This is a genomic window from Verrucomicrobium sp. BvORR106, from assembly GCF_000739655.1.
Taxonomy (GTDB): domain Bacteria; phylum Verrucomicrobiota; class Verrucomicrobiia; order Verrucomicrobiales; family Verrucomicrobiaceae; genus Verrucomicrobium.
On record NZ_BATR01000069.1, the window covers coordinates 1 to 57,671 of the forward strand.

At 61.6% G+C, this 57,671-nt stretch carries 41 protein-coding genes; 29 read left to right on the top strand and 12 right to left on the bottom strand.

Going from position 1 to position 57,671, the window contains the following annotated elements; translation table 11 throughout:
* Window positions 1-437 precede the first annotated feature (437 nt).
* The 10 genes from BV106_RS10430 (at window position 438) to BV106_RS10470 (ending at window position 13,400) form a co-directional block, all read left to right on the top strand.
* Entirely contained in the window at window positions 438-1,280 is an 843-nt protein-coding gene (locus BV106_RS10430; RefSeq protein WP_038164228.1) for a glycoside hydrolase family 16 protein, read from the top strand.
* A gap of 120 nt (window positions 1,281-1,400) precedes the next feature.
* On the top strand, window positions 1,401-3,446 hold the full coding sequence (locus tag BV106_RS10435; protein WP_038164230.1) for a histidine kinase: 2,046 nt from the start codon (window positions 1,401-1,403) through the stop codon (window positions 3,444-3,446).
* A 12-nt stretch (window positions 3,447-3,458) separates the two neighbouring features.
* Window positions 3,459-4,109 (top strand): response regulator transcription factor, encoded by a 651-nt coding sequence (locus BV106_RS10440; protein WP_038164232.1) that lies wholly within the window; start codon window positions 3,459-3,461, stop codon window positions 4,107-4,109.
* Between the two features lie 115 nt (window positions 4,110-4,224).
* Complete coding sequence (locus BV106_RS35400; protein WP_265595526.1) at window positions 4,225-6,255, top strand: DUF1549 domain-containing protein; 2,031 nt, start codon at window positions 4,225-4,227, stop codon at window positions 6,253-6,255.
* 54 nt (window positions 6,256-6,309) lie between these two features.
* Complete coding sequence (locus BV106_RS10450) at window positions 6,310-8,145, top strand: DUF1553 domain-containing protein (RefSeq protein ID WP_051945613.1); 1,836 nt, start codon at window positions 6,310-6,312, stop codon at window positions 8,143-8,145.
* Window positions 8,146-8,155: 10 nt separating this feature from the next.
* The gene (locus BV106_RS10455; RefSeq protein ID WP_038164234.1) at window positions 8,156-9,631 is read left to right on the top strand and encodes a DUF1501 domain-containing protein; all 1,476 of its coding nucleotides are present in this window, start codon (window positions 8,156-8,158) and stop codon (window positions 9,629-9,631) included.
* 296 nt (window positions 9,632-9,927) lie between these two features.
* Window positions 9,928-10,497, top strand: coding sequence for a DUF1080 domain-containing protein (locus BV106_RS39260; protein WP_343123374.1), 570 nt, complete (start codon window positions 9,928-9,930; stop codon window positions 10,495-10,497).
* Window positions 10,392-10,682 carry a DUF1080 domain-containing protein gene (locus tag BV106_RS39265; protein ID WP_343123375.1) on the top strand — a complete coding sequence of 97 codons (291 nt, stop codon included), beginning with the start codon at window positions 10,392-10,394 and terminating at the stop codon, window positions 10,680-10,682. The genes BV106_RS39260 and BV106_RS39265 overlap by 106 nt, the downstream gene beginning before the upstream one ends.
* A gap of 37 nt (window positions 10,683-10,719) precedes the next feature.
* Window positions 10,720-12,888, top strand: a complete 2,169-nt coding sequence (locus BV106_RS10465) for a PVC-type heme-binding CxxCH protein (RefSeq protein ID WP_051945615.1) — start codon at window positions 10,720-10,722, stop codon at window positions 12,886-12,888.
* 29 nt (window positions 12,889-12,917) lie between these two features.
* Window positions 12,918-13,400 (top strand): c-type cytochrome, encoded by a 483-nt coding sequence (locus BV106_RS10470; RefSeq protein ID WP_265595527.1) that lies wholly within the window; start codon window positions 12,918-12,920, stop codon window positions 13,398-13,400.
* Between the two features lie 125 nt (window positions 13,401-13,525).
* Here BV106_RS10470 and BV106_RS10475 read toward each other — a convergent pair whose 3' ends face one another.
* Window positions 13,526-14,344 carry an AraC family transcriptional regulator gene (locus BV106_RS10475; RefSeq protein WP_038164238.1) on the bottom strand — a complete coding sequence of 273 codons (819 nt, stop codon included), beginning with the start codon at window positions 14,342-14,344 and terminating at the stop codon, window positions 13,526-13,528.
* A 101-nt stretch (window positions 14,345-14,445) separates the two neighbouring features.
* Here BV106_RS10475 and xylA point away from each other — a divergent pair, with 101 nt between their 5' ends.
* Window positions 14,446-15,759, top strand: a complete 1,314-nt coding sequence (xylA, locus tag BV106_RS10480; RefSeq protein ID WP_038164239.1) for a xylose isomerase — start codon at window positions 14,446-14,448, stop codon at window positions 15,757-15,759.
* A gap of 194 nt (window positions 15,760-15,953) precedes the next feature.
* The gene (locus BV106_RS10485; RefSeq protein WP_038164241.1) at window positions 15,954-17,795 is read left to right on the top strand and encodes an endo-1,4-beta-xylanase; all 1,842 of its coding nucleotides are present in this window, start codon (window positions 15,954-15,956) and stop codon (window positions 17,793-17,795) included.
* Window positions 17,796-17,868: 73 nt separating this feature from the next.
* On the opposite strand, the gene BV106_RS37225 is transcribed toward BV106_RS10485, so the two are convergent.
* Together BV106_RS37225 and BV106_RS10500 are read right to left on the bottom strand one after the other, a co-directional pair.
* On the bottom strand, window positions 17,869-19,839 hold the full coding sequence (locus BV106_RS37225) for an endo-1,4-beta-xylanase (RefSeq protein ID WP_265595528.1): 1,971 nt from the start codon (window positions 19,837-19,839) through the stop codon (window positions 17,869-17,871).
* A 58-nt stretch (window positions 19,840-19,897) separates the two neighbouring features.
* Window positions 19,898-20,803 (bottom strand): hypothetical protein, encoded by a 906-nt coding sequence (locus tag BV106_RS10500; protein WP_265595529.1) that lies wholly within the window; start codon window positions 20,801-20,803, stop codon window positions 19,898-19,900.
* Window positions 20,804-20,961: 158 nt separating this feature from the next.
* Here BV106_RS10500 and BV106_RS10505 point away from each other — a divergent pair, with 158 nt between their 5' ends.
* The 5 genes from BV106_RS10505 (at window position 20,962) to BV106_RS10525 (ending at window position 35,855) form a co-directional block, all read left to right on the top strand.
* A complete protein-coding gene (locus tag BV106_RS10505) occupies window positions 20,962-21,423 on the top strand; it encodes a MarR family winged helix-turn-helix transcriptional regulator (RefSeq protein ID WP_038164243.1) in 462 nt (153 codons plus the stop codon).
* A gap of 555 nt (window positions 21,424-21,978) precedes the next feature.
* Window positions 21,979-26,232: a putative Ig domain-containing protein gene (locus BV106_RS10510; RefSeq protein ID WP_081891649.1), complete on the top strand. Its 4,254-nt coding sequence runs from the start codon at window positions 21,979-21,981 to the stop codon at window positions 26,230-26,232.
* A 120-nt stretch (window positions 26,233-26,352) separates the two neighbouring features.
* Window positions 26,353-31,446, top strand: a complete 5,094-nt coding sequence (locus BV106_RS10515) for a LamG-like jellyroll fold domain-containing protein (protein WP_081891650.1) — start codon at window positions 26,353-26,355, stop codon at window positions 31,444-31,446.
* Window positions 31,443-32,567, top strand: a complete 1,125-nt coding sequence (locus tag BV106_RS10520) for a hypothetical protein (protein ID WP_038164248.1) — start codon at window positions 31,443-31,445, stop codon at window positions 32,565-32,567. Before BV106_RS10515 ends, BV106_RS10520 begins: the two co-directional genes overlap by 4 nt.
* A gap of 744 nt (window positions 32,568-33,311) precedes the next feature.
* Complete coding sequence (locus BV106_RS10525) at window positions 33,312-35,855, top strand: patatin-like phospholipase family protein (RefSeq protein ID WP_038164250.1); 2,544 nt, start codon at window positions 33,312-33,314, stop codon at window positions 35,853-35,855.
* Between the two features lie 868 nt (window positions 35,856-36,723).
* Here the strand turns inward: BV106_RS10525 and BV106_RS10535 are convergent.
* The 4 genes from BV106_RS10535 to BV106_RS10550 all read right to left on the bottom strand — a co-directional run bounded on the left by BV106_RS10535 (window position 36,724) and on the right by BV106_RS10550 (window position 42,611).
* Window positions 36,724-37,302, bottom strand: coding sequence for a hypothetical protein (locus tag BV106_RS10535; protein ID WP_038164254.1), 579 nt, complete (start codon window positions 37,300-37,302; stop codon window positions 36,724-36,726).
* A gap of 183 nt (window positions 37,303-37,485) precedes the next feature.
* Window positions 37,486-38,727 carry a polysaccharide pyruvyl transferase family protein gene (locus BV106_RS10540; RefSeq protein ID WP_265595530.1) on the bottom strand — a complete coding sequence of 414 codons (1,242 nt, stop codon included), beginning with the start codon at window positions 38,725-38,727 and terminating at the stop codon, window positions 37,486-37,488.
* 36 nt (window positions 38,728-38,763) lie between these two features.
* Window positions 38,764-40,017, bottom strand: a complete 1,254-nt coding sequence (locus tag BV106_RS10545) for a DUF1552 domain-containing protein (protein WP_038164257.1) — start codon at window positions 40,015-40,017, stop codon at window positions 38,764-38,766.
* 68 nt (window positions 40,018-40,085) lie between these two features.
* Entirely contained in the window at window positions 40,086-42,611 is a 2,526-nt protein-coding gene (locus BV106_RS10550; RefSeq protein WP_038164259.1) for a DUF1592 domain-containing protein, read from the bottom strand.
* Between the two features lie 206 nt (window positions 42,612-42,817).
* Between BV106_RS10550 and BV106_RS10555 the strand changes: the two genes are divergently transcribed.
* Window positions 42,818-43,828 (top strand): glycosyl hydrolase family 18 protein, encoded by a 1,011-nt coding sequence (locus BV106_RS10555; protein WP_081891651.1) that lies wholly within the window; start codon window positions 42,818-42,820, stop codon window positions 43,826-43,828.
* A gap of 697 nt (window positions 43,829-44,525) precedes the next feature.
* On the opposite strand, the gene BV106_RS38290 is transcribed toward BV106_RS10555, so the two are convergent.
* From BV106_RS38290 to BV106_RS10580, 4 genes are all read right to left on the bottom strand, one after another.
* Window positions 44,526-45,572: a hypothetical protein gene (locus BV106_RS38290; RefSeq protein ID WP_265595531.1), complete on the bottom strand. Its 1,047-nt coding sequence runs from the start codon at window positions 45,570-45,572 to the stop codon at window positions 44,526-44,528.
* 143 nt (window positions 45,573-45,715) lie between these two features.
* On the bottom strand, window positions 45,716-46,093 hold the full coding sequence (locus tag BV106_RS10570; RefSeq protein ID WP_038164264.1) for a hypothetical protein: 378 nt from the start codon (window positions 46,091-46,093) through the stop codon (window positions 45,716-45,718).
* 61 nt (window positions 46,094-46,154) lie between these two features.
* A complete protein-coding gene (locus tag BV106_RS10575; RefSeq protein ID WP_038164266.1) occupies window positions 46,155-47,414 on the bottom strand; it encodes a hypothetical protein in 1,260 nt (419 codons plus the stop codon).
* A gap of 61 nt (window positions 47,415-47,475) precedes the next feature.
* On the bottom strand, window positions 47,476-48,327 hold the full coding sequence (locus BV106_RS10580; RefSeq protein WP_038164268.1) for a hypothetical protein: 852 nt from the start codon (window positions 48,325-48,327) through the stop codon (window positions 47,476-47,478).
* Window positions 48,328-48,808: 481 nt separating this feature from the next.
* Between BV106_RS10580 and BV106_RS10585 the strand changes: the two genes are divergently transcribed.
* From BV106_RS10585 to BV106_RS10605, 4 genes are all read left to right on the top strand, one after another.
* Window positions 48,809-49,234 carry a hypothetical protein gene (locus BV106_RS10585; RefSeq protein ID WP_038164270.1) on the top strand — a complete coding sequence of 142 codons (426 nt, stop codon included), beginning with the start codon at window positions 48,809-48,811 and terminating at the stop codon, window positions 49,232-49,234.
* 1,605 nt (window positions 49,235-50,839) lie between these two features.
* Window positions 50,840-51,379: a GNAT family N-acetyltransferase gene (locus BV106_RS10595; RefSeq protein ID WP_038164275.1), complete on the top strand. Its 540-nt coding sequence runs from the start codon at window positions 50,840-50,842 to the stop codon at window positions 51,377-51,379.
* A 16-nt stretch (window positions 51,380-51,395) separates the two neighbouring features.
* Window positions 51,396-51,839, top strand: coding sequence for a hypothetical protein (locus BV106_RS10600; RefSeq protein WP_265595532.1), 444 nt, complete (start codon window positions 51,396-51,398; stop codon window positions 51,837-51,839).
* A 59-nt stretch (window positions 51,840-51,898) separates the two neighbouring features.
* The gene (locus BV106_RS10605) at window positions 51,899-52,453 is read left to right on the top strand and encodes a dihydrofolate reductase family protein (RefSeq protein WP_038164377.1); all 555 of its coding nucleotides are present in this window, start codon (window positions 51,899-51,901) and stop codon (window positions 52,451-52,453) included.
* Window positions 52,454-52,472: 19 nt separating this feature from the next.
* On the opposite strand, the gene BV106_RS38295 is transcribed toward BV106_RS10605, so the two are convergent.
* Window positions 52,473-52,874: a hypothetical protein gene (locus tag BV106_RS38295; protein WP_265595533.1), complete on the bottom strand. Its 402-nt coding sequence runs from the start codon at window positions 52,872-52,874 to the stop codon at window positions 52,473-52,475.
* Between the two features lie 540 nt (window positions 52,875-53,414).
* Here BV106_RS38295 and BV106_RS10615 point away from each other — a divergent pair.
* The 7 genes from BV106_RS10615 to BV106_RS10650 all read left to right on the top strand — a co-directional run bounded on the left by BV106_RS10615 (window position 53,415) and on the right by BV106_RS10650 (window position 57,387).
* Complete coding sequence (locus BV106_RS10615) at window positions 53,415-53,882, top strand: HIT family protein (RefSeq protein WP_051945620.1); 468 nt, start codon at window positions 53,415-53,417, stop codon at window positions 53,880-53,882.
* 26 nt (window positions 53,883-53,908) lie between these two features.
* Entirely contained in the window at window positions 53,909-54,154 is a 246-nt protein-coding gene (locus BV106_RS10620) for a hypothetical protein (protein ID WP_038164278.1), read from the top strand.
* A gap of 109 nt (window positions 54,155-54,263) precedes the next feature.
* Complete coding sequence (locus BV106_RS10625) at window positions 54,264-54,869, top strand: hypothetical protein (protein ID WP_265595534.1); 606 nt, start codon at window positions 54,264-54,266, stop codon at window positions 54,867-54,869.
* A gap of 32 nt (window positions 54,870-54,901) precedes the next feature.
* Window positions 54,902-55,393, top strand: coding sequence for a hypothetical protein (locus BV106_RS10630; protein WP_038164281.1), 492 nt, complete (start codon window positions 54,902-54,904; stop codon window positions 55,391-55,393).
* 172 nt (window positions 55,394-55,565) lie between these two features.
* Window positions 55,566-55,946, top strand: coding sequence for a hypothetical protein (locus BV106_RS10635; RefSeq protein WP_038164283.1), 381 nt, complete (start codon window positions 55,566-55,568; stop codon window positions 55,944-55,946).
* 7 nt (window positions 55,947-55,953) lie between these two features.
* Window positions 55,954-56,361: a hypothetical protein gene (locus tag BV106_RS38300; RefSeq protein ID WP_265595535.1), complete on the top strand. Its 408-nt coding sequence runs from the start codon at window positions 55,954-55,956 to the stop codon at window positions 56,359-56,361.
* Window positions 56,362-56,742: 381 nt separating this feature from the next.
* Window positions 56,743-57,387, top strand: coding sequence for an HAD hydrolase-like protein (locus BV106_RS10650; RefSeq protein ID WP_038164289.1), 645 nt, complete (start codon window positions 56,743-56,745; stop codon window positions 57,385-57,387).
* The last annotated feature ends 284 nt before the right edge of the window (window positions 57,388-57,671 follow it).

Here is a 57,671-nt window from a genome sequence, read left to right on the forward strand (position 1 = left end):
CGTTGGCGAGCTTCCGGCGAGTCTACGTTGGGTGCCGTCCAACGATGATAATCAGGTGGCAAGACCGACAGCATCCGCTTATACTCCCATCGACTTCAACGCCTCCACGTTGATTGAATGCGATGTCCTGTGCTGACTGACGTTCCCGGCAAGATGCCGCGAACAGCACGCAAGATGCGTGTGCTCCCCAGCTTCTCCGGCACGGGCCATTTAGGGCGTCAGTCGGGTGGTCGCGTGCGAACGAATTACGCGAGCTAAGCTTTGCACTGCTTTCAGCGAGATTTCCAAGGATCCCGGCTTGTCGCTAATTTTCGCTTCATGACCGGAGGCAGCGATGAGCGTTATTCTCTCTGTACACTTGGGCCTTCCATGTGTGCGTGACCTGCCCGAGCGCCCCCACTCTGTTTCCCAGGTTCATCCGCAATTCATTTGTGATCATGATCCGACGTCCCTCTTCCCTATTCAGCCTGTTCTTGTTGCCATTCTTGCTCAGTGCAACGGCAGTCATTGCGGACGAAGTCGAAGTTCCGCCAGCGATCCGCGATCAGGGATACAAGCTGGTGTTTCGTGACGAATTCAGCGGTGAAAAAGGTGCTCCCCCTGATCCCACGAAATGGTCGCAAATGATCCCCGGCAAATGGCGGGATCTCTGGAACGTTGCGGATGCCTGCCAGCAGGATGGTGAGGGTAATCTGCGTATTGCCGTCCGCAAAAATGGCGACCGCTTTGAGACGGGTTATATCGGTACTCCGGGAAAGTTTGAAGCGACGCACGGATATTTTGAAGCCCGCATCCGCTTGCAAACCCAGATTGGATTTTGGAGTGCGTTCTGGCTGAATTCGCCCACCTTTGGGAAACCGGTCGATGATCCGGTTCGTGCCGGAGTTGAGATCGATGTGATTGAACACGTCGCCTACAATGGAGACACCGTCCATCACACCGCGCACTGGAATGGATACAAGGAGCATCATCAGGCCTACTCGACTCCCGTGGTGAAAGTGCCGGGGCTTACCAAGGGGTTTCACACATTTGCCGTGAAGTGGGACGAGAAGGGCTATGTGTTCTATGTGGATGGCATGGAGACGGGGCGCTGGCCTCAGAGTGTCCCCATCTCCAACTGTCCTGAATACCTGCTCCTTTCTTGCGAGAGTGAGAAGTGGGCAGGAGACCTTACCAAGGCGGTTCTGCCGGATGATTTTGCGGTGGACTTCGTGCGCGTGTGGCAAACACCCGCCCAGATTGAGGCGGATCAGCAACGCAAGGCCACGAAGGGGAAGTAGCCGGCTTTTCCCACGGCCCAGTTTGGCCATCAAGCTCAACGAGGCATCGGATTGAGTTGAATCAGATGCAGTGATCCACTTCCCAAGCGGTGGCTGCTTGTGATAGTGTTCAGAAAAATAATGCTGTTTCTCCGCCAGTTGCTGGCTGCCGTGTGCGGTCTGGGTTGCAGCGCATTCGCTGCGACCCCGGTGAAGCTGGAAGCGGTGGCGGCGACGACGTCGGAGCAGTCGCATTTTGCGGAGGCGGTGGATGGGATCCTGTCGCCGGCGAATGGCTGGCAGGTGCCGCGTTCGACGGAGCACGCGGGCGTCTTTCGCTGTGTGCCAGCGATGGCTGCGGGGCGTGTGCGGTTCATTTTTTCATTCCATGGTGCGGGGAAGAATAGCTATTTTTCCGAGTTCTCGATCTCAACGACGAGTGATCCCAATCCCTCATTGGAGAGCCGCTGGGTGCCCCTTTTCCTGACGGGTTGGGATGCCAATCAAGGCTGGGTGGGCGAGGCTCGACCCAATGTGCGCATGCTGGGCGACACCAGCAAATCAGACCTCCAGCTCGATGGGCTGATCTCACAGGAGCATATCACCGGAGTTCGGATCCAGTCCTGGGTGTTGCCCTCTGCCCGACCGGGGGCGGCCGTGCTGACCGAACTGAAGATGGAGCGGATGCCCATGGGGACCACGAACGTTGCACTGGGGTGCCCAGTCACAGCCAGCCATGCCCTCGCGCCGAATCAGCAGCCTGAATTCCTCACTGACGGGTTGGTAGGCAGCTTCGCGTATCCAGACGGGGTTCGAGGACCGGAGTTCTACTTCGAGGTGGATCTGCGACATGTCCGCGAGTTCGATCACATCACCTTGAGGGGGCGCTCGGAGGCCTCCGCGATGAACCGTTTTACAAACTTGCGCCTGGACCTCTACGATGAAATGCCGGGGGAAAATGTGCCCGCGCTCTGGACCTGGGTGGAGGAGAGGGCTGGTGAAGTGCAGGAACCGGGCGAGGTGAAGGTGGTACGCGGAGCGGATGGTGAGGGCACGTTCCGCGGACGCTGGCTGCGCATCTCCAAGACGGTCACGATCAGCCATACGCCGCAGATTGCGGAGGTGGAAGTGTATGAATCTGTGGTGCCTCAAGACCTGAAGGTGCTGGCGGACGATCTTGTCCTGCCGCAGGGGGACCCGGTTCGAGTTCCGCCGGAGGTACGGCGGCTTGGGTTCTCGACAGTGCAGCCCGAACTGCCAGACGGGCTGGTGCTGGAGCGGCGCTGGCGGCTGGCCGGGATGGGTGATAAATGGCTGCCGGCTCCCAACACCGGCCTCATTGAGAGTTTCGGGCTGCCTGCGGGCGAATATCTTTTTGAGGCGCAGGTCCGGCACAGTGACCGGGAGTGGAACAGCGCTTCGTTGCGCGTCCCACTGACCGTGCTGGCGCCCTGGTGGGAGAATCCTTGGGCAAGGCTGGCCGTCGCGCTGGCCGCCGTGGGGATCGTCGCCCTGCTGGCCTGGAATTTTTCCCGCCGTCGACTTGCCCGGCAGCTCGCCGAGATGGAGCGCAGTCAGGAACTCTCCCGGGAGCGGGCGCGAATCGCCCGGGATATGCATGATGTGGTGGGCGCACGGCTCACGCAGCTTACCGTGATGCATGAGCTCTTTGCCAGGCAGGAGTCGCTGACTCAGACAACCCGCGCGCGCCTTCAGGAATTGGGGGCGACCGCGCGGGATGCGGTCGGGGCGCTCGACGAGGCGGTGTGGGCGGTGAACCCGCGCAATGACACCCTGCAGAATCTTGCCGACTACCTCTGTCATGCCGCCAGCAGCTACCTGCGCCCGCTCGACATCCGGCTGCGGCAGCAAGTGCCGGTGACGTGGCCCGAGCGCGAGGTCGGCGCGCAAAAGCGCCACCAGTTCCTCCTCGCATTCAAGGAAGGGCTGCAGAATGTCGTCAAACATGCTGGCGCCACCACCGTCACGCTCATCCTCCGTTTTGAAGATCCGGTGCTGGTGGTTTGCCTTGATGACAACGGTTGCGGCCTGCCGAAAGACACCGATGGTATGGAGAAAGACGGGCTCGACAACATGGGTGCCCGACTCGCTGCGGTCGGCGGTGTTTGCATTGCAAAAACCCTCGCCGAAGGGGGCACCCGAGTAGAGTTCCGTCTGCCCATCTAACCTGCCGCGACCATGCCCATCCGCATTGCCATGATCGAAGACGATCAACCGTTCGCCCGGACGTTGCAGCAGTACTTTGAGCTCATGCCCGCCGTGACGTGCGAGGCTGTTTTTCCCAGTGCGGAAGAGGCCCTGCTCGGAGTCCCCTCGCTCGCGCCTGAGGTGCTGCTGGTGGACATCAATCTGCCCCAAAAGAGCGGCATCGAGTTCGTCGATGAGATTGTGCAACAATGTCCCGGCATCCTCTGCCTGATGCTGACGATGTATGAGGAGAGTCCGCTCATCTTTGATGCGCTCAAGGCCGGTGCGTGTGGCTATCTGCTCAAGCGCACCCCGCCGCAGGAGATCGTCACCGCCATCGAAGAAGCGAAGGCGGGCGGTTCGCCCATGACGCCCCAGATCGCGCGCCGGGTGGTTGGTTTCTTTCAGGGTGAGCAACCCCGCCCCGTGGCGGCCTCACCGCCAGATGACACCCTCGCACTCGCCGAGCGGGAGCGCGAGGTGCTGGACCTCCTCACGCAAGGCTATCTCTACAAGGAGATCGCTGACAGCTTGCAGCTCTCCGTGCACACTGTGAACACCTACGTCCGCCGCATTTACGAAAAGCTGCAGGTGCGCTCACGCAGCCAGGCGGTGGCCAAGTATCGCGGGTTCGCGGAGTAAGGGCCAAAAAGTTGGCCCCCGCCGTGGAGAGGCGGGTACGTTGTAGCGAGTTCTAGCTACATGCAAGAGGGGCGAGGGTGGCTGATGTTGGTCGATGGACTGGATCTTCCCTTTCGTGTCTCTGTCTGCACGACAAACCCTTGCATCGCGCGGGGCCGGCCTGATGTTTCTTGGTTTGATGGCGGGCGGGCTGGCGCTTTCTGCAGCAGGTGCCAAAGGGGAGGTTGAGCCAGTCAACGCCAGGCTGGTGCCGACACCGTCGGCCACAAGCGCCACAAATTCCGGGGAGTGGAAGCTCGTCTGGCAGGATGAGTTCGAGGGCTCGGCGCTCGACGAAACGAAATGGAGCCATCGGCAGGTGGGCCCGCGCGAGGGGGCGATGATCGCAAAGGAGTGTGTGTCACTGGATGGCCGGGGGCATCTGGTGATGACGGTGTTTGAAAAAGACGGCGTGCTGCAGAACCCGATGATCGGTACGCAGAAAAAGTTAGAGCCCACTTACGGGAAGTTCGCCGCGCGGATCAAATTCCCGGAGCAGCAGGGCCAGCACGGGAGCTTCTGGATGCAGCCGGCGGTGAAGAGCACCGCGGTGAACAATCCGGCGCTCACGGGCGCGGAGATCGACATCATTGAGTGGTTTGGCGCGGGGCGGCCGGATGGTGGTACGGCCTCGAACCTCTACTGGCACGGTCCCTCCGGGCCGAAGGAGCACCACGCGGGCGGAACCAAACCCTTTGGCCTGCTGCGCGAAGGCGAGAAACTGTCCGATGATTTCCATGTCTTCGCCGTGGAGTGGAGCCCGGAAGGGTACGTGTTCAGCATGGACGATCAGGTGACCTACCGCATCCGCGAGGGGGTGTCCCGCGTGCCGCAATACATGATCCTGAGTCTGCTCACCGCAGACTGGGAAAAGGACCGGCTTGATCGCACGAAGCTGCCCGACTCGATGCTGGTGGACTGGGTGCGCGTGTGGCAGAAGGACGCCGCCCCGGTTGTGGCTGAAAAGATTTCCTTTAACCACGATGTGCGTCCGATCTTTTCGGACAAGTGTTTCGCCTGCCACGGCACGGATGCGAAGCACCGCGAGGCCGGGCTGCGGCTCGATACGCCGGAGGGCGCGTATCAAAACAACGACGGCGTGATCGCGATCACGCCGGGCGACCTCAAAAAGAGCGAGGCTTGGCTGCGCATCATCACCGACGACGAGGACGATGTGATGCCGCCGCCGAAGTCGCACAAGACGCTGTCGAAGGCGGAGAAGGATCTGATCCGCCGGTGGATCGAGCAGGGGGCAGGCTATGAAAAGCACTGGTCGTTTGAGCCGCCCGTGAAGGTGTCGCCACCGCCGGTGAAGGCCAAGGAGCGCGTGCGCAATCCGATTGATGCCTTCCTTTTTTCAAAGCTGGACCAGCTCGGGCTCGCGCCGTCTCCAGAGGCGGACAAGGCGACGCTGATCCGCCGCGCGACGCTGGCCATCACGGGGCTGCCGCCCACGCCGGAGGAAGTGGACGCCTTCCTCGCGGACGCTTCACCCGATGCCTACAAGGTCCTGGTGGACCGGTTGCTCGACTCGCGTCGCTTTGGCGAGCACATGGCGCACTGGTGGCTGGACCTTGCGCGTTACGGAGACACCCACGGGCTGCACCTGGATAACGAGCGCTCCATCTGGTTGTATCGCGATTGGGTCATTGGCGCATTCAATCGGAATCTGCCGTTCGACCGCTTCACCATCGAGCAGCTCGCCGGTGATCAACTCCCCGACGCCACCAACGAGCAGAAGATCGCCAGCGGCTTCAACCGCTGCAATGTCACGACCAGCGAAGGCGGCGCCATCGGGGCAGAGTTCCTTTTCCGCTATGCCCTGGATCGCACGGCGACGACCGCGCAGACATGGCTGGGGCTCACCGTGCAGTGCGCGGCCTGCCATGATCACAAGTTCGATCCCATCTCGCAGAAGGAAGTTTATCAGCTCTACGCCTTCTTCAACTCCACGGCCGATCCCGCGATGGATGGCAACAAGATGCTGACCGAGCCCGTGTTGAAGAACGGCAGTCCGGAGCAGATGCGGCAACTCACCGAGCTTGGCACCCAGATTGCCGCGGCGCAAAAGAAGCTCACGGAGGCCGTGGCCAGCGTGGATTACTAGGACCCTGCGGAGGGGAGCGAAACCGCCACGCCACGACAGATCGAGCAAGTGTGGATGGAAGACTCCTTCCCCGCAGGGGCGAAGCCGCTGGTCAATCCCGGCACGCCCGCGCTGATGTTTGTGGGCAATGAAGACATGCCGCCAGCGAGCGGCGAGCGCTGTCTGAAGCGCACGGCCAAGGGCATCGGCCAGGATCACTTTGCAGGTGGAGGGGCGTCGTTCGGCGTCCCGGCGGGCGGCATCATCTCGGTAATGGCGCGCACTGATGGCGCCGACCAGCCGCGTGCAATCATGATCCAGTTTCACACCGCTGCGGGCTGGAAGAGCCGCGCGGTGTGGGGCGAGGAGGGCATCATCAACTATGGCAAACTAGGTACCCCGGAACACTACCTTGCCGGGCCGCTGCCTGCCGCGGGCAGTTGGACGCAGCTCGATGTGCCGGTGGAAGCGATCGGTCTCAAGCCCGGCGACAAGGTGGATGGCTACGCCTTCACCCAGTTCGACGGCACGGTGTATTGGGATCGGCTGGCCGTGCGCAGCATGGATGATCCGGCGCATGATCCGGCACGGTCGTTCGCGGCGTGGTTGAAGGCAGGCGAAGGCAAGGACACGCCGAATGTTCCTCCGGACCTCAACAAGCTGCTCAAGCAGAAGGGTGATCAGCGCAAGATCGAGGAAACACACAGGCTGCGCGCCTACTTCGTGCAGAACGTGTGCGTCACCACACGTGATGGGTTTGATTCCGTGGAGAAGGAGATCGCCGCGCTGGAGAAGGAGCGGGACGCTCTCGACAAGTCGATCCCGGCGACGTTCGTCATGAAGGATCTGGACAAGCCGCGCGACTCGTTCGTCATGGAGCGTGGCCAGTACGACAAGCCGGGAGAGAAGGTTCAACCCGCAACACCCGCCGTTCTGCCACCGCTCGTCGCGGAGAATCCCAAGCGGCTCGATCTGGCGAGGTGGCTCGTGGACGAGCGGAACCCGCTGACGGCGCGCGTGACGGTGAATCGTTTCTGGCAGCAGTTCTTCGGTGTTGGGCTGGTCAAGACATCGGCGGATTTTGGATCGCAAGGCGAGCCTCCGAGCCATCCCGAACTGCTCGACTGGCTGGCTGTGACCTTCCGTGAAAGCGGGTGGGACATGAAGCAGCTCGTGCGGACGATTGTGCTGTCGTCCGCCTGGCAGCAATCTTCGCGCGCAACCCCGGAACTGCTCGCGCGTGATCCTGAGAACCGCCTGCTGGCCCGCGGCCCGCGCGTGCGTCTCAATGCTGAGGCGGTGCGCGACGAGGCGTTATTTGTTTCCGGCCTGCTCGTGGAAAAGCTGGGTGGCAAAGGCGTGAAGACTTACCAGCCACCCAACATCTGGGAACCGGTGGGCTACAAGGACAGCAACACGCGCAACTACAGGCAGGACACTGGTGATGGGCTCTACCGGCGCAGCATCTACACCTTCCTCAAGCGCACCGCGCCTGCGCCCTTCCTGATGAACTTCGACGCACCGGCGCGTGAGGAGTTCTGCACGAAGCGTGAGCGCAGTGACACGCCACTCCAGGCGCTCCAGCTGCTTAATGATGTGCAGTTCTTCGAGGCCGCGCGCGGCTTCGCGCAACGCATCCTGACCTATGGCGGCCAGACGCCTTCATCCCGGCTCCACTTTGCCTTCCGCACGACGCTGGCACGGCCGCCCGAGCCCCGCGAAGCCGAACGCGTCCTGGTGATGCTGGATCATTTCCTGACCAAATACCGTGCCGATGCCAATGCGGCAAAAGCCGTGCTCTCCAACGGCGAATCGAAGCCGCCCGCTCATCTCGATCCCGCGGAACTCGCCGCATGGACACAAGTGGGCAACCTCCTTCTCAACCTCGACGAAAACGTGTCCATCAACTGACTGCCCCGCCATGAACCCATTCATCGAGCACGAAATCAATCTCACACGCCGCCAGTTCTTCGGGAATGTCGGGCTGCGCTTCGGCGGGCTGGCGTTGGCACAGTTGCTGGGGCAACAGGGATCCGGCCTCGCCGCGACCCAGGCGGCGGACCAGCAGGTGCATGCCGCACTGCCTGGCTTCCCGCACTTTCCGCCGAGGGCGAAGCGGCTGATCTATCTGCACATGAACGGTGCGCCGTCGCAGCTCGACCTGCTGGACTACAAGCCGGACCTCGCGCGGTTCTTCAACAAGGATCTGCCGGAATCGGTTCGTGGAAATCAGCGGCTCACCGGGATGACCTCCGGGCAGAAGCGGTTCCCGGTCGCGCCGTCGAAGTACAAGTTCACGCAACATGGCCAATGCGGCCGCTGGGTGAGTGAGCTGCTGCCGCACACGGCGAAGGTCGTGGACGACATCGCGGTGATCAAGACCGTGCATACCAACGCGATCAACCACGACCCGGCCTGCACCTTCCTTTTCACCGGCGCGGAGATTCCCGGCAAGGCCAGCCTGGGCTCATGGCTCGCCTATGGCCTCGGCAGTGAATCGAACGACCTGCCGGCGTTCGTCGTGCTCACGCCGAAGTGGCCCGAGGGCTCCAACGGCCAGGCGCTCTTCTCGCGCATGTGGGGCTCCGGATTCCTGCCCGGACGCCACAATGGCGTCGCTTTCCGCGCCGGCGCGGATCCCGTGCTGTATCTGCCGAATCCCAATGGCGTGCAACGCGACGACCGGCGCTTGTTGCTCGACACCCTCGGCCAGCTCAACCAGCAGCAGCATGAACGCCTGGGTGATCCCGAGACGCTCACCCGCATCGCCCAATACGAGATGGCGTTCCGCATGCAGGCCAGCGTGCCCGACCTTGTTGATTTCAAAAGCGAGGACGCCGCCACGCGTGAAATGTATGGCCCCGACGTGGACAAGCCTGGCTCGTTCGCGCAGAGCTGTCTGCTCGCGCGACGTCTCGTCGAGCGCGGGGTGCGAGTCGTCCAGCTCATGCATCGCGGCTGGGATTCACACTCGAACCTGCCTCGAGAACTCGGCAACCAGTGCGCTGACACAGACCGTGGTTGCGCCGCGCTGATCCAGGATCTCAAGGCGCGAGGCCTGCTGGAGGACACGCTCGTGGTGTGGGGCGGTGAATTCGGGCGCACCGTCTATTCGCAAGGCACCCTCACGCAGGACAACTACGGCCGTGACCACCACCCGCGGAACTACTGCATGTGGATGGCCGGCGGCGGCATCAAACCCGGCATCAGCTACGGTGAGACGGACGACTTCTCCTACAACATCGTCGAGAACCCGGTGCACCTGAATGACCTCAACGCGACGATCCTGCATTGCATGGGGATCCACCATGAGAAGTTCACCTTCAAGGCCCAGGGGCTAGACCAGCGGCTCACCGGCGTGGAGCCCGCGAAGGTGGTGAAGGGGTTGCTGGCGTAGAGTAGCGGATGCCTGTTTGCTGAAAACTCCCACATTATTTCGCAACCTTTTCTCCCCTTGTGAACATACACTTCAGTTGATGTTCATCGAGTGAGTCGAATCCCATTTGCAGGAGAGACACGGGATGGACGAATCGTCGTTTGTTCCAGTCCATGAGCCCATCCAGCAAAAGAAGAGCGAGCTCCCCATCCTCAATCAAACGGACTTGTAGCGAATTTTCGCGACGGGCCGGACGCCAGATGTTCGCGGACGGATGCGTTGGTTTGGAAGGTCCACTTCGCACTCCGCTTCCTACCATGAATCTCCGCCTTTCCTCGTCTTCAATGGTGATCGTTTTGATGACGACGCTGCTCGCCTTTCTCGCTCATTGTGAAAGCGCGCCCGCGCAAGCGCCCGCCGCACAGGCCAAGGCTTCCATCGACGGCAACGGCGAGGGTTGGCGCGCCATGGTGGAGACCGATTTCACGGTGGTGAACTGCCCGCCGGAGACGTTCACGTGGAAGGATGGCCTGATCTCCTGCACCGGCAAGCCGACGGGCGTCTTGCGCACAGTGAAGCAGATCACGAATTTTGAGCTCGTCGTGGAGTGGCGGCATCTCAAGGTCGGGGGCAACTCAGGCATCTTTGTGTGGACCACGCCGGAGTCGATCCAGCGGCTCACGGATGCGGGCAAGCCGGGGCTGCCGCACGGGATCGAGGTGCAGGTGCTCGATCACGGCTACACGGAGCAATACGAGAGGACTTACAAGAAGCCGGCGGACTGGTTCACGACCAACGGGGATGTGTTCCCGGTCGGCGCGGTGAAGATGACGCCGTTTGCCCCGGTCGCACCGGATGGAAGCGCAGCTTCCCGCGCAAGAACCTGAGCAAGGGCGTGAACGAGTGGAACCACTACTACGTGCGCGCGATCAACGGGGAAGTGCGGCTGTGGGTGAATGGCGAAGAGGTCTCCGGCGGCACGAAGATCCAGCCTGCGACAGGTTATCTCTGCCTGGAAAGCGAAGGTTCGCCGGTCGAGTTCCGCAACCTGCGCATCCGCGAGTTGCCCTAGCCAGCGCGCGACTTTTCAGATTCATCAGTTAGTTTCCATGATCCCCATCCGACGTTCGCTTTCGCTCCTCAGCCTGCTGCCATTCACGCTCTGCGCGACGGCGGCGCCAATCGTTCCCAGCCCGGATCGCGAGACGTTCGCGAAGAACAATCCGACACCTGAGGGCGTGCCGGTGGAGGCGTTTCAGTTCGGCGAATCGCTCCCGAAAGACTTGCAGATTGAGGTCTGGGCCACGACGCCGCAGGTCTATTCACCGGTCGCGATGGATGTCGATGCGCAGGGACGCGTGTGGTGCACGGAAGGCATCGACTACGGTCTGAAGCCCTCCATCGAGGCCGGGCAATCGATCATGGTGCTTGTGGACAAGGATGGCGACGGAAAGGCTGACAGCTCGCACATCTTTGTGACCGAAAAAGGGATGCGGCCCGCGCCGCTCGGCATCGCGGTCTTTGACAACAAAGTCGTCCTCTCCGCGACGCCCTCGATCATCGTCTACACCGACGTGAATCGGAACGCGGTCTTCGATCCGGGCGTGGATACGCGAGAAGTCTTTCTCACCGGCTTTAACGGCGGCGCGCACGATCACACGTTGCACGCCGTGATGGGTGCGCCGAGCGGGCAGTGGTACTTCAGTCACGGGAACATGGGGCTCGATGTGAAGACGAAGGACGGGCGCGAATACATCGCAGGGTGCTACTACGGCTCATCCGACCTCATCGGGAAGAAGAGCTCGGACGGCCAGCTCTACGTGCCCGGCATGGCTTTCCGCATCAATCCGGACGGCACCGGTCTGATGCCCGTGGGAGAGAACATGCGCAATCCGATGGATCTCTTCGTCACGTCCTTTGGCGACGTGTTCCAGAGCGACAATGATGATCCTGCGAACTGCCGCGTCACGTGGCTGATGGAATATGGCAACCTTGGCTACGCCGACATCGAGAACGGCAGCAAATCGTGGGAAGAGATCTCGAAGTCGTGGGAGGAGCCGAACTTTGGCAAGAACGTTGACCGGCGCTCTACGGCTTCGCACTGGCGGGAGAACTATCCTGGCACCACGCCGCCCGGTAATGTCTATGGCATTGGTTCGCCTACCGGGAATGTGTTCATCGAGGGCACCGAACTCGGCGCCGAGTTTTCCGGCCTGTATCTCGTTGCCGACATGGTGCTGAAGCAGGTGATGGCGTGCCGCCCGCAGGCGAAAGATGCGCAGATCGAGATGGGCCCCATCACGCCGTTCCTCTCGCTGAAGAAAGGCCAGGGTGGCCAGTACTTTCTCCCGACCGACCTCGTGTTGCTGCCTGATGGCAGCCTGTTGCTGGCTGATTTTTACAACGACACGAGCCGCCGGACGAACCAGGTCGCGGGCACGATCTACCGCATCTCGCGACGTGGGGTGAAGCTGCCGGCGCCCGCGAAGATTGATTTCGAGTCACTCGACGGGCTCATCGCCGCGATGCGCAGTCCGGTGGTGAATGTGCGCTCGCATGCCGCTGCGTTGCTGCAAACACACGGCGATACCGCAGTGCTCAAGCTGATCGAGTTCTTCGAGCAAGAGAAGAATGCCTCCATCCAGGCCCGGGCGGTGTGGCCGCTCGCATTTAGCCCGAAGGGGCGCGAGTGGGTCGCGAAGCTGCTCGATTCCAAAGTCGAGGCGCAACGCATCGTCGCCTTCCGCGCCTTGCGTCTGGCCGATCCGGCGGGCTTGCTGAGGGTCGCGACGAAGATGGCGAATGATCCATCGGCAGCGGTGCGGCGCGAAGTCGCGCTCTCGCTGCGTGAGGTGCCGTTCGCACAGTGCAAGGACATCCTCGCTGCGTTGATCAAAGGCTACGACGGCAAGAACCGCTGGTATCTCGAAGCGCTTGGCACCGCGTCGATGGACAAAGAGGCGCAGGTCTATGAACAACTGGTGCGGCCCGCGATGGCGGATAAAGCGCCCGCAGCGTGGCCTGAGACCGTGCTCAACCTTGCCTGGCGGCTCAATTCTCCACAAGCTTCTTCGGACCTCCTTGCGTGGGTCAAAGCACAGAAGCCTGCGCTCGAGATCTTCCGTCATTACCTCATGGCCTTCGCGTGCTTCCGCAATGAAGACGAGCGCACGGTGCGATTCAACGCGCTCAGCGCCCTGCTGAAAGAGCCCGCCTTGCCGGGGAAGGGTACCAGATCACGCTCAATGAGATCCTCCAGCGTGACCTCACCGTGCTGAAGGAGGAGATTGTGAAAACCAGTCTGTCCGTGCCAACTACCTTCGGCGTGAAGACCACGGTGTCCGACATTCCAACGATCGCCAAGCTCAGTGGCGATGCCGCTCGCGGTCAGGCGAGGGCGGCGATCTGCATGACCTGCCACCGGCTCGGGGCGCAAGGCGTACCCTTCGGACCCAACCTTGCCGGCTGGGCGGCCGTGCGCAGTCCCGAACAGATCCTCAAGGACATCGTGAGTCCCTCGGAGCATCTCGCACATGGCTTCGACCGCCCTGTGCGTCTGACCTCCAAAGACAAAAAGGTCGTGATCGAAGGTCTGGCGTCGAACTACAGCTACCATTCCGGGTCGATCGACGTGAAGGTCTTTGGCGGACAGACCAGGAAAGTGCTCTTCCGCAAGAGCGGACTCAGCATCGAGTTCCTGAAGGACCACTCCTGGATGCCCCCCGCTTCTGAGATGGGTCTGAGCGATCAGGACCTGGCCGACCTCATCACCTATCTCAAGACGTTGTAAGCGCGCCCCGGCCTTGCTTTTTGCTGTAGCGAGTTCTCGTCACAGAAGAGGACGCTGTGACCGACCGTATGGATCAAGCAATGAGCTGGTTCCATGCCGCGGACGAGCGGGAGACGGGGGCTGAGTCAGTGCACGCTCTCCCGATAGCCTGTAGGGCTGAGGCCGACGCGCTCGCGGAACTGCTCAGCGAAGCTGCTGCCGTCCACGAAGCCGCAGCGCGTCGCGATCTCGGCGGCGGAGCGGTTGGTTTCCTCAAGCAGTTTCATGGCGGCGGCGACCCGCGTTCTCATGAGGAACTCCTGGGGGCTGAAGCCGAAGGCCTGCTGGAAGCGGCGCTGGAAGTGGCGCATGGAGAGGCCGCACTTGCGGGCGACCTCCGCGAGCACAATAGGGCCGGCGAACTCGCGCCGGATGATCTCGACCGCGCGGGCGACGCTCTGGAGCATGGGGAGCTGCATCTCATGCTCGGCGGCGGGACGGACCACCCCGGCGGTGCCGCAGATGCGGCCGGTGTGGTCCTTGAGGGGCAGCTTGCTGACGAAGACCCAGTCCGGGGTGCCCTGCTTGTCATACCATAGCTCCACACGCTCGATGCAGCGGGATTTGCCCGAAAGGAGCCGGGCGTCATCCCGCACATAGCCGGCGGCCATGGGGTGCGGCACGACGTCGAAGTCCGTCAGGCCGATCAGTTCGCTCTCGTGGCGCATTTGATGGTGCTGGAGGAAGCTGCGGCTCACGAGCATGAAGCGGCCTTGCTCGTCCTTGCAGTAGAAACAGACGCCTGGAAGATGGTCGAAGAGCGTGTGAAAGTGGGCGCTGGGGTGAACCTGGCCCAGCCAGGCGTCCCGCTCGTGCTCGATCCGCTCCAGGGGGGCGCGGGCGGGCGGGTGCTTGGTGCCCCGTGGCGCATTTGGCATAGGCTTTGTCGTCACGGTGCGCTTCATGGTGGGATATTATCACCCTGTCAACGGCTGTCTCAATGGCCAAATCCGACCGTTGGATACGCGTTCAGTGTTCATCAGAATCCAATCCACCCGTAATCCTCATGTCATCGCACTTCCCCTCCATCTCCCGGATCGCCTATGAGGGTCCGAAATCGAAGAACCCGCTGGCCTTCAAGCACTACAACCCGGATGAGGTCGTCGAAGGCAAGACGATGCGCGACCATCTGCGGTTCTCGATCGTGTACTGGCACACGATGTGTGGCCAGGGCGGCGACATGTTCGGCGCACCGACGGCGATCCGCCCGTGGGATGCGGGCAAGAGCGGCATCGAGCTGGCCAAGGCTCGCGTGCCGGTGTTCTTCGAGATCGCGGAGAAGCTGGGCATGCCCTACTACGCGTTTCATGATCGCGATGTCGCGCCTCACGGCCAGACCCTGCGCGAGAGCAATGAGTACCTCGACACGATCGTGGCCCTCCTGAAGGAGCAGCAGCAGCGCACGGGCATCAAGCTCCTGTGGGGCACCGCACAGCTCTTTGTGCATCCCCGTTTCATGCACGGCGCGGCGACTTCGCCCAGCTCTGAGGTCTTCGCATTCTCCGCCGCCCAGGTGAAGAAGGCGCTCGAAGTCACCCACGAACTGGGGGGTGAAGGCTACACCTTCTGGGGTGGACGCGAGGGGTACATGACCTTGTGGAACACGGACATGAAGCGCGAGCTGGACCACCTCGCCAAGTTCCTGCACATGGCGGTGGACTATGCCAAACAGATCGGATTCAAGGGGCAGTTCTACATCGAACCCAAGCCCAAGGAGCCGACGAAGCACCAGTACGACAGCGATGCCGCGGCGTGCCTGAACTTCTTGCGAGAGTACGACCTGCTCCCCTACTTCAAGCTCAACCTGGAGACCAACCACGCCACGCTCGCGGGTCACTCCATGCAGCATGAAATGGAAGTCGCCGGTGCGGCCGGGGCGCTCGGCTCGCTGGATGCCAACACGGGCGATCTCCTCCTCGGTTGGGACACGGACCAGTTCCTCACGGATGCCTCGACGGCCACGCAAATGATGCTCACCACGCTGAAGTACGGCGGCCTGACCACGGGCGGCGTCAACTTCGATGCCAAGGTGCGCCGCGAGAGCGTGGATCCCGAAGATCTGTTCTACTCGCACATCGGTGGCATGGACACGTTTGCCCGCGGGCTGAAGAACGCCGCCGCGATCCGGGCGGATGGTCGCCTGGGTGACTTCGTGAAGCAGCGCTACTCCACCTGGGACACGGGTCTGGGCGCCAGCATCGAAGCCGGCAAGGAATCCTTCTCCTCCCTGGAAGCCTTCGCCCTGGAGAAAGGCGAAGCCACGCAGGTCCCCAGCGGCCGCCAGGAATTCCTCGAGAACTTGGTCAACGAGTTCATCTGAGCAAGGAGAGGCTGCATCTCTCCGTGAAAGCGTGTCAGGTTTGAGCAGGCTGACTGCGTCCATTGCCCGCAAAGCAAAGGGGTCGCCTGCTCAGACCGGCCGCGCACCACTGCCCAAAGGGATCCGAAAGCAGCCTGCTTTGCCAGAGACTCCCGGGTCAGCCGCGCTGACGCCAGTGCCCAAGCCTATTGCTTATGAAATCGATCCTCGCGTTGCTTTTCGTCCTCATAGGTGCCGGCACGACAGCCGTCAAGGCCGCCGGGGTGCCTCACGCCGTACAGGTGCCTCCGGGGGGACATGACCTGCTGTTTCCCAATGAGGAGGGGGGCGTGCGGCCATCAGTGCCCAAGGAGCCAGGAATTGCCGGCGTCGAAGTGATGCGAGTGGCGGATGCGCCGTGGGAGCAGTATTGGCGGTTCGACATCAAGAAGGCGCCGGCGAACTCGTGGAGTGTGCAACTGAGTGCGAAAGTCTCGGGTGGCATTACCAGGGGCGACAAGTGTCTCCTAATGTTCTACGCCCGTGCTGTCGACGGCAAAGCCTTCGGTTCCGCGCATGTGGAGGTCCAGAATCCCCCCAGCTACTCCAAGCTGGGCGGCACTCAGTTCCGGGTGGGCACCCAATGGCATCCAGTCATCCTCCCCTTCGTTGCGGATCAAGATGGGCCGCAGGGGAAGTGCGCTGTTTCCATTCACCTCGGCAGCGAAGTGCAAAAGGTGGATGTCGGAGGGTTGCGCCTGTTGAGCTACGGGACGACTTTTCCCGAAGACAAGCTGCCGCGCCCCTACTACACCTATGAAGGTCGTGAAGCGGACGCTTCCTGGCGCAAGGATGCCAAGGAGCGCATTGAAAAGCTCCGCAAAGGGGATTTTACACTCGTCATGGTGGACGAGGATGGCAAGCCCATGGCGAACACAGAGGTGCGCGCCGAGCTCAAGCGGCATGCGTTTGGTTTCGGTTCTGCCGTCACGGCAAAGCTGCTCAATGATCCCTCAGCCGACGGGGAACGCTATCGAGCCATTGTGGATGAGTGTTTCAGCCGGGTGGTGTTTGAGAACGATTTCAAGCCCGGGCCGTGGGAGGCTGCGAAAGATCCCAATACCAAAGGGGCCTACCGCAAGGCGTGGCTGGACCAGTCCCTCGCCTGGCTTGCTGATCGTCATTTTAGCGTGCGCGGCCATTATCTGTGCTGGGGGCCGTTTGAGGACTGGTCGGAGAAGCTGAGAAACAATCCGCAGGCGATCCGGGAAAAGGTCATCAAGTGGATAGAGGAGATTACCCCTGCGATGGCGGGGCATGTGAGTGAATGGGATGCGCTCAATCATCCTGCCGGATGGGAGGCCGGCATGTGCATCGACCGGGTGCTCGGGAATGCCTTCTACAGTGAAGTCTTTCGCAAGGCACGCACCCTCACGACCCTCCCTCTGTGGATCAATGAGGATCAGGTCTTCCGCCCTGGCCGGCAGCAGGAGGAGTACTATGAAATCATCAAGCGACTCCTCGCAGAAGGCACAAGGATTGACGGGATTGGCAATCAAGCGCATCTCCATTCCAGCTTTTTGCCCTCGCCCATGGAGATGCTGGCCAACTCGGACCGGTTCGCCGAGCTGGTGCCCGCGTTGCAGATCACCGAGTTCGACGTGGGGACGGAGGGTGACGAAGAGCTGGCCGCGGACTTCACCCGGGATGCCCTTATCACCACCTTCAGCCATCCCGCCTACACCGGTTTCGTTTTGTGGGGATTCTGGGAGGGCGCGCACTGGATACCCGAGACGGCGCTGTGGCGCAAAGACTGGAGCGAAAAGCCTGCCGCCCGGGTCTGGCGCGATCTGGTGTGCAAAGAGTGGCGCACGGACGCGACCGGGAAGACGGACGTGGCAGGCCGATTTAAGCTGCGCGGCTTCTACGGTCGGTATGAGATCACAGTGAAACCGAGGGGGGCGGTGCAGACAGCAACGGTGCTGCTGGACAAAGGTCAAAGCGGCAAGGATGGGGTGACCGTGATATCATCGGCAGCGCCAGGAGGTCTGCGCTAGAGCAGACCATCAAGCAGGCAGCCTATCAAAGAGAATGCACGGCCGTGTCCTGGCGGGTGAGATCAAACCAGCGTCACCTGTTTTGCCCGTCAGCCGCAGGCACTGCATCCGGCTTGAAGGCAAGCTTCTGCACAAACCAGTAGAGTGCCTGCTTCCACTCCGCGGCATCGTGGTTGTGCCCGGTGACGTGCCACACGTGAGGCACGCCTTTGTCCGCCAGCCAGGTGTGAACGCCCTGACTGATGCCGATGAGCCCGTCTTTGTTTCCGCACGAAAGCCACAAAAGTTTTAGCTCTTTGGCCGCCTCCGGATGGGGCAGGAGCTCCTCGGGCTTCTTCGTGTTTGGCGCGGAGGAAAAGCCTCCGATCCATGCGAACCGGTCGAGATTCCTGAAACCAAAGTTCAGCGCCTGACCGCCCCCCATGGAGAGGCCGGCGATGGCACGATGGCTGTGGTCGGTGGCAACGCTGTAGCGGGATTCAATGGCCGGGATCACATCATCGAGCAGATCGCGCTCAAAGACCGCAAATGCTGGCGCATGCCGGAAGAAGTCGCCCGTTGGCCGGTCGTTCTTTTGCGCGCGACCATTCGGCATGACCACGATCATCGGCACGGCCTTGCCATCTGCGATGAGACCGTCCAGCAGCACCTCCGGCTGCGTGAAACGCTCCCACTCCGTCTCATCGCCGCCGATGCCATGCAGAAGATAGAGGACGGGGTACTTCCTGGCCGGTGAATAACCGGGCGGCGTGTACACATTCATTTTCCGCCGCGTGCCGACGGTTTTGGAGTCGTATTCGACCATCTCCAAACGCCCGTGAGGGATGTTCTCGCGTCGCGCATCCCAACCCTTTGGCGGTTCGGGGAAAGCCGGTTTGTCGTCATCCTTCAGCACGATCGGTCTTGATGCGTTGCCCCGTGGCGCGGGCAGGTTTTGCGGTGGCGGGCTGCTGGTCGCCGTTGTCAGCTCACGCATGACGGCTTCGTAGGCAGGTTTCGGCGCACCTTGGCGGTCAAACAGCAGCGGATGATTCACGCGCTTCCAGGGAAAGTCATTCAGCCAGCTCTGACCATCGTGCAAGTTCCAGAAAGAGATGCGCAAGATGGTGTCCGGGTACTTTTTGAAGAGACGGAAGAGCCTTGCATATTGTTCCGCCTGCCTCTGCAGAATTTCGGGAGGGCAGCCATCGGCATACGGGTTGTATTTGGCAAGCGTTTCGCGCCCCGCCCCGTTGTCGGCCCACCAACGTCCACGAGGGATCACGTCGATGTCGAGTTCGGAAATGACGACTTTCATCCCCATGCCGCGCATCGCCTCCAGGGTCTTTTCGAGAGCCTCAAAAGGCACCGAATCGAGTTCGTAGTGCCCCTGCAATCCGATGGCGTGCAATGGAACCTGCTGTGCACGCAGCGACTCGATGAGGCGGATCATCTTCTCACGTTTGCCATCCAGCTCGTTGTTGTAGTCGTTGTAGATGAGCAGCGCGTCTGGATCGGCGGCGTGGGCATAGACAAAGGCCTTCGCAATAAACTCCTCCCCGCAGGCGCGGCTCCAGCAAGAGTCGCGCAGGTATTTGTCCCCGTCATCCAGCGCTTCATTGACCACGTCCCACATGGCGATTTTTCCACGGTAGCGACCCGCGACCGCATCGATGTAGGTCTTCATGCGGGCCATGAGAACCTCGCGGGACGCGGGTTGCGTGCCGTCCAAGCCGAACCAGGCGGGGGTACGGTCATCTTTGGCCCACACCAGGCAATGGCCCACGACGTTGAGATTCTTTGAGCGGGCGAAGTCCACGAAGCGATCGGGCGTCTCGAATGACCATTGGCCAGGTTCCGGCTGAACTGCCGCAGGCTTCATGCAGTTCTCCGGCGTAACGTAGCCAAACTGAGATGTCAGCAGTGGCCAGTCCTGCGGGTGCTCAAACACGCGATCACGAATGCCGACGCCCATCTGAAACGGGGCGGATGTCCGCAAGGTCTCGGCACCAGTGCAAAGAAGTGCCGCCAGATGGACGATGAGAAAAATGCGAAGAAGAGTCATAGGGAGTGTCGCGAGACGTTACGAAAACCATGCAAAGGATGCGCGTCGCTTCTGCCACTTACTTCCTTCCAGTTGAGTCGACGCCGCTGGGCGGGTAGCTTGCCGCCGTCTGCCAGGCGACCTCCTGCAGCGTGCGGTTGAGCTTCTCGTTCCACGCCTCCCGGTTTGCCTTCTTCAACACACTGGGCATCGGAAGACCCACAGGGGAGCGACCGTAAAGCACTGCAAAGTGGAGGTACGCATTGAGCGCCTCCAGCGGAGGTGAAGGGTGGGCTGCATCAACAAAGAGCTCGCTCTGGAGGTTGAGGCCTGGAATCTGCTTTTGATAAATTTTGGTACGGAGCGCCACCAGTGCCTGAGCGGTGGGCACGAGCGTCATGATTCGTTTGCCGCGACCATACTTTCGGTTGATCTCGTCAGCCTGGCGCTCACCTGCGCGGATGTTGCGTTCGTAAAGCTTCTTCAACTGCGCGGGTGACTTTTCGCGATCAACGATGTCCCACGAGCCGGTGGGAAAGTCCTGGTTGTCAGTGTCGCCACCGCCCCAGGATAGCTGAATGATGAAGCGAATGTCGGGATTGTGTTTCAGCCCGAGCTTCACAAAATTCTCCACGCCCTCGTCCGGAAACTGGATGGGGGACATGACGAAGACATTCACTTTTCCCGTCCCCAGTGCTCGCTTGGCCTGGTTCTCGCCCTCGGGGAGCTCCCAGTGCTGAAAGGTTCTGGAAGCCCCGATTTTTTGCAGGCCCACCAGTTCATGGCCTTGGATTCCGGCGGCAGCCGCCAGTTCACCAAGAGGTTCTGGAACATACCACATCAGGCTGTGCGACGCGTAAAAGACGCTTTGGCCTTTGGGCGAAGCTGCCAGGGGATTCCGGCTGGAGGCACCGGGCGGCCCTTGCGCTTCCGCGAGACTGGTGGATGCAAACAGCGACAGGATCGTGAGGAGACGAGTGAGCACGTGTGTCATAAGCGGGCGGAGTGCGAGCTGCTGCCCGGCCCGGCGGGCAGGGGGGCGAGCAGAGGTTGCGGTTTTATTTGGCAGGCAAGCCTTTGCGTGGAATGCTTCAATTGAACCATTATGACATCATGATGTCAATGTGAAATCAGAAGCCCAAAATGAACCGTGCCATCAAACGAACACCTGCCGGCGAGGTGATCACCGCTCTCACGCTGGACATTTTTCGTCTCAACAATCTCCTTCTGAACGCGGGTGACCGCCTGGTGACCGGCCTCGGACTGACGAGCGCACGCTGGCAGATTCTTGGAGCGATTGCGCGTGCCGAGCATTCCCAACCTGTCGCCTGGCTCGCGCGCAACATGGGAGCCAACCGCCAGAACGTGCAACGGATCGTCAACGATCTGCATGACCAAGGTCATGTCATCTTTGAGGCCAATCCGCACCATCGCCGCGCCCAGCTCGTTGTGCTGACGGAAAAGGGCCGGATGGTTTACGAGGCCGCAATGGCCTTGCAAGCCCCCTGGGTCAACAGCGTGACGGAGGGACTTTCGCTCCGGGATCTGGCGGCTTTCGAACGCGTGCTTCTTGCTCTCCGGGCCAGGCTGGAGGCATCCGAGTAGCAAATCGGACGCCATGGTTCATCTGAACGGCTAACACGCCCGCAGCGACTGCCAAAGGGCCATACGGGGCCGGGTAGCATCATCAAGCTCGTGGCGAAACTCAGGGTTGCGCCATTCCGGGATCGAACCTCACAAGGGGCGCGAAAGCGGTGATGCTCACCGCAGTCCCAAAGCGGCTACGCCGCCAGGCATTGGGAGTGATGGGGGCGGGAGAGAGTCTGGGGGCTTGAGGGGGCGTGGGGACGTTTGACTGAAGGCTTATGCAAGATGCAGAAGCCAGCACGCTGGAAGCGTGCGGTCCCCACTGACCCAAGGGAGGGTGCCGAGGGGAGGCCTGGAGTGTTCCATGCCCTATCCCACATTGATCGCGGAATTTCGCCCCCGATTATCAGGATTCGGGACGGGCAGCAATCCCTGTTTTGTAGCGAGAGTTCGCGACGAGACAATGACTAGCAATTCCTCTTATCCTTTCGAGCAAAGGATGATTCCGGCTGCTTCATCCTCTGCAATACGACTTCTGTCTCTCGGGTCTTTCAACACTCTCTCCGCCTCGTCATGATAGTGCCCTCACTCCCGTCAACGCTGCCCAAAAGGTGGTCTGGTGTCATTCGCGCCGCGGTCGGCGTTGCCCTCTGTTTTTTGCCGATCACGGCAGCGGCCACCCCGGCCTTCAACTGGGATTTCAAAACCTACTATCCGCACGCGGAGTCGCTGCAGGCGAGTTTGACGTCGCAGCAGCAGGCTTCGATCACGCAGCTCGACGGCTACTACCCGACCAGCATGGTCAATGCGACAGGCGCGGGGCTCACCGCCGCGGAGTTGAGCGAAGTGGCGGCCATGCCCGCCTATTTCATGCTCAGCCGCGATTCGCAATCGGGCGAGTTGAGCGGTCGGGCGATCATCGTGGATGATGAAGGCTCCGCTGCGGTGCCAAACACGGCGTTGGCCGCCAGCTTCAATGGCGACTTCATCGCCAAGGTGATGCGCCTGACCGACCTCTACGCGAAGGCCACCGCCGCGCAGGCACCACAGCTCGAGCAAGTGTACTCTGACCTGATCGAGCACTTCCTGAATCAAAACTACCTGCCAGGCGGGCAGTCGGTTCCGTGGATGGGCAACGGCTATATCTGGCGGGATCGTGGTTGGAAGACGCTGCGCATGGTGCACAAGCTCTCTGCGGACAAGCGCGACCTCTACGCCTTCAACCTCGCCTACCTCTCCGGATTCTACGTGCTCATGGCGAATGACGGGAGCCCCAGTGACTTCTACTCGTCCGTCGATCACTATCACTGTTACTATGGCACTGCGCAAAAGGGGCTGGCTCTGATGTCGGACACGCCGGCGAAGTGGCAGTTGATGAAGCTGATCCGCCGTGGCTACGACATCTCCATCGTCGGACAGGAGAGCAACGTGAAGAACCGCATCGTGCCGCTTGACGGCTCGATCATCCATCACGGTGACCACCACATCAGCTACGCCAGCTACACCTATGCCGGCATACTCCAGACCCACATCAATTGGACGCTGGCTGGCATCCTCAGCCCGGACACGGAGCCCACCATCGCGCGGCTGCGGAAGGGAGCGCTGGCATGGTGCTTCGCTTCCACGGGCGGCATCATGCCGCTGCACCAAAATTTTCGGGCGGGTTTGCTGTCTGCCAATTCGCCAAGTGATGGAGGCGCAGGCAGTGGGCCGGATTTTGCGTTGCGCGCTGCGCGCTTAACGGCTGCCTTCTATGGCACGACGATCGACAATGACCTGGAAATGGCCTATGCCGCGATCACCAAAACAGGTGTGGGAAGCACCAGCCTGCCCTTGGAGTGGCGAAGCATCACGCCGCCCGCAAACATCAATCCCCACTCGCCGCTCTACACCGCCTCCCTTCAGGGGCACTACTCTCACACCACCAACGGCACCGCCATTCATCGCGGACCGGGGCAATGGTATGTGTCGCTGCGCGGTCAGCCCACTGCCTGGCCCGGGGGCGAAGCTTATGACGACATGGGGCTGCCGGATCATTTCAATCTAAAGTCCATGCACGGTGCGCTGATGCTGATCACCACGGGCAGGAACGGACGCAAACCGAACGAAGTGGATTCCGGCTATTTCTATGACGGTTGGGACTACAGCTACCACCCGAATGTCACCTGCCCTGACATTCCGCTTACCACGTTGCTCTATTGGAGAAAGCCTGCCTACTTCGGCGGGGAAAGCAGCCTCATGGGCAGTGCCAGCCTCCGTGAGAGCGGCGTGTGGATGCAGAAGATGTCCAACTCCTGCAAGAGTGCCTTCTTCCTGGGCAACCGCATCGTGCTGGTGAGCAACAACATCACCGGCAGCGGCCTGCACACCGGACTGATCCAGATGGGTCATCAGACGCCGGCCTCGGAACCGCTCGTGCTCGACGGAGCTTCCTACACAGCTGATGGCGCGTGGACTCTAGCTGCAGGGGGCAACCACAAGATCGAAGACGCGCAGGGCAACGGGTATTTCGTGCATGGAGCAGCTGGCACCCCTGCCATCAACGCGCGTCGGGGAACCCAGAGCGCAACCTACGCCCTCCCCTCGGCATACACTGGCGGAGGCACCCCGCCGCCCTACACACTCAAGACGGATTTTCTCAACAACATCGGCAATTTCACACCCACCACGGCGAACTATTCGAAGGTGTGGTTTGACCATGGATCAACCGCCACCAACCAGGCGCTGGAATACACCGTGCTGGTGAAGCCCCAGCCGGGGGAACTCAACGCGTATGCCAATGCCATGGCCAGCCCCTCGACAGCGCCAGTCACGGTGACGAAGACCTCAAAGGTCCACCGCTTTCAGGATCGCGCGACGGGCACCTGTGCGGTTGCCGTCTTCGACCCCTCGGAAGTTCTCAACATGGGCGAGATCGCGACGGTGAACCGTCCGGCTGCCTATATCTGGCGACGTGACGGCGAGCTGCTGCGTCTGAGTGTCAGTTCTGCGGAAACAACCAACACCAATGCCTTCCAGATCGCGCTCAACGGTGTCTGGACGCTCGATGCGCAGACGGATACTTACAGCGCCAGCGTAGCCGCCAATGGCGGACACACGACGGTCACGCTGTCCTACCGCGAGGCGGCACCGCAGAGCATCGTGCTGCGCCATGTGAACTCCGCGCCGGTATGGGCATCCTCGAGTCTCGGGAAAGCCGCCGCACCGGAAGACACCGCGTATTCCAGCAGCCTGGCAGGCGACGCTAGTGATGTGGACACCGGCGATACGCTGATCTTCAGCAAGGTGAGCGGCCCGGCGTGGCTGAGCATTGCCGCCAATGGCACGCTCTCCGGGACCCCGGACAATGACGATGTCGGGGCGAACAGTTTCACGGTGAAGGTGACTGACGCGGCCGGAGCGAGTGCCAACGCCACGCTCAACATCACGGTGGTCAATGTGAACGATGCCCCGCAGTTCACGACAGGCACGATCACCAAGCTCGGCGCCTCGGCTGGCGCGAGCTACAGCGGAAGCATCGCGAACTCAGCGTCTGATGAAGACGCGGGGGAAACGCTCACCTTCAGCAAAGTGAGCGGGCCTGCGTGGCTCAGTGTTGCGGCCAGCGGCGCACTCTCCGGCATGCCGGGCAGTAGTGATGTAGGCAACCAGTCGTGGACCGTGCGTGTCACCGACAGTCAGGGTGCCAGTGCCACTGCCACGCTCAACATCACGGTTGCCAGCCAGTTGCCGGCAGGCTGGGCGCAGGCGGATATCGGTAGTGTGGGCGTGCCGGGCAGTTCATCGGGAAGCAACGGCACCTACACTCTGCGTGGGTCTGGTGCAGGTATTGGGAGCGCGGAAGATGCGTTCCAGTTCAGTGCCAACGTGCTCGATGGAGACGGCGAAATTCGCGCCCGCGTGACTTCGCAATCGAATACCAATGCCTCGGCCAAGGCGGGGGTGATGCTCCGCGAGACGACCGGCGCGGGCTCGGCCCATGCGATGATCGCCCTCACACCGGGCCAGGGTTTCATCTTTCAGTACCGCACCGCCACCGGCAGCAACACCACGACTGTCGCGGGGCCCGCACTGAATGCCGCGCCGGACAACTGGGTGCGTCTCACGCGCAGCGGCACCTTGATCACGGCGTATGTCTCTACGGACGGCATCGCTTGGACGCAGGTCGGCACGGCGGTGGTCAGCATGACATCGAGCATCAACGCGGGGCTCGCGGTGACCAGCCATGACAACACGCAGGCAGGCACGGCGACCTTTGACAACGTCGGCGTCACGCCCTTCCCGCCGCCATGGCAGACGGTCGACATTGGGGCCACTGGCTTGCAAGGCAGGGCGGAGTACTTCTCCTCCAAGTTCACGGTCAAAGGGGCGGGTACCATCGGTGGCAATGCGGACAAGTTCCGCTTCGTCTATCAGACGCTCAGCGGGGACGGCGAGATCAAGGCTCGGATCGTCGCCCCGCAGAACACCGGTACCAGTGCGCGTCTGGGCGTGATGATCCGTGACTCGCTGACGCCCGACTCGCCCTTTGCCTTCATGGGTGTGAATGGTGGCAGCAGCTTCTACTGGCAGCGCCGCCGCTTCTACGGCAGCGGTCATAACACCACCGCCGGCGGCACCGGCGCGGCACCCGGTCTCTGGGTGAGGGTGGTTCGCACCGGCAACATGCTCCGCGGTTACAAGTCTGTAGACGGCGTCACCTGGACGCTGGTGAACGCCATGGGCATTGATATGGGCGCGACGATCTACATCGGTATGGCGGTCTCCAGTGGCGATACCACCACGCTGAACACCAGTGGTTTCGACAACGTGGAGGTGGTGCCTTAGCACGCTGAACGGATAGATCGTTCGCGACGGTTGAAGCGAATTTTCGCTACATGACGATTTCATTAAATTCCCTTATTTAATCGAGGGTCACTTCTGCACGGTCTTCGACTTAATCACTGCATGAATCCGAAACTTGCTCTTACGATATTGTGTCCCCCTGTCCTGGCTGCTGCGTGGCTGGTGATGTCCCCCTCACGGCCTGCGGAGGAAGCGGATGATGCGCCTGTCAAAACGGCGTCTCCGGTCAGTGCGAAGTCTCCAGCGAGAAAGCTGGCAAACCCGACGATCCCACCGGATGAGGAGGCGAAGGTCCGGACTCAGTCGCCGCAGGCAGATGGTCTGGGTGGATTCAAGAGCTGGGCAGAGAGCTACCTCCGGGAAACCGATGACGCGGTGCGTACGACGCTTGTGGAAACGGGCGTGGATCTGGCAGTAAAACGTCGCGAGACGATGCGCGAGCTCATTGCGAGTGATCCGAAGAAGGCCATCGAGTCCGCGGTGCCGTATGAGGTGCGTGACCGCTTGCCGGCCAGGGTGGTCGAGAAGCTGGAAACGCCCGTGAACCACAAAGGAGACTACTATGTGGAGGCCCAGGTGCCCGGGGAGGGACAGGCTCTGGATGGGCCTGCCATCAAGCGTTCGGCGCGAGTGGGTGACAAGTCATACGCTGTATCTGCCTATGGTGAAGGATTGCAGCGGCCGACGCGTGAGAATGTGCCGATTCACGGCGTCGCTCTCGATGACCAGCTGGCATTGAACGAGACACCCTACCGTCGGATGTCGCGGCAGGAAGTCGACTATCGCAAGTCCAAAGGGCAGCTCGACGGTGCTTGCCCGGTTTCTGGCAAGCCTGCAGGCGAGGGTGAGGTGCCTCCTGCGGCGGACATTGCTGGCGAGTTACTGGTGACATGCAGCGAGGCGCACTTGCTGGATGATCTCAACAAGGCACAAGCTGCGGCTGGAGGAACGGGAAGTTCCGGCGGAGCGCCAGTGACGGCGGAATCCCCCAGCACAGGAAACCGGACCTTCCTCTACATTCGCGTGCGCTTCTCGGATCAGGGCGATGCCAACTACGAGCCGCAAACGCTGGCCAGTGCGGAGCAGCAGGCGGCGGATTCGAGCGCGTACCTGGCCAGCGCTTCCTTCGGTGCGCATACCTTGGCCATCACCATCCCTCCGGTCCTGACGCTGCCGGAGACCGAGGCCTACTACAATACGCAAGGGTGGACGAAGGTGCTGGCGGATGCCCGTGTGGCCGCCAACGCCGCAGGCTACAACCCTGCGAACTACAATGACGACGGCGTGCGCTACAACAACGGGCCGGGATCGTTTGGCGGAGTTGCCTGGGTGGGAGGAAAGGGCCTGGCAGTGAAGTACAATGGACAAGGTCTATTCTGCCACGAGTACGGCCACAACATGGGACTGTGGCATGCCAACTACTGGGCCACCAATGATGGCACGGCGATTGGTTCAGGAGCCAATCAGGAGTATGGCGATCCCTTTGACGTCCTCGGCAGCTCCTCAGCGGGCATGAAAGGGCACTACAATGCGTATTTCAAATCCCGGCTGGGTTGGCTTCCTGGTGCGAATGTTCATTCTGCCGCCACTGCGGCGGGATCAAGGAACACCTGCCGCATCTATGCCAACGATCTCGGCGGAAGCCTGAATGCTCTCAAGTATGCCGTCCGGATCCCAAAAGATGCGGACCGCGAATACTGGGTGAGCTATCGCCAGCATGCAGGCTGGGGCGGCAATGGGATCTCGCAGGGGGCGGAGTTGCATTGGGACGCGTGGGCCAACAGCGCTAACGGTTCGCATCTTATCGACACCACTCCGGGCAGCGCAGGCGGCAAATCGGATGGCGTCATTGTGCCGGGTCGCACCTTCTCCGACACGGAGGCTGACATCCACTTTACCGTGATTCAAAACCTGCCTGCAGATGGGATCAACCCGCCGGCGCTCGATGTGGTCGTGGCGAAAGGCCCGTTCGCCGGGAACCAGGCTCCTGAGGTAGTTGTTACCGTGAACCCGCCCAATCCCGCGCCCGGCCAGACCGTGACGCTGACGGCAAATGCGAGTGACCCGGACGGCGACACGCTGACCTACCTGTGGAACGCAGGTGATGGCGTGGTGCATGGTGCCACGGCGAGCATCAGCACTGCCTGGTCTCTTGGTGGAGTGAAGTCTGTGACCTGCACGGTTTCTGACATGAAGGGCATGACGACGACGGAGACGATCCAGGTGCAGGTGGGCTCCGCCCTGCCGGAGCAATGGGTGGCTGGCGACATCGGAAACCCAGCGCCGGGCGGAGAAGAGTACCAGTCGGCCACCGGGGCGTTCACAGTCCAGGGGGCTGGGGCGGACATCTGGGGCACTGCGGACAGCTTCCGCTATGCCTTTCAGACCCTGAATGGGGATGGAGAAATCCGTGCCCGAGTCACCTCTCAGTCGAACACGAACCCCTGGGCGAAAGCCGGGGTGATGATCCGCGATGGCGTGACCCCAGGTGCCATCAACGCCTTCGCTGCGATCACGCCGGGCAATGGCTACCGCTTCCAGAACCGAACCGCTGCGGGAGGGGACAGTGTCTCCTCCGGTGGACCGGGACTGAATGCGGCACCGAACAACTGGCTGCGCCTGAAACGCAGCGGGACGACCCTCGCGGCGTACTCTTCCGCCAACGGCATTGTGTGGACACCGTTCGCGACGGCGAATGTTGCCATGTCAAACAGCGTGCAGGTGGGGCTGGCGGTGACCAGTCACAACACCAGCGTCATGGGCGCGGCAACCTTCGACAACGTGCAGATCATCAGCGGCGATTCCAGTGGTGATCCCGATGCGGACGGATTCCCGACCGGGCTGGAGCTGGCCCTTGGCACCGATCCCAACAGCAACGCTTCGCAGCCGCCGGCCATTTACTCCGGGCTCCGCGCCTGGTGGGAGTTGGATGAAAACAGCGGTAACATGGCGCAGGACGCCACCGGCAGAACGCAGGATGGGGCACTCGTGAATGCGCCAGTGCGGGTCGAAGGGCAGTCGGGTGGGGCAGTGACGCTCAACGGCACGAATCAGTCCATCCAGATTCCGGCGCTGAACCTCAATACGAATGCCGTCACCATCTCCGCATGGATCAAGCGCAATGGCGCGCAGGCCCAGTGGGCGGGCCTGGTCTTCGCACGGGGCGGTCCCGTCTCGGGTCTCAACCTCGGGCCGAACAATGACCTCCGCTATCACTGGAACAGTGCCTCCAACACGTACAACTTCAGCAGCGGCCTGGTGGTGCCGGACAACACCTGGACGTTCTGCGCGTTGGTCATCGAACCGGCTAAGGCGACGCTCTACCTCCAGCCTTCCGGCGGTGTGCTGCAGACGGCGGTGAACACGGTGGCTCACAGTGCAGTGGCTTTCAGCGGGAACGTCTATCTTGGACAGGATTCGACGGGTGGGCGCTTCTTCAAGGGCGGGCTCGATGACGTCCGTGTGTACTCACGCTCGCTGAGCGCTGCGGAGATCAATGAGGTGTACGTGGGTGCCAATCCGCCGCAAGCGCCTGTTTTCACGAGCAATCCCATCATCGCACCGGCCGCCCAGGAGGATGTTTCCTATAACGGTGGCACGCTGGCGGACAGCGCGGTGGATGGCAATCCTGATGACACGCTGACCTACGCAAAGGTGAGCGGCCCTGCCTGGCTCACCGTCGCCACCGATGGCGCGCTGAGCGGCACCCCGTCGGCCAGTGATGTGGGAGTGAACCAGTTTGTTGTCCGCGTCACGGACAGCACCAGCCGCACCGCCACCGCAGCGCTGAACATTGACGTCGCACCGGTGAATGATGCGCCTGTGTTTGCGTCGAATGCGATCAGCAAACCCGGTGCGACGATTGGAAACAACTACAGCAGCAGTCTTGCGGGCACGGCTTCCGATGAGGATGCCGGCGACACGCTTACCTTCAGCAAGGTGAGCGGTCCCGCGTGGCTCAGCGTTGCCTCAGATGGTGCGCTCTCCGGTATGCCGGGCAGTGGTGATGCTGGCAACCAGTCGTGGACCGTGCGTGTCACTGACAGCCAGGGGGCAAGCGCCACCGCCACGCTCAACATTGCCGTGGCCAGCCAGTTGCCTGCAGGCTGGGCGCAGTCGGACATCGGGAACGTAGGTGCTCCGGGCAGTTCATCGGAAAGCAACGGCACCTATACGATGCGTGGTTCTGGCGCAGGCATAGGGGGCACGGCGGATGAGTTCCAGTTCAATGCTAACGCGCTCGATGGTGACGGTGAAATTCGCGCCCGCGTGACTTCGCAATCGAATACGAACGCCCTGGCGAAGGCTGGGGTGATGCTTCGCGAAACGACCGATGCGGGCTCGGCCCATGCGTTGATCGCCATCACGCCGGGACAGGGTTTCATCTTCCAGTACCGCACAACGACTGGAGGCAACACCCTGACGGTCGCTGGTCCTGCGCTGAATGCTGCGCCGGGCAACTGGGTGCTTCTCACACGCAGCGGCACCTTGATCACGGCGTATGTCTCTGCGGACGGCACCACCTGGACGCAGGTTGGCACTGCGGTGGTCAGCATGACCTCAAGCATCAGTGCGGGGCTCGCGGTGACCAGCCATGACAACACGCAGGCGGGCACGGCGACCTTTGACAACGTCGGCGTCACGCCCTTCCCGCCGCCGTGGCAGACGGTCGATCTCGGGGCCACCGGGCTGCAAGGCAGCGCGGAGTACTTCTCCTCCAAGTTCACCGTTAAGGGAGCGGGCATCATCGGGGGCAATGCGGACAAGTTCCGCTTCGTCTATCAGATGCTGAACGGGGATGGCGAGATCCGGGTGCGGATCGCCGCGCCGCAGAACACCGGCACCGGCGCCCGCCTCGGGGTGATGATTCGCGACTCGCTGACGCCCGACTCGCCCTTTGCCTTCATGGGCGTGGACGGTGGCAGCAACTTCTACTGGCAGCGCCGCCGCTTCTACGGCAGCGGCCACAACACCACTGCGGGTGGCACCGGTGCCGCGCCCGGTCTCTGGGTGAGGGTGGTTCGCACCGGCAACACTTTGCGCGGCTACAAGTCCGTGGACGGTGTCACCTGGACGGTCGTGAACGCCATGGGCATTGATATGGGCGCGAACATCTATATCGGTCTCGCGGTTTCCAGCGGTGATGCCGCTACGCTGAACACGAGTGTCATCGACAACGTGCAAATGGTGCCATGAAAAAACTTGCGCTGCTCCTCATCGGTTCCGCCGTCGTTGGCACGGCTGCACTCTGCCTCACGCAGAGTCCACAGCCGGGCGTGACGACGCGCAGGGCCGATGCCGGGCACGGGCCGGTTGTTTCCCAGATGCGGAGCGAAAGGGGAGCTTCGTCCGCATCTGGGCACAAGGCGGAGGAGGGCCGTCGTCCACTGGAATCAGCTGCCTCGTCTGTGGACCGCGTGGGGCAGCTCCTCCGCGATGTCGAAAACGGTCGTTTGGTGCTCGAGGCCGACGACGATGAGCTCGACGGGCTGGATCTCTCCCGACCTGATGCCGTGCCGCTCGTTGTCCGCTTGTGGGCGCGCCGTGATGCCATGGCCGCGATCCAATGGGTGCAGTCATTGCCTGAAGGGGTGCTGAAGACGGAGTCGATGCGACAGATCGCCGTGGTGCTCGCGGAGACCGATCCCGGCACGGCCGTGAAATGGGTGGAGACGCTGGAGCCGGGACCTTCACGCGAGGCGGCGTTGGAATCGCTGGCCACGCGGTTTGCTTCGACCAGTCCGGACTGGGCCTTGCGGTTTGCCGGGACGATGGCACCGGGGGCGAATCGCGACCAGACGATGATTCACGCGTTCTCCCAGTGGGCGTCGCAAGCACCGGCCGAGGCTGCCGAGCAGGCTCGCGGCCTGGAAGACGTGAACCTCCGATCCAACGCCCTCGCCGCCGTCGCCACGGCGTGGGCCGATCAACAGCCCTCCGCGGCCGCCGCGGCCGCCGCGATCGTCGCCGACGAGATAGACGACCGTGCCGCCCAAGCGCGGGCCGCGATTTCTGTGATCCAACGCTGGGCCCAGACGGATCCCGCCAGCACTGCTGCGTGGGTGGCCGGGTTCGAGCCCGATGCCTTTGCCGACACTGCCGTGGAGCAGTTGCTCACCACTTGGTCGCGTCGTGATCCCGCCGCCGCCGGGCAGTGGGTCGGCACGATGGAGGACGCCGCGCGCAGGGACGCGGGCTATGCGACGCTTGCCCGCCACCTCAGCGCGTCTGATCCCGGCCGGGCCGCCCAGTTTGCGGCGCTCATTGCGGATCCGTCCCGGCGTCAGAGCAGCTTCGCCGCGCTGCAAAGTCGCTAGGGTGGGCGCAAAGATCGCCTGGGGGCGGGGGAAGGTGGCTCCGTTGCCCCGCTGATGCTTTCAGGTTCGAGGAATATCACAAGGGGCGCGAAAGCGGCGCTTCACGCCGCACTCCACAGCGACTTCGTCGCCAGGTGTTGGATGTAGTGGGGGCGGGAGGGAGTCTGGAGGCTTGCGGTGTGGGAGGGACGTTTGACTGTTCCCGGCATCCTTCCGGGAACTTCAGTCGCGCGTCTCCCCCGAGGCTGAGGCCGCTTGGTGTTGTTATTACCTATTGCGTCCTCCACCTGATCCCGCTTGCGGGATTTTGGGAGTGCGGCAAGCATTGCCGCTTTGGGGAGTCCTGTGTCGGGCTGGTGACGACATGGCGAGAACGGAGGGGGTGGGCTCCGGTGGTGTTTGTACGGGGCTCGAACCTCACAAGGGGCGCGAAAGCGGCGCTTCACGCCGCACTCCACAGCGGCTGCGCCGCCAGGTGTTGGGGGGCGTGAGGGGGAGGGGGAGTCTGGGGGCTTGAGAGGTCGTGGGGACGTTTGGCTGAGGGCTTCTGCAAGATGCAGAAGCCGGCACGCTGGAAGCGTGCGGTCCCCAGACATGAGACCATCGTCCTATGGAAGGTCGGGTCTGGGGCTGGGACACTAGGGTTTGATCAACCGGGCCGCCCAGCTTCCAGCATGGTCTGGCAGAGGTTCACCTCTGTCCTCCGGCGGCATTGTCTGTGGAGGGGACAACTAAACTGCCGCCATGAAGAAGTTTGGCCTCGCACTCTCCGGAGGGGGATTTCGCGCCAGCCTCTATCATCTGGGCCTTGTCCGGTTCCTGCGGGATGCGGGGTTGTTGCAGAATGTGACGCACATCACCTCGGTGTCGGGAGGCAGCATCTTCGCTGCGCATCTGGTGCTGAACTGGAAGCGCTATGGCGGATCTGACGAGGAGTTCGAAGGAGCTGCGGCGGAGTTTCTTGCCTTTGTGCGTCTGAATGTGCGGAGCCGGATCTTGCGCCGGTTTCCGCTGCTTCTGCCTCTCCGCTGGGTCAGAAAGTTTCTAGGCCGGTCCAACCGAAAACTGACGCGCACGGGGCTGCTGGAACAGCACTATGAGAAGTTTCTCTACGGGGATGTGAGCTTGTTCGAGCTGCCGAAGAGTCCGAAGCTTCACCTGCTCACCACCAATTTGACGGAGGGCTGTCTCTGTTCTTTTGGTCGCGAAGGACTGTCGATGGTGCGTCGGGGGGCAGGGCATTCCTTCCGGGTGGACAACATTCATACAGGCCTGGCGACGGTGCCGATGGCGGTGGCGGCGTCCTCGGCCTTTCCGGGATTCTTCCCGCCACTGGAACTGACCGGTCAGGAGGTGGGGGTGAGCGGCGGGGAGTTTGGCAGGCAGTCCTACACGGACGGAGGTGTGTACGACAACCTGGGTGTGCGCATGTTTCGATTCTTCGAACGGGATCTCCTGGCGGCGGACACCCTGGATGCGGATGACTTTGAGGACCTGCATGGTGCGCTGGAGGCGCTGCGAGAGGCGACCCTGTCTGAAGAGGACTCGCCGTTGCGCCGCCTGACGCTGTTGCTGGAGAAAGCGGGCCAGTCCCCGGCAGACACGCCTCTCAATCACCTGGCCTCTGCACTGGAAGAGGTGATGAGCCGTCCTGAGGGGGCGAGGGAGCCTGCGTGTTCCGCCGGGTTGGAGAGGATCCTGGCCAGTCTGTGGCATGTGATGTGCCACTATCAGTTCCAGCATGAGGCGGGCTTCGCGGGCCTGACCCCGGATGATGCTTCTGCAGATGAACTGCTGCGGACCAGCCGCCTCGGGGCACAGGAACTGAACTCCGGAGACCAGCTCTGGCTCAACCGGCACCTCCTGGAGGAGGCGTTCCGACAGGCCACGGGCAGGCGCTGCTTCCGGCGTCTGCAGGGCGGGCTGGATGGTGTGATCGTGAGTGATGTGGGCAGGCAGATCAAGGTGGTGCGGGGACACGGGGGCGGCTTGATACGGACAGCGCTACGCGCCAGTGACATCCTCATGGACCGTGTGTGGCAACTGGAGAACGAGACCTTTGCGGGGCCTGGCGGCTTCTTGTTTGCCCGGATCACGGATGTGGTGGAGCCCGAGGAGGATCCCACCGCGCCCCATCCTGAGATCCAGCGCCAGACGGCGAACATCCGCACGGATCTGGACTGCTTTGACTCCCTGGAAGTCAGCAGCCTGGTGCGCCACGGCTACTGTGTGGCGCGGAAGGTCTGCCGCGGTCGACCGGATCTATTTGGTGACGCCCTCCCAGCATCGCCCCCTTGGGAACCCATCCCGGAACGCAGACAACCAGCAGGTGATGGAGGCCGGGGCGAGGGCGCTGTGGCGGTGACCCGGGGCGCGACGGACACGACAGCGGAATCAAGGAAATTACAAGGCTCATCGGGTCGTCGTTTCTGGAGCTCGTTGTTCGACCGGCGGGACTGGGTCACCTATCTCTATGTGCCCATTCTGGTGCCGATCATGATGCTGATTCCGTATTTCTCCTTTCAGTACTACAAGCGAATGGTGCGGCTCAATACGCTGACCTTGTCCTTCGCGCAGGGGAGTCCGGAACTGGGCCGGTTGGGGGATCTGCTCGACGAAGGGCCGCCCCGGCCATGGACGGGCGTCACGGTGGAGGAGTCGGACGATGCTTCTGCGCCGGACCTCAGCGGGTTCCGCGTGCTGAGTGACTCCCGGATTACGGATCTCCGCGCCTGGAAGCCTGAGTCGACGGGCACGGCGGGCGACTCCCGGATCTATGTGTATCGTCGTTTGCTTGTGGTGAAAGTGCCCGAAAACAAGAGCCAGCACGTCTTCCGGCAGCGGCTCATTCTCTCGGGTGCCGAGGGGCAGGTGAGATTCCCCTCACAGGAGTTGGAAGCCAGGGTGGTGAAGGCCCCGCTGGGTGAAGACGGCCGTTATCGTTGGGATGTGGTGTTCGACTTCAGCAAGGTGCCGGCTGGAAAACCAATCGAACTGCTGGCGGAGATTCAGTCGCCCGGCCTGTTCATGCATGGGACCAAGTCCACCTCGAGGATGGCGTTCGCCGTTGAGGCGGAGACCTCGGAACTGCTTCAGTGGGTGCTGTTGCCGGAGGGGCGTGCCTACAAGAAGTACCGGTACCTTTATTACGAGCACGACCGCCCTGAAACGGCCAAGGAACGGGTCTTCACCACCCAGTATCTCTCAAAGGATTCCACCGTGCTGGCGTTCAAGATTCTCTCGCTCGATCCCGGGTATGACCATGAGATCCTGTGGGAGTACCAGTAGGGGGGAGGGGGGAGTTGAGATGTGCCGCAAGCGGCACGTTGAGACGCTGCGCTGGTTGAGACGCTGCGCTGGTTGAGACGCAGCCGCCGGTGCGGCTGCTGGTTGAGACGTTCCGCATGCGCGACTGGTTGATGGGTGCCGCCGCCACGGACGTGAAACAAAGGAGTGCCGCCATTGCGGGATAAGCCGGAGGAGATGGGCTCCGGTGGTGTTTGTACGGGGCTCGAACCTCACAAGGGGCGCGAAAGCGGTGATGCTCACCGCAGTCCCAAAGCGGCTGCGCCGCCAGGTGTTGGGGAACGTGAGGGAGAGGGGGAGTCTGGGGGCTTGAGAGGTCGTGGGGACGTTTGACTGAGGGCTTCTGCGAGATGCAGAAGCCGGCACGCTGGAAGCGTGCGGTTTCCGGTGAGTCTAGGGCGTCGCAGGGCAGATTGGGGAGCGCACGTATCCATGCGTGTTGTTCCCGGCATCTGCCGGGAATGTCAGTCGCGTACTATGTTGGCACCTCGGGCTGACAGCACGTATTTGACTGCTAGCCAGGAGACGTCGTCCTCTAAGACTTGTACGCGTTGGCCAGTTTGCCAGATGAAGTGAGTATCCCAGAGTCGATGAGCGACTGGATACGCTCTTTTTTGGTCATGACTTTGACTCTCGCGACCGCTGCATCCAAGTCCTTTTGCTGGATTCCTGAAACGCTGACACCCGTCAATAGAGGGGCTTTGCTCGATTTTCGGACGATCTTCGAGCGAATGCGAGGCTTCTTGCTGACTGCCAGCTTCCGAACGGCACTCTTGACCGATGACTTCTTACGAGCCCCGATAGTAGATTTGCGCCGAGTTGCTGCCATGGTAAAAGGGTCGCAGAGAAACTACGAAACGTCAAGGCTGCCCGCAGGCACGAAATAGCCGATAATTGATGCGGGGTCCCGGACAGCGATCTGGATGTGAGACTTTTCGAATATGTAACCGGTAGGGTAGATTGGGGTGCCCTCCAAAAACACTCCCCGGACTGTATGAAACTTAGAGGATGAGATGGATTCGACCCTGGGAATGGCCCAGTCGATGAAAGCGCAGTCCAGTCGATGAAGGTAGGGTGTGTTCTTGGGGAGTGCCGCTCCAGATGCGACCATCGCTTTTTCAAACTCAGGCCACAGTGTCTTGAGGTATCTGGTGAAGCGAAGGTCGAGCAAGTCAAAACAATTGCCGAGCTGGATCAGCGCACCAATTTTTGATGGTTTCGCGATCCTCGTTTTTTTGCGTTTTGCCACTTCCTTTGCCCAATCCATGGCTCTTGCGGGCCCGTTCTCCCAGAAGTAGATGCCTCGTCCAAGCCAGTCGTAGTCGTTGCGGCTCTCATTCAATGGAATTCCGCGAAGTGCCGAATCTACCAAAGATTGATCGCAACCATGATAAGCGGTGACGAGGCGTTGATATTCGAAGAATGCCATTGGGTGTCTGTATCGATGAAATGAAGGTTGTGTCAACCTCGTTTCATCAAGAGTGTTTGCCCTGTTGCGGAATGGTCCAGCTCATCGTTTGCGGATTGAGGAAGCGGGCTTGTGTGCGCTGAGCATGCCTCGTCCTGTTTTCCCAGCGCCCAACCGACCCACTTACCTCTAACCACTCACCATTCACCGAGTTTCCAGACTCGCGCGCAACACATCCATCATGCGCTTCATGCGGTCATCCGCGACGGCCTTGCCTTTCAGGGCCTTGGCCTTGGCAGCAGCCGGATCATTCACAATGGCGAGCACGGCGGGGGTGAGGCCTTTTTCGGCTTCATCGAAGTCGTGGTCGAACAGCCATTCGCTGAGGCCGATGTCCTTCCACATGAAGCCCTTGCTGGTTTGTTCCTTGTACCGGCAGACGATGGCGGGGATGCCGTGGCCGATGCACATGATGGGGCTGTGCTGCTCGTTGCCGAAGAGGCCCGCGCTGCGGTTGTACACGCTCTGGGCGAAGTCGGTGAGCCAGTAGTCCTGCCGCCAGACGACTTTCTTCTTCACGTCCTCCGGCAGCTTGTCGTAGATCATCTCCTTGTTGAGCTTCATCTGGCTGGCGTCCTCGGGGCAGAGGAGGACCTTCATGGGCGTCTGTTGCACCACGGCGATCACGGCATTGCGCAGCGGGGCGATGTCGTGCTCTTTCATCTCCTCGTTGCGGGCGTTTTTCTTCTCGTCAAACTTCACGCCTTTCTTGATCTCCCAGTAGGGCGTGTTCCGCAGCTTCGGGATGCAGCAGACGAACTTGCCGTCCTCCAGGCCGACTTCCTTGAGCCACGCGGCGGCGGGTTCATCGTTCACCAGATCGCAGGCGAAGGTGGCGTCCGGGCCGAACTCCATGATGGGGCAGGTGGCACCCTTTGACTTGGCCAGCTCTAGGGAGACGGAGTCGCGGAAGAAGGCGAACTTGCCGCCGCTGATGACCTTGATGGCCTCGCCGTTGTCCTTGCCACCGCTCCAGGTGACGCCGCCGATGCCGTAGGGCTTGCCGGTCTTTTCCGTCCACTCGATGATGGACTTCTGCCCGACAATGCCGGGTCCGGAGCCATGCAGGAGGAAGTCGTGAGTGTCGAATGCTTCCTTTTTCGCCTCGGCGGTGGGGGCGAGGATCTTGAGCTTGGGGAAGCGCTTGGTCAGCATCTCGGCCACGCCGTTGTCCACGCTGCTGGGCCAGAGGGTGACGTCGTACTCAGGCAGGTGCTTCTCGAGCAGGTGCAGCATGCCGGGGGTGTGGGCGATATCGCCGATGTTCACCGTCTGCCAGGAAGAGCGCAGGAGGATGCGTTTCTTGGCCTTGCTCTCTTGCGCAAGGGCGAGGGAGGGAAGGGCGGCGGTGGCCAGCGTGGTGCGGAGGAAATGACGGCGGTCCATGCGCATTTGTGGGCGAGTTCGCGATGCTTGTCCAGCCTACACCTCGCTGATGATGCCGTTGCTGGCGCCGAAGGTGGCGGACTCTATGCCCATGTGGTGGAGCATGCGGACGTAGAGGTTCGACATGAGGGTGTTGTTCTTCGTGTCGTACGCGAGGTGCCCCTGGTGCTTGAAGGTGCCGCCGGCGAGGAGGATGGGGAGGTTGTTGTTGTCGTGGTTCGAGGAGTTGCCGAGGTTGCTGGCGTAGAGCACGGCAGTGCGGTCGAAGAGCGGGCGGTCGCCATCATTGGTGGCCTTGAGCTTGGCGAGGAATTCGCCGAAGACCTTGATCTCCGCCTCCTCGATGAGGGCCAGTTGATCGAGCTTGGCGGGGTCCAGCCCATGGTGGGAGGCATCGTGGTGGCCCAGGTTCACGCCATCGATCTCCGGGCGCTCCTGAGTGCCGAGCCAGAGGGTAACCACGCGGGTGGAATCGGTCTGCAGAGCGAGGTGGACGATGTCATACCACTGGCGGGAGCGCTCGATCAACTGGGGGCCGCCGAAGTCGCTGGTGGGCTGCTTGATGCCCACCTGGGGCTTGGGCGTGGTGCTCCAGTGCTCATCCTGCTGGAGGGACTGCTCGGCCTCCCGCACGGAGGTGAGGAAGAGGTCGAGCCGCTCCCGGTCGGGGTGGCCCACCTTGCGATTCAGGGCGCGGATCTGGTCGCCCACATCATCCAGGATGCTCTGGCCGTCCTTGATGCGCTGGAGCTCCCGCGTCTCCTCCTCCGGGGTGCCGGCGATGAAGAGCTTGCGGAAGACCTGGGTGGCGCGGCTCTCTGCCGGGAGACGGACGCCGCGGCGGTTCCATGAAACATCACCGCCGCCCAGGATGAGGGAGCGGAAGCGGGTCTGGTTGCCGATGTGGGAGGCGGCCTCCTGGTCGAGCGAGATGCCGTTCTTGATGTCCTTGTCCCGGATGAGTTCCGGGGCCACACCGGTGAAGAGGCCCACCTCGGCAAAGTGACCCGCGGCATAGCGGTGGGACATGCCGGAGAAGACGGTGAATTGATCCCGGTACGCCTCGATGTTCTTGAGGTAGCGGCTGGGCACGTAGTCGCGACCGGCCTTTTCCGGGAAGAAGTTGGGCCCATACATGCCGAGCGGCTGACCCACGAGGACCATGCGCTGTGGCTGGCTGCCGGTGCCGGTGCCTGCTGCGGCCCGGAGACGGGTGGGAAGCATGGCCTCCAGGAAGGGCAGGCCAATGGCGACTCCCGAGGCGCGGAGGAAGGTGCGGCGGTTGAGCATGGGGGGGGAGAGGGAAAAGGGAAGAGGAGGTTAGAGGGATAAGGGAGGCGGAAAGAGGGAATCGAGAGCTATTTGTTCAGGAAAATGCGGCTCTGGGTGATTTCATGAACCAGATCGCGGAGGCCGTATTGGGTGGGGCGGATCTTGGTGATGATGGCCTCTACGACTTCACGATCGGCGAACTGGATGTCGGCACCGGTGCCGTAGATGATGAGCTTCTCGGTGAGGCTGCGGGCGAGCTGGTCCTTGTCCTCCAGCAGGATCTTCTTGTAGTCGGTGATGTCGTTGAAGGCCCGGCCTTCATGGGTGGTGCTGCCTTTCTCCACATTTGGGCCGCGGTAGACGCCGCGGCCGGTGTAGGGGACGTCCACCTGGCCCGCCTTGGTGCGGGTGGTCACGCGGTAGAAGTCGCGCCAGTTGCCGATGGGGTCGTAGTTCTCCAGAGCGAAACCGGGCGGATCAATGTGGACGTGGCAGGAGGCGCAGGCGGTGGAGTTCCGGTGCAGATCCAGCTGCTGGCGGATGGTGGTGGCGCCGCGGATGTCGGGCTCGATGGCGGGGATGTCTGGCGGCGGGGGCGAGGGGGGCTTGCCAATGATGCGCTCCAGCACCCACTTGCCCCGCAGGATGGGGGAGGTGCGGGTGCCGTCGGCGGTGACCTTCAGCACGGAGGCCTGGGTCATCACGCCGCCGCGGCGGCTCTCGGCGGGGAGCTTTACCTTGCGGAACTCGCTGCCGTTGACTCCTGGAATCCCGTAAAGCGCCGCGAGCCGTTCATTGAGCATGCTCCAGTCAGAGTCCACGAAGTTCAGCAGGCTCAGGTTGTGGCGCAGCACTTCATTGAAGAACGCCTGGGTCTCCAGGGGCATGGCCCAGAGGAGGAGGTTGTCGAAGTCGCTGTAGAGCTGGGGATCGGGGATGGTGAAGTCGATCTTCCGCAGGTCCAGCCACTGGCCGGCGAAGTTTTCCGTGAACCGTGCGGCCTTGGGCGAGTTCAGCAGGCGCTCCACCTGGGCGCGGAGCACGGCGGGGGTGCTGAGCTTCTTGCTGGCGGCGAGCGTGAGCAGCTCCTCATCGGGCAGGCTGGACCAGAGGAAATAAGACAGCCTCTCGGCAAGGGCGTAGTCATCCAGCCGCGTGCTGGGCAGGGTGCCATCCGGCGCGGGGGCGGTGGCCGGGGCGCTGTCGAGGAAGAGGAAGTCGGGTGAGGAGAGGATGAGCTTGTACCCGTAGCTCATGGCATCCAGGAAGGAGGCGCCCTCATCCAGCCGGCGGTGCACCTTCTGCACATAGTGTTGGGCGGTGGGCTCGTCCACGGGGCGGCGGAAGGCCCGCGGGAGGAAGGCGTGGATGAGCCGGGTAGCGTCCTCCTTGGGGTTAGAGGAAACAGGAACGAGCGGGTCGTTGTTCCACTGGAACTCGTTGCGGTTCTCCGGGATCTTGGGCACCTTGGTGCCGGTGCTCTCTGCCCGGGCCACGGAGCGAGGCTTGAGCGGGATGCCGGAGAAGAGGGTGCTGTAGGCAGGCGGCGGGAAGGCATCAAGCGGCCCGTCGATCTTGAGCCACTCCACGAGCAGCCCGGGGCCGGTGTATTCCTCCAGGGGTTTCTTGAAGCCGCGGATGTCCCAGTTGGTGAGGAGATTGGCGACGAAGGACTGGTTGCGTTCGAGGTCAAACTCGAACTCGATGACCTGCGGCTCCCCATGGGGGATGTCGCGCACCTCACGCAGTATGGGGCCCTCGCGGCCGCTGTTCATCACCGTCATGAAGCCGACGGGGATGGGCTTGCCCTCCGCGCCCACGGCGCAGGCTTTCATCTGGATGCGGTAGCGTCCTGTGGCCGGGACGGGGGCGGTGGAGCAGAGACCGTAGCGAGGCAGCTTGCTGTAGATGATGAGCGTGTCACCCTGCAGCTTGGAGTTGCGCCCCAGCCCTTGTTTGAAGTTGGGGCCCTTCTGCGTGATCTCCATTCCCGTGCGGGCATTGCTGAAGGGCAGGGGCGGATGCACGGGGATGACGGAGGCCACGGCCTTGGCGGCGGCTTCCTGGAAGAGGAGGAAGTGCGTGGAGGAGAGGTCCAGCCCGGCGCTCACATTGTCGAAGCCTGCGGTGGTGGCGTCCTCAGGCAGCATCTCTCTGAGGGAGAGCTTGGTGCCCAGCAGATCATTGAGCGTGTTCTCATACTCCCGACCGTTGAGCCGGCGCAGGGTGACGCGGCCATACTTCTGCTGTCGGGTGAGGGAGGCGGTGTGAAGCTGACTGCGTAGGAACGTGGTGGCGGCGGCCGCCATGGCCTGGGGTGGGCGTTCCTGTTTCTTGGGCGGCATTTCGCCGGAAGCGACCTTGTCCAGGATGTGGGTCCACTTGGCGGCCAGCTTTTCGTCCTGGAAGTCCACCGCGAGATTATCGAGCCGGAGCCCGCCTTTCTGCACATCTTCGCCATGGCAATCGGTGCAATGGGCCTCCAGCAAAGGCTTCACCTGGGTGCTGTATCCGGCGGGAGCAGAGGGAGCCGCAGCCCCGTGGACGGATGTGGTCGCGGTCGCGGCGGCCAGGGCCAGGAGGCAGGGGGTACGGAGGCGGAGCGGAGACATCAGGGAAGAGGGGCAGGGCGAGCTGTGTCCTGAACGGCGGGATTTTGCCCAGTGTTGCACCATTCCGGCGAGGCAGGTGGCGGTGCAGGAGGAAAGTTACTTTCTCCAGCAGATGGAGAGGGGATCCTAATGGGAGGCGTGCTGGAAATCTCGCTCCCAGGCGGTGGAGTCTTGCCGATGCCTGAACCCTCCCTCATGCTGGAGAGATGTTGCACACCCGAATTCGCACCTCCAGAGCGCGCTCCCTTTTCCACGGCATGCTGGTGGCGTTGACTGTTGCGCTGACGTTGACGGTGATGGTGGGCTCGGTGTCTGGCGCGGAACGGAAGATGGTGGTGGCCTATGTGCCGAACTGGATCGACTTGAAGAATTTCGCCACCCAGATCCCGTATGAGCGGGTGACGCATCTGAATGTGGCGTTTGAAAATCCGGTGAATGATGGGGGTGAGTTGTCCTATAGTGAGGCGAATGCGGTGCTGCTGCGGGAGGCCAAACGCCATGGCGTGAAGGTGTGCGTGTCCATCGGTGGTGGATCGGCCTCCGGGGACAAGGTGCTGAAGGGGCGGTATGCCCGCCTCCTGGGGGCCGGGCAGCGAGAGGCCTTTGCGCAGCGCCTGGTGGCGTATGTGGAGCGCCACGGGTTCGATGGTCTGGACGTGGACATCGAGGGGCCGTCTATCACGGAGGATTATGGTCCTTTCATCGCAGTGCTCACACCGCTTATGAAGGCCAAGGGGTACCTGCTGACCGCGGCGCTCTCCAAAGGGTATGGCGGCGACCGGGTACCGGATGCCGTGCTGGGGCAGATGGACTACATCCACATCATGGCCTATGACGGCGCAGGCTACTGGTCGCCGGACCGGCCGGGGCAACATTCGTCATTGGAGTTCGCCAAAGAGAGTGTGGACTACTGGCTGAAGCGCGGGCTGCCGCCGGCCAAGGCCGTGCTGGGTGTGCCGTTCTACGGCTACGGATTTGGCGAGGCCTTCAAGAAGCGGGACTATCCGTATGCGACGATTCTTTCGCAGTACCCCGATGCGGCGACGAAGGATCAAGTGGGCAGCACGATCTGGTACAACGGCATTCCCACGATCCAGGCCAAGACGCGTCTGGCGCTGGAGAAGCATCTGGCGGGGGTGATGATCTGGTCTCTGGACCTGGATGTGCCGGGGCCGGAGTCGTTGTTGCGGGCGATTGATGGGGAGATGAGTCGGTAGACACAAGACTAGAAGACACAAGACGCAAGACCTGAGGGGATGGGTGAGGAGGGAGTACCCGGAGAGAAGGGAGTGTCGGGTGCGGCGGGCCTGAACCTTCTGCAAGATGCAGAAGGTGGCACGCTGGAAGCGCGCGGTCCCCAATGACCGCGGAGCGTTGTTGCAGGGAAGCTTGGGGAGCGCACGCATCCTGCGTGCTGTTTCCGGCATCTTGCCGGGAACGTCAGTCAGCGTGTGGCATTGTGAAGTGCAATCAAACATTCGTGCGACATCACATCCGTCTGACGTGGAGGCGTTGATTGCGGTGGGGAGATAGCGGATACTTTCGGCTTTCCCACCTGAGCATCCTCTGCGGAGGCCCCCAAGGTTGACTCGCTTAGGGCTCGTCCAACCTTGGGCTGTGCTACAGATCCCATACTGGGATCAACTTCGGTCTGATGCGGGCACCTCAAGGTTGTTCCTTGGCGGCTATCTCAAAAACGCGCGCGGTTGGTCTGTTCTCCTCACGTCGACATCCACAGAGATGCTGGGTGGTGGGGGATCAAAGACCGGTGGGTCAGGGTAGAGGTGTTTGCATGAGACATCGAACCGCATCCAGGAAATGAAAAACCCAAGGTGGACTCGCGCGCGGTTCGCGGCTGGTCGACCTTGGGTCTGGTGGAGGGAGGAAGTTATTTCTCAGTCCTGAATGTCTGAATCAAAGGCGCTCGCCGGGAGGGCCGTCATTGCGGGGTCCGTCTTGACGAGGACCATCGGGGCCGGGGCCTTCACGACGGGGGCTGTCACCGCGAGGTCCGTCTTGGCGGGGGCCGTCGTTGCGAGGGCCATCAGCACGTGGTCCTTCATTGCGGGGGCCATCGGCGCGGGGGGCAAACTGGGGCGGGCCGTCGTGGCGGCGGTCGTCACTGCGGGGGCTGTCGGCACGAGGTCCATCGTGGCGGGGGCCGTCAGCACGGGGGCCGTCATCGCGACGATCATTGTCACGGGACTGTTCACGGCGCGGCTCGTCCTTGCGGTCAAACTCCGGGCGACGTTGGCGGTCGGGGCCGGGACCGTCAGCGCGGCCGTCACGATCACCGCGGGTGTTCAAGGAGCGGCGCAGTTCTTCCACGGCGCGCTTGAGCTGCTGCACCTCATTGCGGAGGTCGTTGTCACCTGAACCCTGTTGTTTGGGTTGTTGTTGAGGCGCGAACCCTGGGTGGCGGCGCTCACCGCGGGCCTGGAAGTTGGGGCGGGCGAAGGGGCCGGGTTGGCCACCGCGGCCTGCGCCGAATCCGGAGCCGAAGCCGGGGCCATAAGGAAGGTGGGGATGGCGGAACTGACGCGGGCCGGCATTGGACTGCCAGGGGCCTTCACGGCGGCGATCGTTGTTGCGCGGGCCGCGGCGGAAGTCGCGGCGGTTCTGCTGGTCCTGCGGGCCGGCACCTTGCGGATTGTTCTTGAGCGACTGCTGGATGCGCTCTGCCAGGTGGCCAAGGCCTGCGGCACGGAGGTGCTTCAGGGCTTCTTCAATGTGCTCGCGTTTTTCCGCGGAGTCACCGGCGCCTTGCTGAGGGCCACGACGGAAGTCGTGGTCGCGACGGGGGCCGGGGCCCTGCTCGGCTCGGCCATGGGGCCCTTCATTGCCCCGGGGTGCGGGCGGTGGTCCGGGTGGTTGATCCCCACCGGGGCCAGGGCCCTCCGCGAAGGCGGCGGTGGTGAAACTGAGGGCGGCGAGAAGCGAGACGATGCGTGGTGTCTTCATGCACGAGTTGAAAACCCGTACTGCGAAATGGTTGCAAAATTTCTTTCAGGCCCGGCCGGAGCCGGGCTCGCTGTAACGGAAGCAAGGAGCAAATAGGTTGTTTCTAGAACCCGCGCTGGCCTCCCTTGAGGTCCTGTTGTTGGCTAGGATTCCATCCGGTTCAGATGGCCCCACAGGCCGGTGATGGTCTTCTCCGCGGCTCGCATCAGTTCCTCTGCGGACTTGTCGGGTGGCAGGGTGTCATCCACCACGGGATCACCCGTCAGGGAGCTGAGCAGATTGGTGGCGTCCGCGCTGGTGGGATAGAGGAAGTTCTTCTCCTGCTCGGCATCGGAAAGGATGTAAACCGCCAGGCCCAGGACCCAGGTGCCGTCCTTGCGCAGGAAGTAGCGCATCTGATCCAGCGTCGTGCTGCCGGGGGCGGAGCCCTGCTGCCGGATGAGGAACGGGCCGCGACCCTGCGGGCCATCACCAACGTTCAGGAGCTGGCAGTTGTCGTAGCTATTGGTCAGGGTGGGCATGACTTCAGTGGGTTGGGTTTGGCGGGGGCAGCGGATTGGCTGGAGTCTCGATCAGCATACACTACTTTTTCAACAAGGTCATCACCCAATCCAGCGTCTCCTGCTCGCGGAGGATTTCGGTGTGCTCGTGCAGCAGGTGGCGGAAGGAGCCGGTGCTTTGCTTGATGCGGAGGTCGGTCTCGCTGACGACGGTGACGACCCCGTCGTTCTCACCGCGCAGGTAGAAGGGGCCGCCTTTGATCGAGCCATAGACTAGGTGGTGGACGGTCCCCTTCGGCAGCGGCGTGGCGTAGATGTGCAGGAGGTAATCACTGCCGGGCCGGACATCCAGCCAGGAGGGCACGGGCTTCTTCAAGTGACGGATGCCAGACTCGGCCGCCTGATGCCCGCCCCATGGGGTGGAGATGCTGACGAACTTGGGGATGAAGTTGACTCCCTCATCCTTGACCGCCTCGGTGATGGCCGTGCGGGAGACCAGCCCGCCCATGCTGTGGGCCACCACATAGCAGACGGGAAATTGGTGGCGCTGGCGGAGCCCCCGCAGGCCGGTGGCGAGCACACTGGAGACGCGGTCCAGCCGCATGCCGCTGGGGTAGTGGTAAAACCAGAACTGGTATCGTTTGCGGTCGAAGTGATCGATGAAATAACGAAAGTCCTGCGGGCTGCCGCCGATGCCGTACACAAACACCACGGGGATGCGGTGGGGATCGTAGGGCTCGGTGAAGTAGAGTCCGAGGGTGTTGGTGCTGAGAAAGTCGAGTGGACGCCAGAGGCCGCTGCCGCCCACCTCCGGGGCGAAGCGCGGCTCATCGAGAGAGGCCACGTCCCCCAGGGCGACCTGCGTGATGCCGCCGAGCGCTTTGTTTTCCACGGGCATCTCGATGACGGTACCGGGCGGCAGGTTGTGCTCGCGATGCAGGGTGAGCTTCCAGATTTTCACCCGTGCCTTTGGATCGCTCAGGGAGAGAGGCTGGACATCTTTGATGAAGTCCAGCGGCTCGCCCGCATCATAGTGGCGGTTGTCGTTCTCGTCCGTAAAAGCGCCGACGCGGTAGGTGCTATCGAGGCTTAGATTGAAGGCGGCGATGCCATCCGGGCGCACCTTCTGGAAGCCGGCGGAGTCCTTGCGCAGACCGTTCTCCATGCGCCACGCGAGAGCGTAGGTGGAGTGGCGGGCGTCCTTGGGCAGGTTCGTGACCTCGACGGCAATGCCGCCGCGGGACTCCAGGGTCTCCACCTGCTGACGGAGGCCCAGTAGGGAGCAGGAGCTCAGCAAGGGCAGGGCCAGCAGGAGGCCGACGAGGTGAAGGCGAGTCTGCATGAGCAAGTGCGTGTGGTGAGGCGGGGTGGGGTGGGAGCGGAGTGGAAGGGAGACGGAGCGCTCAAGCGCGGGGTGTTGGTGTGGAGGTGCTCTGAGCCGGGGGCTGGGGCGCGGGATGCCCTGTGAAGATCGGCGCCACGTGGTCCCGGATGAAGTCCTCCTTCACGTTGTCGAAGTGGTGGCCCTTGTCCTCGTCCTTCCGGAATTCCTTGGTGTAGTGGATGGTGACAATCTTCTCTGCGTAGAGGCGACGGGTGGCCGGGGAGGCCCCAGTTGGCAGCACGAACCCTTTGATGCCCGCACCGGGGTCGTGGAACTTCCGGTCCGCGGTGCCGGAGAGAGGCATGAGGATCTTGAGCATGCGGTCATGCGTGGAGGTGATGATGGTGAGCCGCTTCACGCGCTTGAGAGCCTGGGTCATGTCATAGTCCCGACTGATGGAGGCCCCGAGTAGCACGACGTGGTCCACCTGGACGGACTCCGGCAGGGCCTCCAGGGCAAAGACCGCCTCCGCCGTGCCTGCGGAGAAGCCCAGAATGCCCACGGGAGCATTCGGGTACTTCGTCTTGTACTTCAGGATGCTGGCGGCAGCCTGGGCGGCTTTGGCCCGCTTGTACTCCACGCTGGCATCCTGGTCTGCGATGAGGCCCTTGCCCGTCTCCCAAGTGACGAGTTCCCCGGCACCGGTGTACCCGGCATCCAGCATGCCGGCCACCACGCCAGCGGCGTAGTTGGATTTGTCGGTGCCGCCACCGGCGCCATCCATGTAGAAGATGCAGCCCCGGGTGAGCCGCTGCTTGTAGTCGGGGCGGTGCTGCGGCTTCCAGACCGGCTTGGTCTGGCAGGCGGGGACGGCAAGGAACAGGGCGAGGAGCAAGACCAGACGGACGGACAGCAGGATGGCGTTGTTCATGGGAACCAGAGGGGGATGCCAGTGAGCGGTAGGTCGCAACCAAGAGGATGCGGATGTCCGTGCAGTATCGGCAATAAGCGCGGGTAATGGAAGGGGTTTTTCAATGGAGTGGCATTCGGTGAGCGGTGAGTGGTGGAGTGGTGGAGTGGTGGAGTGGTGGAGTGGCGGAGTGGCGGAGTGGCGGAGGAAAGGTAGAAGAGCCGTCCCGGCTCTTGGCAGCGGGGGAGCGAAGAGGCGTGGTATGAAGGGCGATGGGGCAAAGTGGACGTGGGGCGCGATGAGGCGGTCCGGCGTCCCTCCGGGACGCGAGGGCGAGGGGGATTGATCAATCCGGTGGTGGAGGCCTGTCATCAGGCCGGGAACCACCGGATCAACGTGAGAGGAATTGTTTCCGTCCCGGATGGGGCGGCGGAAGGCTGGCCAACTGCGTCATGGTCGATGCTTGAGGAAAGTGGCAAGTTGGGTGTACACTGCTCTAAAGATGAAAACTCATTGGTTGCTCGCTGGTATTCTGTTTGGCTGCCTGCGGCTCGCGTGGGGCGGTGAGGAGCTCAAGATCACGGAGGCTGAACTTCGATCCTTGGAAGGGGAGTACACCTTCAATGCCTCCTGCACGGATGAGGCGGCAACCGTGAAGCTCAAGTTTCGACATGCGACCGAACGTGAAGGCAGTAGTGATGGCTGGCGTGCTGACGGAACCATGCACAACTCCGTTCACGGGACGGAAGTTCAGTTCAAAGGGGCGATCGTCTCCAGGATTGGAGAGGTGATCGTTGTTGACGGACAGTTCTTCGGCTTTGAACTTAACAACGGAACCCTTAACTGGACCAAAAACTACGAAAGAGAGCTTTATTTGAAGAGCAAGCCAAAGGTTGGAGAGGGCGGTAAAGTGAAGTTGGGGTCTTAAGATTGTATTCTGGATGACACGGCGACGGGTAATCGCGGACACTCTGGAGCAGTCTCCATTCCGGCTTCCCTCCGGGACGCGAGGGTGAGGGGGATTGATCAATCCGGTGGCTGTCACCACCGGCTACCATCCGGCGTCCCTCCGGGACGGAGGTGTGCAGCGTCATCAGGTGATTGTCGCGGGTGTGATTTTGCGACGTCTGTGACCGGCTGCTTGTGTGCGAGCCGTGGAAGATCGGCGCGTGGTGGCCAAGGAATGGGTCCCGGAGGGACCGTGGAAGGTAGCCGGTGGTGGAGGCCTGTCATCAGGCCGGGAACCACCGGATCAACGTGAGAGGAATTGTTTCCGTCCCGGATGGGACGGCGGAAGGTTGGCGGGTTGATGAACTCTATGGCTTTGTTGTTGTCGTGTCGAACAACATAGGATTATGTTCCAATGCCCTTGTGATATGCCTGCGACGATCGACCGAAATAGAAAAGGCTGCTCGTTTCAGCGAAGCTTGCGTCTATGAAAAGCGTGATGGGTCTCTAGATGTATGAGCGACTCCCGATCACAACCTCCCGTATCCGTTTTATTTCAATGGGACGGAGCTTCCTAAATGGTCGGCTCAGTGGCATCTGGTTCCCCTGGGCAGGTTGCTCAATGACTTTACAGATGGCCCGGCGACGGGATGGGATGAGTTTGTGGGATATCAGCACATCTGGCATCTCCAGTGTCGCATTGATCACGTGGGTTGGATCGACAGTGAGGACCCTGGGATTTTTTATGTCTGCGCCCAAGAGGTGCTCCGGGTGATGCTCTTGAACCGTGACCAGGTGGTTCAATCCATTGGAGGAAGAGACACCAAAGGTGAGTCCGAGAATGAAGTGCACCTCCAGATCGTTGAGGGAATTGCGAAGATGCTGGAACTGTGTGCCCGAGACGGGTGCGCCTTCTGGACGAGTGGGTATGAGGAGGACCGGCTTCGTGTTGAGGAATGGATGAAACGGAGCGCCCTGCCGCCTTCACATCCTGATTATCTTGAGCCTCCGCACGTGGGGCAACGCCGGTCTGAGCAGATTCGGCGGGCGGGCTTTCAGCTTTCAGAGCTGAGAAGGCTGGCTCAGCAGGGAGTTTTGGACAAGCGATTGAGGCAATTGGTGCATCAACTGCCTGAATTGACTGAGGATGCGCGGGGTTGATACCATGTCCCCCTCCGAGGGGGGCGCCGTAGTTCCGGCGTCCCTCCGGGACGCAATAGCGTGAGGGGCGGTGATCCGGTGGTTGTCACCACCGGCTACATTCCGACGTCCCTCCGGGACGAGGGCGTAGATCCAAGGGGCACTCTGTTGACGTATTGTGAGTCTTCGTGGACGATGGAGGTTGTTCGATTTAACCCCTAAAGAGTCATGCTCGGATTTGGATGGTGTCACCTGTGGCGGAAGGCTTGCAGGAGACGTGCGACTGACGAGCTGAAGCTCTGGACTACATTGCTTCTGATGGAAGCTTAAAGTAGTGCAGAGCTTTAGCTCGTGAGTTGGTGCCGTCAGCGAGTTGTGATGGCGATTAACGAGGGGATGCCATCCATTGATCAAATCCCGATCATTGCCTATTCCAATGAATCCAATGAAGAGCCCCGAGTCATTCACCATTCGCCGGGCCGCAGCAGACGGCAAAACCATCGAGGCCCTGGCTGACCTGACGCTCGATTGTGTGGAAGGCGGAGCTTCCATCGGGTTCATGCTGCCGCTGTCTCGATCCAGGGTGCTGCAATTTTGGGAGGAGGTGATGGCGGGCGCGGCGCGAGGCGAGCGCATCGTACTGGTGGCGGAGGACACGGTCTCCGGGATGATTTTAGGCACTGTGCAGTTGGTTCTGACCATGCCGGACAATCAGCCGCATCGGGCGGACGTGGCCAAGATGCAGGTGCACCGTGTTGCGCGTCGTCGCGGTGTGGGCAGTGCGCTCTTGCGGGCGATTGAAGAAGAGGCTCGCCAGGCTGACCGGACCTTGCTGGTGTTGGATACGGTCACCGGCAGCGATGCAGAACGTCTCTATGCCAGCCACGGTTGGGAACGTTGTGGCGTCATCCCGGAATACGCGCTCTGGCCCCAGGGAGGGTTGTGCAGCACGACGGTGTTTTATCGGCAGTTGGCACCTCATTGACGAGATGAGATCGGGCGTGGACAATACAGCGATGGCCATCGAGAATAGGTTCACGCTGCAATTCGTCTCTGCCGAGGAGTGGGTGGAAGTGGCCCAACGCTACCAGCATGAATACCCTACGACTCCGTCGACTGTTGGAATAGAGGTGGAAACTGAGCAGCGGATCCATGAGCAGTTGTGCCAGAAGTGGGTGAATGGATGGGACTTCTGTACCGCTATTGAGTTCTTCGGGGATCGTGGATTGAGCATTCTTTTGCAGAACCGCGCGATGGACTGGCAGAGCCTTTGGAACTGGCTTATGGCAGAGCACCCATCGATGCCTGAGGGCGTGATGATCAACTTCGAAGTTTGGGATAGCATCAGCGATGGAGTGATGACTGGCGGCGAGATGCTTCACCGGAGGTTGCTCTTGTCGGACGGAATCTATGCCGAGCGGATTGATGGCGGGTTGAGTGTATGAGCGATGACGTACGATCTGATACTTGATCCCTGACGGCTGGGCAGTACAGGATGGCCTCCATGAAAACCCAGTATTATACCGCGACCAGTCTTGATGGCTTCATTGCCACGGAAGACAACTCCCTTGAATGGCTGTTTCCCTTGGGAGAGCTGAATGAGTCCAGCTATCCGGCGTTCATTGCGGAGGTGGGGGCGCTGGCCATGGGCTCCACCACGTATGAGTGGATGCTGCGTAACGAGGAGAAGGTCGTGGCCGAGGTGGGCTCGGCGTGGCCGTATACTCAGCCGACGTGGGTTTTCACGAGCCGGGAGTTGCCCGGGATTGCAGGGGCGGACATCCGCTTTGTGCAAGGGGATGTGCGCCCGGTGCATGAGGAGATGAAAACGGCTGCCGGTGGCAAGAATCTCTGGGTGGTGGGCGGCGGCGATCTGGCGGGGCAGTTCTATGATGCGGGGCTACTGGACGAGCTGATCCTGCAGGTGGGTTCGGTGACCCTTGGCAAGGGCAAGCCGCTTTTTCCTCGTACCGTGTTGAGCCCGGTGCTGCGTCTCACGGCGGTGCGCCAGATGGGGGCGAGCATGGTGGAGATGCGGTATGAGGTGAAGAAGGGGTGAAGACCCAAAGCTTCAAACTTCAAACTTCAATCTTCAAACTCCCTGACACTGCGATGAAGAACGGATTGGCGAGGTATTTTCCTAGTGCGTTCCTTATCGCTATCACATGGTTGCCTGTGCTATTCGTGTTTCGGATGATCTCATCGACACCCGACACGGCCTCTTCTGGGGGGTGGCTTGTGGTGGCGATGTTGGTCGGTGTGCATGTGATCGGGGGAGGCTTGGGCTTGATCGGGAAGCCGGAATCACACAGCGCCCATCTGGGGGTCTTGTTGGCTCCCATCGTGTCTTTTGTCGTTTGGATCGTGGCCGCAAGTGGGTACGGAGTGTTTGTCAGGGGGAGTTCCGCGGGAGATGTGCTGAGGGGGTTGGTGTTGACCTCCATCGTAGTTGTCCCGCTTTGTGCGCCCGCTGCAGGCATGGCGCGGCTGGTCCAGATAGTGCGGGGGAGAGTTGTGGGCACGTGAAGGGGTAAGTGGAAGATCGCGGACAATGCTGTTCGTATTTGCGAACAACCCGCGGAACCGTCATGACAGTCCAAGGCGGCGAGGGGTGTCGGAGCCAGGCATGCGAAGTGTCCCGGAGGGACGCCGGACTGTAGCCGGTGGTGAAGGCCTGTCCGCAGGCCGGGAACCACCGGGTGAGGGGAGATGAGATTGCTTCCGTCCCGGATGGGACGGTGGATCGGTGAGGTGCGTTGGAGATAGGCTGTGTTCTTGCCCGGTTACATTGCGTCGGGTCGTTCCGGTGGTTGTCACCACCGGCTACGTTCCGATGCCGCTCCGGGACGATGCAGCGGAGTTGCGGGGCTAGATTAAGTTTTGCTCCTGGTATGCCGACGAGAGATGATCGCTATAGTACGGTGCCCGCTCAATGGCGCTGATCGATTCACTTGTACATTGACCAAACGTCAAAGTTTCCCCAGTCTTGTGGAGTGCTCTTTCTACAGGGCGGCTGCATTATGAGTGCCTGTATCTTCTGCCAGATCCTATCCCAGCAAATCCCCTCCGTGCGCGTGGCGGAGAATGATCTGGCGGTTGCCTTTCTGGACATTCGTCCGGTCAATCCGGGGCACGTCCTGGTGGTGCCGCGGCGTCATGTGGCTTCGTTCACCGGGCTCACGGATCTGGAGGGGGCGCAGGTGTTTGATCTGGTGCGGCGGGTGGGACGGGCGCTCAAGGCCGCCTTGCCGGGATGTGAGGGAGTGACGCTTTCTGCGGCCGATGGAGAAGCGGCCCATCAAGAAGTGCCTCATGCGCATTTCCATGTCATTCCGAGATCACCGGAGGATGGGTTTGGCTGGCGGCGTTTTGGTGAGCTGGCTGGACGGGAGGCGTTGGAGGAAACGGGCATCTTGATCAGTCTGGCGATGGCCTTGTCACAGGATGCCGAAGTGAACCCGGCACGCTCGCCGGGAACAAATGGCTGAAGGATGACAACACGATTAGCTACGCCATGAAGAATGTTTCTATCGGTCTCGTCATCTTGGTCGGGTGCTACTTTGTCTCCTGGACGGTGGCGTTCGTCGGAGTCAATGGTCCGGAGTTTTCCCGCTACTTCGAGTACCTTGAGCTGTTCTGGACTCTGAGTGGGCTCGAACGGCCCGCGGTGACTGGGGTGATCAGCATCGGGCTGACCATCCCTCTGGTTGCGGGTGTTGTTTGGTATTTGCGGCGGAGGCGGCAATGCTCCAACGTGTGATGTCGCAACGGGTGCTTGAGTCATTCACAGTGGCGATTGATGCGTCTGCATCTCCTGCGAGGTCTATACAATGAACCTTAAGCGGTGCATCATTCCTGGCTTGGTCATCATGCTCGGTTGTACCATTGGCCTCTGGTCACTGCTTACTTCAAGGGGGGAGTTTCGCCATGCGCCTCCAGCACCGCTGGCGATCATCCCGATGGAGCAAATGCGCTCGTTGGATCCGGCCTTGCTCGAGGTGGTGGCCGACTTTTCCCTGGACGGCCGCTTCACGAAAGTCAGAAGTGCCCACCTCACTTCGTTCGTCTCTTCCCATAATGCGCAACCCGACAAGAATCCGCCACGTCTCACCGAATGGCGCTTCTACGAGCGAATTGCTTTTGGAGACTACGTAAACAACCAACGTGACAAGATGGAGCGCCACTTGCGGTTCCGAGTGAGCAACCCTTCAGGAATGAGCATCCCGCCCGAACGATTGCGACTCCAGATTGAGACGGGCTTGGACCGCAAGCAACTCGCGTTCTCCTGGGTGAACGGGTCCCTCGTTTCCTCTCCGTTTCTCTTTGTGACGGAGGATCGACCGCCGTACTACGTAGGGCTGACTGAGATTCTCAATGACGAACGAAAGGCAACCTATCACTACGGTCTTTACGAGGTGAGGCAACCCAAAAACCAGCAAGATGCGGGAGGCAACGATACAAGCTTTGGTAATTGATGTTTGTGAAAACGGTCCAACGTTAGCTCACTATGCCAAAGTACTTCGCTCTGATCTTGCTACTGGCGCTGATGGGCGCCTGCTCAAAGCCAACCCCGGGCCCGGAGGGGATCGCCCAGCTTGATGAGGTTCAGTCCCTTGCTGAGAGGTTTGTGTTGCACGGTGAGTCCGGTGCGATTCTCGCTCATCTCAATCTCGACGGCGTGCCGCCCGATGCCGCCCAGAAGGCAAGGATCACATTCGAAAAGTGGCGCGGCGTGCCGGACCATCTTAAACACACCGGGACACAAGTGCTGTCTTTTACCGAATACGAAGCCCAGCGGCGGGAGGACAAGAAGGACCTCTCCGAAGAAATGCGGAATGCTCTGCTCTCGGGCATCCGATGGAACGTGACGCCTGAGAAGCTGATTGTCTTCACCTTCGGCAGCAAAGATCCCAAGGATACGACGACAATAGTGCGGTGGTCTGCTGGGGCATATCAGTCGAACGGCCTCTGGTATTTCGCCGCGAGCTACATCCCCTGAGGCCTGGGTAGGCGGGCCAACGGGGACGCCATGAGGTGGCAGACATTCATTCATGCGTTCATCCGGTGGTTGTCCCCGCCTTCTCTCGCTCCATCAGGCAACGATTTGGAGCTTGATGCGGCGGGGCTCGACCGGCAGAATAGGGAGCGTCCATTCACTCAGCGACTGACCGATGAAGGTGAAAGCAGTTTCACGCAATGATCTGGCAGGCTGGTGGAGCCGGTGGGCCCTGGTCGGGATCTTTGCGTGCGGCATGCTTCTTGCCCTGCGTAGTGACACCACAAAAGGGACGGTTGGCGTCAAAGTAGTCTTCGAGTACGCACGCTCTGTCGAGCCCGATGGGAAGCATAGGATCACCAAGGTCGTCGCATGGCGGGATGGCATGACGGCGGCTGGAGCGATCATGGCTGCCGGCGGATATCAGTCGTCTTACATCCGCAAAGGGAAGGTGATTCGGGGATCCGCTGAGATACCACTCGACTTGAAGAGGATGGTGATGACTGGGGAAGGCGATGTCCGCATTCAGGCGGAAGACACAGTCCTCTTGTATTAGGGATGCCATGAAGCGATGGGAAAAGATTCTGGCTTGGTGCTTGTTTGCGCTGCTATGCGGAGCAGCGTGCCTGGCCGTTGTAATTTATGACCACGTCCATCAGACGGTGCCGGATTGTGATGCTCAATGGGCGACAGCTGAGTTGATCATTGCTTACAGAAAAGACAGGGGAACCATGCCGGCTGGCTGGTCGCATCTGCAGCCTTACTTCAAGGATGCGGCGCGTCATCTCGGCGGTCAGTCGTTTGAACAGATTCAGCGTCGTATCCATGTTGATTTCTCTGCGCTGCCCCAGTTGGAGCTGGGCCATGGTGATGGGCGAATGCCGGAGGTCATCACCTGTGCGAGTGGAATTGGAGCTCACTGGAGTGGAGCGGAACCAAACGAACTGGTGAATGAGGAGTTCAGGAAGTAAGTGGGAAACGAAGGCTGGTCTTGTTTTGTGTAGGGATCCAGATTGTGCAACGATCCGTATCGGCGCTTGATGTTGAAACCAGAAGAAGTCGAGATCACCCTTGGGAGGGCCGAGGGAGGAGATTTCATGCTGATTGAGCACAAGCCTACTGGCGTACGCCTAGGCATGGGGCCGCCATTGCCAAGTCCGATGAAAGCGAGACTCGAACTGCTCCAGCAAATGGAGACAGAATTGCGCCAGAGGGGGCTAACTCAGTATATTCTCGCCGACAAGAGGCTCAAATAAACAGGGCCCATGGGAGCTTTGTCGTCGGTTGCAATCCGGGCGGATCCGGTGATGAGTCAGTAAAGTTTGCCCTTGGCATCCGCCACCTGTTCCCCTATGCACCTCCTCTTCGATCTCGACGGAACCCTCACGGATCCCTTTCCGGGGATCACCCGGAGTATTCAGCATGCGCTGGCTAGTCTGGAGGTGGTGCCACCTCCTGCCGAGAACCTGGGATGGTGCATCGGGCCGCCGCTGAAGAAGAGCTTCGCCACGCTGCTGGGCCCGGAGAAGGAGCATCTGGCGGAGGAGGCACTGGGGAAGTACCGCGAGCGGTTCGGGACGATCGGGCTGTTTGAAAACGCGGTGTATGCCGGCATTGTGGAGACGCTTGAGGCGTTGCAGCAGAGGGGGCACGTCATCCGGGTGGCCACTTCCAAGCCGACGGTCTTTGCCCGGCGGATCGTGGATCACTTTGGGTTAAACAAGTATTTCCACACGGTGGATGGCAGCGAGCTGGATGGCACACGGACGGAGAAGATCGAGCTGATTGCGTACATCCTGGAGCGGGAGGCCATCCGCCCTGAGGAGGCGGTGATGATTGGGGATCGCGAGTACGACATGAGGGGCGCGAGCCACAATGGGGTGAGGGGGTTGGGTGTGTTGTGGGGCTATGGGACGCGGGAGGAGCTGCAGGCGGCGGGTGCCGCGGCGTGCGTGGCGGAGCCAGCGGAGCTTCTGGGGCTGGTGGAGAGGCGTTGAGCGGGAGGAGGGGACGGAGTGATGGAGAAGTGGAGTGGTGGAGTGGTGGAGTGGTGCCGATCCGGCGTCCCTCCGGGACGCGAGGGCGGTGGGATGGTGTGATCCGGTGGTTGTCACCACCGGCTACAGTCCAGCGTCCCTCCGGGACGGGGAGGGGCTCGCTTATTGCGCTGCCAGATGGAGCGTCTGACATCCTCTTTGCATTGGACAATGGTGACCTGCCCCTGTTCCAGGATGATAGTGGGTTGAAAGTGAGACGCGGTAAGGTATGGGGAGAACATCGC

Excerpts from the sequence above, each read along its gene's own strand:
- BV106_RS10510 (WP_081891649.1), top strand. The coding sequence starts at position 21,979 with ATGATAGTGCCCTCACTCCCGTCAACGCTGCCCAAAAGGTGGTCTGGT.
- BV106_RS10435 (WP_038164230.1), top strand. The coding sequence starts at position 1,401 with ATGCTGTTTCTCCGCCAGTTGCTGGCTGCCGTGTGCGGTCTGGGTTGC.
- BV106_RS10430 (WP_038164228.1), top strand. The coding sequence starts at position 438 with ATGATCCGACGTCCCTCTTCCCTATTCAGCCTGTTCTTGTTGCCATTC.
- BV106_RS38295 (WP_265595533.1), bottom strand. The coding sequence starts at position 52,874 with ATGCCTGCAGCGGGCGCACAAAGCGGGACAACTACGATGGAGGTCAAC.
- BV106_RS10580 (WP_038164268.1), bottom strand. The coding sequence starts at position 48,327 with ATGAACAACGCCATCCTGCTGTCCGTCCGTCTGGTCTTGCTCCTCGCC.
- BV106_RS10625 (WP_265595534.1), top strand. The coding sequence starts at position 54,264 with ATGCTCGGTTGTACCATTGGCCTCTGGTCACTGCTTACTTCAAGGGGG.
- BV106_RS10615 (WP_051945620.1), top strand. The coding sequence starts at position 53,415 with ATGAGTGCCTGTATCTTCTGCCAGATCCTATCCCAGCAAATCCCCTCC.
- BV106_RS10475 (WP_038164238.1), bottom strand. The coding sequence starts at position 14,344 with ATGAAGCGCACCGTGACGACAAAGCCTATGCCAAATGCGCCACGGGGC.
- BV106_RS10440 (WP_038164232.1), top strand. The coding sequence starts at position 3,459 with ATGCCCATCCGCATTGCCATGATCGAAGACGATCAACCGTTCGCCCGG.
- BV106_RS39260 (WP_343123374.1), top strand. The coding sequence starts at position 9,928 with ATGAATCTCCGCCTTTCCTCGTCTTCAATGGTGATCGTTTTGATGACG.
- BV106_RS10555 (WP_081891651.1), top strand. The coding sequence starts at position 42,818 with ATGTTGCACACCCGAATTCGCACCTCCAGAGCGCGCTCCCTTTTCCAC.
- BV106_RS10465 (WP_051945615.1), top strand. The coding sequence starts at position 10,720 with ATGATCCCCATCCGACGTTCGCTTTCGCTCCTCAGCCTGCTGCCATTC.
- BV106_RS10455 (WP_038164234.1), top strand. The coding sequence starts at position 8,156 with ATGAACCCATTCATCGAGCACGAAATCAATCTCACACGCCGCCAGTTC.
- BV106_RS10515 (WP_081891650.1), top strand. The coding sequence starts at position 26,353 with ATGAATCCGAAACTTGCTCTTACGATATTGTGTCCCCCTGTCCTGGCT.
- BV106_RS10545 (WP_038164257.1), bottom strand. The coding sequence starts at position 40,017 with ATGCTCAACCGCCGCACCTTCCTCCGCGCCTCGGGAGTCGCCATTGGC.
- BV106_RS10505 (WP_038164243.1), top strand. The coding sequence starts at position 20,962 with ATGAACCGTGCCATCAAACGAACACCTGCCGGCGAGGTGATCACCGCT.
- BV106_RS10650 (WP_038164289.1), top strand. The coding sequence starts at position 56,743 with ATGCACCTCCTCTTCGATCTCGACGGAACCCTCACGGATCCCTTTCCG.
- BV106_RS10585 (WP_038164270.1), top strand. The coding sequence starts at position 48,809 with ATGAAAACTCATTGGTTGCTCGCTGGTATTCTGTTTGGCTGCCTGCGG.
- BV106_RS10525 (WP_038164250.1), top strand. The coding sequence starts at position 33,312 with ATGAAGAAGTTTGGCCTCGCACTCTCCGGAGGGGGATTTCGCGCCAGC.
- BV106_RS10540 (WP_265595530.1), bottom strand. The coding sequence starts at position 38,727 with ATGGACCGCCGTCATTTCCTCCGCACCACGCTGGCCACCGCCGCCCTT.
- BV106_RS10575 (WP_038164266.1), bottom strand. The coding sequence starts at position 47,414 with ATGCAGACTCGCCTTCACCTCGTCGGCCTCCTGCTGGCCCTGCCCTTG.
- xylA (WP_038164239.1), top strand. The coding sequence starts at position 14,446 with ATGTCATCGCACTTCCCCTCCATCTCCCGGATCGCCTATGAGGGTCCG.
- BV106_RS10450 (WP_051945613.1), top strand. The coding sequence starts at position 6,310 with ATGGAAGACTCCTTCCCCGCAGGGGCGAAGCCGCTGGTCAATCCCGGC.
- BV106_RS10485 (WP_038164241.1), top strand. The coding sequence starts at position 15,954 with ATGAAATCGATCCTCGCGTTGCTTTTCGTCCTCATAGGTGCCGGCACG.
- BV106_RS10535 (WP_038164254.1), bottom strand. The coding sequence starts at position 37,302 with ATGGCATTCTTCGAATATCAACGCCTCGTCACCGCTTATCATGGTTGC.
- BV106_RS38300 (WP_265595535.1), top strand. The coding sequence starts at position 55,954 with ATGAAGCGATGGGAAAAGATTCTGGCTTGGTGCTTGTTTGCGCTGCTA.
- BV106_RS10620 (WP_038164278.1), top strand. The coding sequence starts at position 53,909 with ATGAAGAATGTTTCTATCGGTCTCGTCATCTTGGTCGGGTGCTACTTT.
- BV106_RS10605 (WP_038164377.1), top strand. The coding sequence starts at position 51,899 with ATGAAAACCCAGTATTATACCGCGACCAGTCTTGATGGCTTCATTGCC.
- BV106_RS10595 (WP_038164275.1), top strand. The coding sequence starts at position 50,840 with ATGAAGAGCCCCGAGTCATTCACCATTCGCCGGGCCGCAGCAGACGGC.
- BV106_RS38290 (WP_265595531.1), bottom strand. The coding sequence starts at position 45,572 with ATGAAGACACCACGCATCGTCTCGCTTCTCGCCGCCCTCAGTTTCACC.
- BV106_RS37225 (WP_265595528.1), bottom strand. The coding sequence starts at position 19,839 with ATGACTCTTCTTCGCATTTTTCTCATCGTCCATCTGGCGGCACTTCTT.
- BV106_RS10520 (WP_038164248.1), top strand. The coding sequence starts at position 31,443 with ATGAAAAAACTTGCGCTGCTCCTCATCGGTTCCGCCGTCGTTGGCACG.
- BV106_RS10635 (WP_038164283.1), top strand. The coding sequence starts at position 55,566 with ATGAAGGTGAAAGCAGTTTCACGCAATGATCTGGCAGGCTGGTGGAGC.
- BV106_RS10630 (WP_038164281.1), top strand. The coding sequence starts at position 54,902 with ATGCCAAAGTACTTCGCTCTGATCTTGCTACTGGCGCTGATGGGCGCC.
- BV106_RS10570 (WP_038164264.1), bottom strand. The coding sequence starts at position 46,093 with ATGCCCACCCTGACCAATAGCTACGACAACTGCCAGCTCCTGAACGTT.
- BV106_RS10550 (WP_038164259.1), bottom strand. The coding sequence starts at position 42,611 with ATGTCTCCGCTCCGCCTCCGTACCCCCTGCCTCCTGGCCCTGGCCGCC.